Consider the following 57,671-nt stretch of genomic DNA (forward strand, 5'->3'; position numbering starts at 1 on the left):
ATTAAATAAAACTTCAGCACCTAGTTTTTCGTAAATGTCAGGCATTAAATCATAATCACCGACTGACACCCCACCTGTTGTAATTAGGATATCGACATCTGATAAAGACTGTTTAACGGCCTGATAGCATGTATCAAAATCATCCGCAAGCTTCCCAAAATAAACTGGGGCTCCTCCGCTTCTCTCAATTTGAGCCAGTACCATATAAGCATTTGAGTTTCTGATTTTCCCCGGTTCGAGCGGCTGATCTACATCAAGCAATTCTGTTCCTGTTGCATACACACCTACACGCGGCTTTCTATATACACGAACGTTTGCATAGCCAAAGGTGGCAAGCAGTGCTTGGATTCCAGGATTAATCCTTTCACCAGAACGAACAAGAACCTCTCCTTCTTCTGTTTCAGAGCCTCTGGCTATGATATTTTGACCATCCTCCATCTTCCGCTTAATGGTCATATAAGTTTTACCAGCTCTCTCATCTGTTTGACAGATTTCGAACATAGCAACACATGTCGCACCTTCAGGAATTTCTGCCCCTGTCATAATTCGGACAGCTTCCCCGCTTCTTAACGGCCGGCACGCTCGCTGCCCCGCCCCCACTTTTTCTGTAACAAGAAAACTGACAGGCGCTTCTCTGCTGGCCCTCACCGTATCTGCAGCTAGGATAGCAAACCCATCATAAGGAGATTTAGGAAAAGGTGGAATCGCATGTGTTGCCTGAATATCATCAGCAAGAATTCGGCCATGGCTCTGATTCAAGCCAATTTCTTCGACTCTTGCGGCGGGCTTATGCTGCATGACATGCTGTATCGCTTTTTCAACTGGAATTGGAGTTCTATGTAAGTTCATTTTATTCATCCTCTATAAAAAGTAGTGTTTTAATGAACATAACGAAATTAAGCTGCAATTTCAAAATTTATGTCTTGGTTAAAATCTTGTTTCTTATTATAGTAAGAGGGGTATAAATCTATAGGATGAAAAAAGGAGGAAATCAGTTTATGAGTACATATGATGTAATCGTGATCGGAACAGGAGTTGCAGGAGGCACGGTTGCTTCCATAGCTAAGAGAAGAGGACTTTCAACAGCCATTGTCGATTCAAGGCCATACGGAGGTACCTGTCCCCAGAGAGGCTGTGACCCAAAAAGAGTGCTGACTGGTGTGACCGAAGCTTTTGAAGATGCTAAACGTTTAAAAGGAAAAGGGATAACAGGTGATTTCCAGCTAAACTGGGAAGACTTAAAGTCATTTAAAGATTCATTTACAGAACCTGTAGCTAAATCTGTAGAAGATTCGTTCAAAGAAAAAGGGATCCAAACCTACCACGGTACAGCTTCCTTTTTAGATCCTCATACCATCGAAATTGGCGGAGAAAAGATAACTGCCGATAAGTTTGTGATTGCAACAGGTGCGCGTCCAACCCCTTTACCAATCCAAGGGTTTAACCATATGATAACGAGTGATGACTTCTTTGAATTAGAGGACATTCCTGATCGAGTGATATTCGTTGGGGGCGGCTATATTTCCTTCGAATTTGCCCATCTATGTGCCCGTTTAGGAAAAGAAGTCGTCATTCTTCATCGAGGAAAACACGTACTTGAATCCTTTGACAATGAAATAACGAATAAACTCATCGAACACACAAAGGATCTTGGTGTCGATATTCATACAAGTACAGAAGTGAAAGAAATAGAGATGCTCAACAGCGGTGGCTACAGCTTACGTGTGAAAAAGTTTGACCATGAGCATGAAATAAAAGGTGACCTTATTATCCACGGCGCCGGCCGTAGTGCAAATGTAGAAAAGTTAAATCTTGAGACTGCAGGGATTGAAGCAACAAAGCATGGAGTAAAAGTTAACCACAACTTCCAATCCGTCTCCCTGCCCCACATTTATGCTGCAGGTGATGCAGCCGATTCAGGATTAAAACCGCTAACCCCAGTGGCTGGCGAAGAGGCAGAACGGTTGATGCAGCATTTAGTAGATAAAAAGGAGCAACCACTTATCACTTCAGCTATTCCATCTCTTGTATTCACTTACCCTATCTTAGGATCTGTAGGAATTACGCAACAGGAAGCTAAGGCGAAGCGAATCCCTTATGAAGTGCAGTCTAGAACGGTCCATTCCTTTTTCACATATAAACGAATGAATGATGAAGGCGCCTATGTCAAACTACTAATGAACCCGTTTACAGATGAGCTCATAGGTGCACATGTCCTCTCTAGTCATGCTGATCATCTTGTAAATCTATTTACTGCTGCGATTGAAAAAAAGATGACTAAATCGGATTTAAGGAATATGCTCTGGGGTTACCCTACCACAGAAAGTGATATCCCTAGCTTCTTTTAACAAGAGACATTTGATAGATAAAGCTAAAATCTAGTCATGAGCGCGTCTACTCATCGTCAGTGACATGAGCTCCTAATAGACATAAAGCAGAAATCCCCGCTTTCCTATCAGCGGGGATTTTTATTACATATACATATGTTTATTTTTGTTTTCTTCAATTTTCTTATGAATGTGCAAATACTTCTTACGTGTCGCATCACGCCATTCATTAGACAGCTTTTCGATGCTGATTGTGAAAATAATCATATTAATTCTCATCGGAATCCTCCTCTTTCTCACTAATCGTCTATGCGGTATCCTTCTCTACATTCAACCAAGCCATAAATACAATTCTTCTCATAATTGCCATTTTATACACCCCATTTTTTAGAAATGATTAATCATGCGTGCCTTGCGATCAAGAAACTCTTCTTTGGCCGATGGTTTATAGATCGGATAATTTGGGCAGTTCCGCTTCTTTTGCCTCTTTGTAATACTAATCCTAAATATTAAAAAGTGTATGCTCATTTCATCACCTCCTTAAAGAATTGTGCAGTTTTTTTACATAAAAAATAGCCACAGGGGTCCTGTGGCTTTAAACAAAGCTATTAGAAAACCATTCCATAAAAAAGAATGATCCCCACAAAAAAAGCCACAGGGTTACCATATGCGCAACCTGTAGCATGTATGAACACATTTTTACATAAAAAGACTACAATAGTTTGTTAGCGCAGGTCGACCGTATACAATTGAATTGAAGTTGTACTAGAATCATGGTTTTCATTGGAATCGACCTCGCTTTCTGAGAATTTTTTCTTACACTGGAAATTATATAGAAAGTTCTACCAAAAGTAAAGCACTTTTCTGAAAAATGTTACATTAATTATCTTGTTTTGATTTAATGATCCGCTTTATAGCTTATTCGCCCTATTTCCGCGTCTAGTACGTGAAGACGTCTAACCGCTTCACTAGGATCCATTTCCTTATAATGATGCTTTCCTCCAGGCTGTTCGTCTAATGCATCCGCCTCGGCAACGACATCCTGCAAATCCGTTCTCTTGTCATTTAATTCGAAAGGTAAATAGCTATCTGTATGAAGCAAAACAGCCAGGGAAACTTTCTTAGCCACCAAACGATCTTCCCCTAGCCTAATTAATAATTTATGAGCTCTTTCTGCCCCTTTAATCGCGTGTATGTCGTGCTTTCTATATTCTTCATAATCCCACTTCCCATCCCGATACCATTCATAATGACCCATATCGTGAAGGAGAGCCGATTTCGTTGCAAGATCTTGCGATACATCTGCTTTCACAGCCAGTTGCAGAGCGTTTTCGGCTACCGTAACAGCATGGTGGATGCCGGATCGCTGCAAATATTTTTGAGTAATTCGATGATTAAACACTTCTACTAGAGTAACTCTTGCCATGATATCCGCCTCCAATATTAAAAATTAATATAGCATGACTTACCCTGCATCTCAAGTACGGATCCATAGGAAACATATGAAACAGGGGTTTAGGCAAACAATAAAAGAGGAAATTACTACACAGAGGAGGCAAAGCGATGAATTTTAATAAAGAAACAATTCTTATAACGGGAGCAAGCAATGGGATAGGAAGAGGCTTAGCATTATCCTATGCAGACGAAGGTGCAACGGTAGTCATGTGTGATATCGATGAAGAACATGGCAGACAATTGCTCGGAGAAATACGTGAAAAAGGACAACAGGGCTACTTTTTTAAATGTGATGTGTCTCAAGTCACTGATATTGAACATTTGTTCCAACAACTTGATGAGAAATCTTTAGAAATTACTATACTTATAAATAATGCAGGGGCCAGCGAGTTTAAGTCATTGTTCGACTTGGAAGTAAAAGAATGGGATCAGCTTATCAACACAAATTTACGCAGTGTGTTCCTTTTCTCTAAATATACTGCCGAAAGATGGAAAGCAAACCAGATCCCCGGTCGAATTGTTAATATGGCTTCTACGAGAGCCTTCATGTCTGAACCGAATTCTGAAGGCTATGCGGCTAGTAAAGGCGGCATTACAGCTATTACACACGCACTAGCTGCCTCACTTGCGGAAACAAGTATACGTGTAAACTCAATTAGCCCCGGCTGGATCCAGACAGACCATTACGATCAGCTTAGACCAGTCGATCATAATCAACACTTAGCAGGACGTGTCGGCACACCAGATGATATAGCTAAAGCCTGCTTCTATTTAACAGATGAAGCCAACGATTTTGTTACGGGAGAAAATATTATAGTTGATGGTGGAATGACTCGTAAAATGATTTATGAACACTAGAAACTAACAGTTCCTCCCACTAAATGTTTATAACTACTCAGCGAGGGTAATGTTATAACACCACAGAATACCTGGAGGTGAATAGTATGAACCATTTATCCTCATACGATATTCATTTTAATCGTTCACTGAATACTAGCCAGATTATGAATCTATACAAACAAGCTACGAAACATGATTATACTGTTTATTTACGCCAAAACAACTACATCGCAGACGCAGGACATTTGCCGAAGTTATTGTCCTTTTTCCTATTGTTTGATATCGATAAACCCGCATTGTTGATTATAGATGGCGAAGATGTGAACAAGGCATTTGAAGCTATTCAAAAAGAATGTCAGGAGTCTGTTAATGAGATTAGCTGTCGGACAAACTATACATCTTCTCAAATTAATCATTGTGCATCGATAACCGTTTAAGAGGTTTGATACAGGAATTTCTGGCACATAATCATCGTATATTTCTATAAGATATTCGTGAAAAGAACTTTTGGTTATACTTAAAGTGTGTGTTCAAAAAGTTGACGAATGAGAACGTCAACAAAGATTGTCACCTCCTGTGACAAAGTCGCCTCTAGCACGCCCTGTGCGTCGCTAGAAGTTCGAGGTGCGAAAGTTTTGAGGACCGCAAGCCGTATGTCTTTCATACGTGAGGACCGGAAAAACCTAGCAACGAAGAAATTCGCCGTTTTACCCTCATTAACGGTCAGTTAAACCCCAAAGATATCATCGTGAAAATAAAAAGCTAATCGAGGGGTTAACTGTCCGTAAATGTCCGATTATTAAGGAACACAGACTAAGCGCCACGTCCTGCGGCAACGTCTGTGTGACCCACGTCGTGTAGGCCTCAACGAACCTCAGGGAAAACCCCACTGATGGAAGTTTCACTTTATCATTTTTGAACTTCCTCTTAAAACACTTAAACAAAAGGAGAGTAGATTGCATGTATGATATCGCTATAATTGGTGCAGGTCCAGCGGGTGCAAGTGCAGCATTATTTGCCGCTAAAGCCGGCAAGAAAGTAATTATGTTCGATAGTGGAAAAAGCATTACGGCCAAAGCCTGGGTCGAAAACCATTATGGAGTCAATGAAGTAGAAGGACCTCAGCTACTTAAGACTGGTCAAGATCAGGCAGCTAAATTTGGAGCAGAGATTGTGACCGCAGAGGTTGAGTCCATTAAACAGGAAGCCGAACTTTACACTCTGAACACAGATCAAAATGCTTATAATGCCGACCATATCATTTTTGCAACAGGCATGTCTGCTAAAGCTGCCGAACAATTCGGTTTAACGATTAACGACGGCAAAGAGCCTAGAGTAGCGAAAGTTATTAAAGTTGACGAGCGTGGTCATACAGGAAAACCTAAGGTATGGGCAGCAGGAACGGTTGCTGGTGTCAGTGTACATACAATCGTTACTGCAGGTGACGGCGCAAGAGTCGCCATAAATGTAATCAGTGAATTAAACGGTGAACGTTACGTTGACCACGATATACTCAAATAATTCTATCAGAAAAGGTGCCGATTATCGGCACCTTTTTCCCTTCACCTGTGTGTATTTAACAGTCTTCTGTCTAGCCTTAAGCTTCTAGAACAACAATAACCACAGTTATTTAAAAATTGAGCTATGCCAAAGAATACACACCCTAAAATACGTAGGTGATTTCAAAAGCTCCCCCGTACTAAGTTCACGAGAGGAGTAATCATTACCGACTATCTTGGACGGCGTTCGTCTATCAGGATAGAAATCTCGAATTCATTCAACATCGATATCCACTCCTTTATTATTGATACCTCAATTATAAAAAGAGTTATACCTTTCCATAACGGCCATCAGAGTGAATATTTCTACGTCTTTAGACTGAAAAAAGTCCGAGACTCTAAAAAGAACCCGGATTAAAAAATACTACTGATCACCTCCGTTGTCACCGCTTCCCCCATTAACCTGATTTCTAGTTACCTCAGCACGAAGGGAACTTTTTTCGTAAGTCTCACCTCTTGAGCCCACCTTATTCTTATTCGCTTCATCACCATAGAATTTATTGCTATTGAAACCAAGATAATCACGTACCATCCCGAACAAAATTGGTAATGCAAAAAGTGCTACGATGCCTAATAGTATCCAAACACTTGTTGACATACTCCAACCTCCAATCTCTCTTTGAGGTACTTTTGTTTTAAAACATTCTTTTGAGGAAAGAAACGATTAATCAAGGAAAATCGCCGCAAAAACAGCAATGATCATCATGAGGAAGATACCTCCAAATATGAGATAACCTATTAACCTTATCAGTAGCGGCATTCGTCCACCTGTTCCATTTGGATAACCTTCCACCCTTTGCTTGTGTTCCATTACATCATTATACGGCTGGGTTCGAGCCTCGTTATGCTTAGACATAAAATCCACCCCATTTCCAATTTAAACAAACACAACGAAAGCAAACGACTTATTATTGCTACAGAATGTCTTAAAAGAAAGATAATTTGTAATTGAATGAATCAATAACTAATTTTTTTGACATGATAATAGTTCAAAACATGGTACACAATCCAAAACATAATAATTACGAAGAACGAATAATACCTGTAATCATCTGGGAGATAGGTGAATAATGCCAGAGCAACAATTAAAAAAGGTGGCATAAGAATCCAATATGTTTGTCTCAAACAGAGTCATTACCTCCTTCTCTCAATTTCCCTCCAATTAATGTTCGACATCCATTTATAGAAAAAACGCTAGGAGACACATTTTTATAGAACACTTTTATCTCCTTGGAGAGGTTTGATCTTTTTTATTTAAATAGTTATAAGTTTTAGTTAGTAGTATAACCACAGGAACACTTATACAAATGCTGAAAAGCCAATGATATTCAAACAACATTGAAACTTGGCTTTCGATTAACAAAGCCATTCCAACCATTAAAAATAACAGAAATTCTCCTGAGCGAGTTTTAATATCCATTGGGTTACTCTCCTCTAGTCCCTTGTTAAAATCTCGTCCCCTTCATACGAAATATAACCCGTGAAAGTTTCAGCTGTAGCGAAAATAAGCAAAAAAGCGCCAAAACAGGCTGCCTTTTTGCTCACTTTCCTTACGTTATCTGAGATTCCTCAAATAGGACATTATCTTCCTTCACCATAGTGACTAAACTCGTGTTTTTGTCTCTCACGTGAGTTCTTTATCCCTTGAATTAGTCAAACCAGCCCTTTTTCTTGAACCAAATAAACATTCCGACTGCCATGGTAATCATTACCGCCCAGACAACAAAGTAGCCATATTTGGCATTGAGCTCAGGCATGTAAACAAAATTCATTCCGTAAACGCCGACGATAAAGGTCAGGGGCATAAATATAACTGAGATAACGGTTAAAATCTGCATAGTACGGTTGGTTTGATGTGAATTTAATGATAAGTAGCTGTCCCTAATATCCTGCGTCATTTCCCGATTAGATGCCACCATTTCTGCGACTTTTAGCAGATGGTCATAAATATCAGTAAAGTATTCTTTTCTTTCATGAACTCCGTCTAAATGATGAGTATTTAACATCCGATAGAGCAAATCCCTCATTGGGTGAACCGTTTGTCTTAGTTGCATTAGTTCGCCCCGACGATCAAATAACTCTTCTAACAATTGTTCCATTGATAGGCTTTTCGTATTATCTTCTATCTCATTAATATGATCTTCTATCTCATAAACAATTGGAAAATAATTGTCTACCGCTTTATCCAGTAACTGATAAAGCACATAGTATTCATCCAGTGACTGCTGTTGGTTTTTATTCTGCTGTATCATACCCTCTACTGTCTGAACAACTTTAGATGGTTGCTTATGGTAGGTAACAATAAACTCACCGCCAAGAAATACATCGATTTCATGCTTGTCTAGATCGTTGCTCTCCACTGAATGAATAACAAAAAAGGTATGATCCTCATAGTAATCCAATTTCGGTCGTTGCAAATCATGCATACAATCTTCAATCGCCAAGGGGTGAAAATGAAAGAATGTATGCAGAAGTTTTATTTCCTCCTCTGATGGAGATGCAAAATCCACCCAATACCAGTCCAATTCATCTTGCATGATTGTATCAAGTGAGCTCCCAATCTGCCACCCATTTTTATTTGAATAACCATAAACCTTTAACATAAAATCATCCTCTATTATGTAGATCAGCTATTAGTAAGCCTTCCCCTTCCATTTAATCCTAAAACCTTCGTTCCCCTAACTAGCTGTGATAGGATAGAAGAAGCTATGTAAGAAAGGTGGCTTGCAAAATGACTGTTACAAATGTACATATAGAAGGTAAACTTGTCACACTAAGAAGTATCACTGATGCAGATATCCCTATTCTTTGGGAGTTGATCTATGGTGAAGAAGAGCCTGAATGGAAAAAATGGGATGCTCCTTACTATCCTTTAGAACCACATACATTAGAAAGCTACCGAAGTCATGAAAATGCCAGGAAAGAAAGACTAAAACAAAATGAGCCTGATTCACGACTAATCATTGAAGTAAAAGGAACCATTATTGGTACGGTCACCTATTATTGGGAACATAAACCATCCCTTTGGCTTGAAGTTGGAATCGGGATCTATTCGTCTGCGTATTGGAGTGGCGGTTATGGAACGGAATCCCTTACCCTATGGATTGATCATTTATTCAACAACCTTCCATTAGCCCGTATCGGGTTAACGACATGGTCGAAAAATCAAAGAATGATGCGTGTTGGGGAAAAGTTAGGAATGAAGCTCGAAGGCCGCATGAGAAAGTGCCGTATTTATGAAGGTAATTATTATGACTCCATTCGAATGGGGGTTCTTCGGGAAGAATGGCAATTATTAAACTAAAAAAATGTCACAGTTTTTGCATTGAATGACTCAGGTGAGCTATATGTTAACAAAAAAGATCCACATTAAATGAAATGCGGATCTTTTTTTGTTTTATAGAAATTTTTGATTAAGCGGTGGTACGATTTGTTTTTTGCGTGAAACAACGCCTTCAAGAACAGCCTGGTTTCCTTCCAAGGGAACTTCAAATGCTTCGGCAACAACACCCATTTTTTCTCCGATAGCCATAACGGTTGAATTATTTGTGAGGATATCAGTAATCACAAATAAGAATAGGTCAAGTTCTTTTTCAGAAACAACAGCTTCAATTGCTTGTTCAATGTCAGCTTTACGCGCGAGAACTTCATCCGTATCAACTGTATTTACTTGCGCGATCTCTACTTTAGCCTCACCCATCGCAAACTCTTTCGCATCAAGTGAAATCAACTGATCGGCAGATTTATCACTAATATCCGCTCCGGCTTTAAGCATTTCAAGGCCATACTCTTCTGCATCCACATGAGCGATTTCCGCCAATTCCCTCGCTGCTTGTACATCTTGCTCTGTACACGTAGGCGATTTAAAAAGCAAGGAGTCAGAAATGATGGCGGATAGCATTAACCCAGCCATCTGCTGGCTGACTTCTTGATTGTTTTCTTTATACAATTTATTAAGAATTGTTGCCGTACACCCGACAGGCTCTGCACGGTAATAAAGAGGTCCTTTTGTTTCGAAGTTAGCAATTCGATGATGGTCAATGACTTCAAGAACCTGTACCTCATCAATGTCCGCAACACTTTGTTGGCGCTCGTTATGGTCCACCAGGATAACATGCTCCACTTCATCTGAAACGGTTTCTACTAAGCGGGGGGCATCCACATTGAACTTATCTAGTGCAAATTGGGTTTCACCGCCCACTTCCCCTAAACGGACTGCTTCAACTTCTAAACCAAGCTTATTTTTCAAGTCAGCATATACGATCGCTGAACTAATCGTATCTGTATCTGGATTCTTGTGGCCAAATATTAATGTTTTACTCACGTGACTTCTCTCCTTTTATATTTTAATATGTATAAAAGCTTCCGTACCGATTATAAGACATATCACTGTATTCGTCTATGCATACGTAACCGAACGTAAACAGGAAAATTCATCAAGTGACTAGAGGACGGTATCAGTATAGAGTTTTGGTAAGTAAACATAGAAGGAGACACTTTTACGATGCCATCCTCTCTGTTTATCTGTTGCTTATTTTTTTGAAGTACCAATATACGGTCGTCGCCACTGCGACTGCTAAAATGATATAAACAACGGATGAGTATATATCCATGTATGTAAGAATGCTATGCCAAGAATCTCCAACAGAGGCTCCGATCCAAATAAGGACAGTATTCCAAATTAATGTACCTAATGTCGTAAGAACAAAGAAAGCAGTAAAATTCATATTCGACATCCCTGCAGGAATTGAAATGAGACTTCTAATTAATGGAACAAATCTACATAAAAACACTGTCCAAGGACCATATTTATCAAACCAGGCATCCGCTTTATGAATATCTCTACGGGTCAGACGAAGAACTTTGCCCCATTTATCAACTATCTTTTCCATCCGTTCCACATCAAGCAACAATCCAACCCTGTATAATGCAACAGCACCTGTAATCGAACCTAAAGTTGAGCAGATCACCACACCAAAGATCGATAAATGTGTGGAGGTCGTCACAAAACCACTGAACGTTAAAATGACTTCAGAGGGAATCGGCGGGAAAATATTTTCTAATGCTATTAATACAAAGATGCCTATGTAACCATACTCATTAATAATGGAGAGCAGCCAATTTTCCATTGCTTCTTGCACCTCGATTTCTATCATGATTAAAATCCCTTGCTTGTTCATTATAGTGAGTGTTCAAAAAGTTGCCAAATTAGAACAAAGAAGGTGGAGGCGGCGTAGCTTTGAGCACGAAGGGAATTTTCCATTAATTCGAATATCACAAAGGAATTTACTTCTTTGAATAGGCTCGTAGACGCAGGGGCACACGCTCTTCAAAAGCAAGCTAACGAAGAGATTCGCCTCTTATCATTTGGTCATTTTTTGAATAACCTCTTATACAGACATATGCCTCCATAAAACCACGTAATATGGGAAAAGGAGGAAGTTATATGAACAGTAGAAGCGAGGAACAACTTACATATCCTGAAGGAATGGTAAACATTATTAGAGATGGATTACAGTTGGCTAAAACACCTAAAAAGGTAATAATAGCCGGAGCAGGAATGTCTGGGCTAGTCTCTGCTTCCTTACTCAAGAGGGCCGGTCATCATGTAACTGTGCTTGAGGGGAATGACCGGATAGGCGGTAGAGTATTTACCTTAAGACAGCCATTCACCCAAGGGAATTACATTGAGCTTGGCGCTATGCGCATTCCTGGCACACATGCTCTTGTATGTGAATATATCAAACGTTTTAGGCTTCCAATTAATCCTTTTATAAATAGCTCTCCACTTGATTTGATTTTTGTAAACAACATACTTACTACACGTAAACACTATGAACAATATCCTGAGGTCTTACAATTTCCTTTAGAAGAATGGGAAAAGGGCAAAACCGCATCGGAGTTATTTTTATCTGCCGTCAATCCTTTTATTGAAAGGTATCAAAGCAGTTCCCCTGAAGAGCAGGGACGGTTAAAAAAACAGTATGCCTCTTACTCTATGAGGGACTATCTAGAAAATAATCCATTAGGCCCTTCCCTTTCATCTAATGCTATTCGAATGATTATGGTTCTTCTCGGGATTGAAGGGTTCCCCGAGTTCTCCTTTGTTGATATTTTAACGGATATCATTTATCCAATCTTTAATAAGGACACGAACTTCTATGAAATCACAGGCGGGAATGATCAGCTTCCCTTATCTTTCCTTTCTGAACTTCACTCTGACATTCTTTACAACCACAAAGTGAGAAAGATTAAGCAAACGACGTCCGGTGTTACACTAAGTACAGTGAACCCTTTGACACAGGAGCCAAAGTTTTTTTCGGGTGATTACAGTATTATTACTATGCCTTTTTCAGTCTTCCAATTTGTTGATGTAGAACCCTATGATTCTATCTCCTTTAAGAAGTGGCAAGCGATTAGAACCCTGCCCAATATTCCCGCAGTGAAAATCGCCATTGAATTTAAACATCGCTTTTGGGAGCGGATGAAAGTAGGCAACATCATAACGGACCTTCCCACAATGTTCACCTACATCCCAAGCCACAATAAGGGGCGCTTCGGTCCTGCAGTATTGCTTGGCAGTTACAGTTGGGGTAACAACGCTTCATTGTGGACCAGTTTAACAGAATCAAGTTTGATTTCCTATGTTCTTAAAGACTTAGCTAAAATTTATGGCAACATCGTTTATCAAGAATATTATCAAGCGTTTGCTTTTGATTGGGCTCAAAATCCTTTTTCAGCAGGATGCTTTACCTTGTTCTCCCCACATCAGGTCGTAAATTTTGGTGATTACATAAGCACACCTGAAGGGCGGCTTCATTTTGCCGGAGAACATACCTCTTCCTTTCATGGCTGGGTGGAAGGTGCAATAGAATCAGGGATAAGGGCAGCCTATGAAATAAATGAAAGATCCCGGAAAGAAGGTGGATAAACGAACCATATGAAATAGCCTCTTATTCAGAATGTTAAAAGACGCCAATTCCATTAGAGGAGGGCGTCTTTCTTTCATTATCCTAATATATTGTACCCTGAATCGACATAGACGATTTCACCTGTTACACCTCTTGACAAGGCACTGAGCATGGCCACACTCATATCACCAATATCTTCTTGAGTGACGTTTCTTTTTAACGGAGAGGTTTCCTCAATTTGATGAAGAATTTGATTGAAAGAGGGAACACCTTTTGCAGAAATGGTTCGAATCGCACCTGCAGAAATGGCATTCACTCGAATTTGGTCTGCTCCCACTTCTGAAGCTAGATACTTCACAGATGCCTCGAGAGAAGCTTTCGCTACACCCATTACATTGTAACCACCAACGACTCGCTCCGCACCTAAGTAGCTCATCGCAATAATCGCGCCCCCTTCTCTCATTAACGGGCGAGCAGCCTTTGTAACAGCAACTAAAGAATAGGAGCTTGAGTCTTGCGCAGCAGCAAATCCACTTCTCGATGTATCAATAAAGGCCCCCTTTAAATCCTCTGTAGGTGCAGAAGCGACAGAATGTACAAGACCATGAATCACCCCTGCTTTCTCACCGATTTGCGCAAAAGCCTGCTGAATACTCTCATCCTCATTTACATCACATTGCAGGACAAACTCTGCTTCTAAGTTATTGTCTTCTAACAGCTTCACTAACTTCTTATAAGACCGTTCCTTCCTATATGTAAAAATTAATTTTGCCCCTGCTTTATCTAATGATTTAGCCACACCCCACGCAATACTTCTTTGATTGGCTACTCCCATTATGACAATGTATTTACCTCTTAATTGTAATAAATCTTCCATAATATCCTCCTTCGTCAATGTTTCCCCCTCATTATAACAGGTATCCTACCCCTCCCCTGAACTTTCTCCCTTAGATCTCAACTTTATACAAATAAATCTTCCAAGGAGAGGATGCATTTTGGAATGCTTTTTCAAATTCGAGACCTATATTTTCATGATTCTCAATGGGGAGGGCTGATAATACATAATCTCCACCCATTTGTTGCAATTGTGCAGTATTGATGTCAAGCTGCTCAATTACCTCATCACTATTCTTGCTGAATAAATAATCCTTCCCTAACTCGGAAACATACATATAAAGCCTACCGCCCCACGTATCAAAGTAGGATTCAAGGGTTTGATTTTTTTCTAGTTCTGGTGCGATGATCTTGCGGAATTTATGCTTATAGGATAATGGATAGGTAGTATTATAGGTATCTAATGTATGCATGCCATTATATTGGGCGATGGTCGGATGCATAGCCACACTTACCACTTGATATTCAGAAGTGTCTAAACCGATGTATTCCTTTATATTATTGAAAAGATCTTGCGAATAAAATTCTTCGAACGTCGGTGTGCCGATTTCACTGTATTTTTCCTCTTCATTCAAATCAAATACGATTGCGATTTGAATGACCATAAGTACGATGGCAAGCGGTTTACCAAGTTTTAAGTGTTTCCAAATAATCGCCAATGCAAAACCAAACGCCATGTACCAGAACAAAGGATGTAGAAAATGGATACGGCTGAAATTAAATGTATTGAGAAGCATTGACTCATCTTTTAGTACTCTAAATCCTTCCCAGTACCAAAAAGCATACCAGAGCGACAAAAGGAAATTCATCGTCATAGCAAAAGCAAGCTGGTTAGGTTTAATTTTTTTATAAATAGCAATAAACACTGCCAGGATTACTGCTGGAAGGATCACTTGCTGATGCAAACTCATGTCATGGGTATGAGCAAAAATGAAATTTTCATTAAACAGACGAATTGTACCAGCTAGGCTGTTATGTCCTAAGTCAAATTCTTCACGGTGAGAGGTAAATCCTTCACTGAAGAACATGGATACAATGATGAGGTAGTTCTTAATTAGGTAAATCGATCCCATCAGGACGAGCGCCACTAAAAAAGCAATGTTGATACGTTTTGTTCTGAACCAGTCGACCATCCACAATAAACCCATCAATGCTAGAAAGAATACAAAGCTTAATATTAAACTTGAGTGAAACGGAAGTAATACGATAATAATCCAGTATAACTTGGGTGTATTTCTCCCGAACTTGCGGATGTTCAGAAACGCTAATAAGGCTAAAGGCAACCCTGCTATTGATAGTGCTCCAGAAGGCCAAAAAGGCAAAAGTGCAAAGCCGACTGATACACCTATAGCTATGAACTGAAGTTTTTCTACCCCCTCTCTTGCTTGGAAAAAGAAACGGAGTAACCCATACATACCAAAAAAGCCTACAAACCGCATAATGGTTTGATTTATTGTGTAGGCCGTGAATGGTTCAAACCATACGTAAAGCCATACCATTACATCCAAACTTGACGATAGAGCACTGCGAGGCAGGCCATTGATGGCATAGGGCAATGTCGTTCCCGGGGGGGCAAAGATCTGTCCGCTTTCTGCTAATATCTTGTACCAGACAATGTTTGAGTCCAAATTGTCGTGAACCCGAATGTGAGTGTCTTTACCAAGAATGTAATAAGGCATGAGGTACGCTACGATGATTAAGCAGCCAAGGACAATCCATTTATTTTTTGAAAAAGTTCTCAATATGGTGGACCACATGATTGACGACCTCTTTCTCCATCCCAAAGTATAAAGGTAACCGTAATAACCGCTCCGCTTCTGATGTCGTAAAATGATCGATTCCCGATAAGCCGCCATAGACTCTCCCAGCTTGAGAAGAGTGTAATGGTTCATAATGAGGCACCGCCATAATGTCCTGTTCCTTTAAGTAAGAAATTATATCAGAACGCACAGACTCTGTTCTCAACTTTATATAAAACATGTGGGCATTATGCTGACAACCCTCTGGTATGTGTTGTGTACTAACCAAGTCTTCTTCCACAAGAGAGGAAAGTTTTTCACTATACCGATTCCATGTCTCGATGCGATCTTCAAAAATAGTCCAAGCTTCCTCAAGCTGGGCATATAAATAAGCAGCATTCAATTCACTTAACAGAAAGGAGGAGCCGACATCATGCCACGTATACTTATCAACCTGCCCCCTTTTAAATTGTGACCGATTCGTTCCTTTTTCTTGAAGGATTTCAGCACGCTCAACATATTTTGGATCATTGATCAGCAAGGCGCCGCCTTCCCCACAAGTATAATTCTTCGTTTCATGAAAACTTAACGTACCGAAGTGCCCAAAGGTTCCAAGCGGTTTTCCTTTATATGTGCTCAATAGGGCCTGAGCAGCATCTTCTATGACAAATAATTGATGACGTTCTGCCATCTCCATAATCTGTTCCATGTCACAGGCAACACCAGCATAATGTACGACTACAATAGCCTTTGTCCTAGGAGTAATCGCATCTTCGATCAATTCAGGGTCTATATTCATCACAGTCGGATCGACATCTACAAATGTGATGTGCGCCCCTCGTAACACAAAGGCATTCGCTGTTGAAACGAATGTGTACGAGGGCATGATGATTTCATCCCCCTCTTTTATGTTAAGTAATAAGGCAGCCATCTCAAGAGCATGTGTACATGATGGGGTTAGTAAGGCTTTCTGGCATAATAAATGCTCTTCAAGCCAGGCTTTACACTTTTCCCCAAACGGTCCATTCCCCGAAAGCTTTCGATTGTGATGAATCGCTTCTTGAATATAGTCTATTTCCTTACCAATGACACACGGTTTATTAAATGGAATCACAGGAAATCACCTCACACTGATTGGCTTGTTATCATAATTCCTACTACGATGAACGATAGTCCGATCACTTTATATAATGTAACAGGCTCTTGAAAAAGAAACACAGAAAGTATAAATACAAGAACAAATGAGAGACTCATGAACGGATAAGCATAACTAATATCAAATTTTGTCATAGCCCCCATCCAAAATATTGAGGCTACAAAAGCAGAAAGAAACCCTGATAAGATCAAAGGGTCTACTAACAACTGCAGTAAGAATAGTATTTTATCCTTTACTAATGGTGGAAGGCTACCGTACTTCTCAATCCGCCATTTCAGGATAAGTTGTCCGTAAACAGTAAATAATATCGTGCCGAAAATATATAAATAGCCCATTATGTCACTCCGTCAATGCTTTCCCATTCAATTTGTGATAGACATCCACTGAACGTTTCAACTTAAAGCCGAGAGACTGGAAAAGATTCAGTGAAGACAAGTTAATTGCCGAAATAGAAGTAGTTAGCTCTTCATATCCTAATGACAACATCTTTAGACAACCACTGCTCAGAAACGGTTTAGCTAGTCCCAAACCTGTAAACTCCTTGCCTATCCCTAACAACAAGACCTTATTGCTGTCAAAACCGAAGAAGCCAGTCAGATCGCCTTGATAATACAGGAAATAAACCTGGTTTTGATCATATAAGTCCTCAAGCCATCGTACATACCTTAAATCAGCCAGCTCGTTCGGGATATGAAAATCTCTATGGAAGCGGCCATGAACAAAAGCATGTTCAGCAATATCTAGAATCACTTGCTTATCTCCATTCGAATCAAGTGTGACTCCTTCCTTTTCAAACACCTTCAGCTCACCCGATCTGCATCTCGGCTCAAGCAAAGTGTCAGCGTAATAAAATCCGTACTCTCTTAACACTTTTTTATCGAAAAAAGGATCCACTTTCACTGTAAAATGACCGTCTCTATCCATCGTCTCCTGGAATGCTTCCACATCTAAGGAAGTTAGCTCATAAGTATCTATGTTAAGTGTACGTTTATCCCAGGGTGTCTCTTTCAAGTAATATGTCATCCTATCACCTCATCTCGTTTCTTATCAGTTACGTCCCTAATGATGTATAACGGACGTCCTTTCGTTTCATTAAATACCTTTCCGAGATATAATCCCAACACTCCAAAATTAAAAAAAATCAACCCTGCTATAAAATAGAGAGAAACCATCACACTTGTCCATCCAGGGACAGGCTGGGATAAGAAAAAGTATCTGAGTATCAAATAGATTCCATAAATGAATGAAACAAAAGAGACTAAAAAGCCAAATTGAATCGACAATCTTAACGGTTTGTTAGACTGAGAGATAATCACATCTGTTGCTAACCTGACCATCTTCTTTAGATTGTATGATGATTTGCCTTCAACCCTTTTTCCATGATCTACAGGGATACTGGTCGTTTTAAACCCCATCCATTTGATGAATAACGGAAAGAAACGGGTCTGTTCTCTCATCTTTCTATAACTGTCAATGACATTCCTTGAACAAATACTAAAATTAGCAATCGTATAATCGGAGGAACGATCAGTAAGATAATCATAGACTTTATAAAATAATTTAGAAGACAGACGTTTAAAGAAACCATCCTGTCGAACTACGCGTGTGCCGAAAACAACCTCATAACCCTCTAAAGCTTTCTCATACAATTTCTCGATTTCCTCGGGCTGATCCTGCAAGTCGCAATCCATCACAACGATGAAATCACCCTGCGTGTGGTCAAGCCCAGCTGTAATAGCCCGGTGTTGACCAAAATTCCTGGCCATATCAAAGCCTCTGATATGGTTGTCCTCTTCACTTAATTTTTGAATCGTCTCCCACGATTGGTCTGGACTGCAATCATTAATAAGTAGGATTTCATAATCTGAAGATATACTTTCCATTGTTTGATTGATACGCCTGCACAGTTCGTACAGGCACGTTTGACACCCATAGACAGGGACAACGACAGAAATCATTGCACGACTTCCTCCCATTTATGCACATACCAATCTAGTGTTTTCTTCAGGCCTTCACCAAAGGAGATCCTAGACATCCAGCCGATTTGGTTCCGGATCTTCGAATCATCCACTGCATACCTCTTATCGTGTCCCAGTCGGTCATCCACAAAAGTTATTAATTCCTCGTAGCTCTGTATGTCTGTTCCACTTAAAAGTTGCGGTTTCATTTGATTAAGTTGTTCACAAATAAATTTGGTGAGTTCAATGTTCGTTTTTTCATTCCCACCCCGACATTATAACTCTCACCAGCTTTTCCTTTATGAAAGACCATGTCAATCGCTTCACAATGATCCCCCACATACAACCAATCCCTAACATTCATTCCGTCACCATAAATGGGAATAGGTTCAAGTGACAGAGCTTTTCGGATGATTGTGGGAAGCAGTTTTTCATCATGCTGCCTTGGCCCATAGTTATTCGAACTGCTCGATAGGACCACATTCATCCCATATGTGGTGTAATAACTCTTAACGAGCATATTTGCTCCTGCCTTAGAAGCACTATACGGGTTACTAGGATTGTAAGGAGTATGTTCGGTGAACTTCCCCTTACCTCCTAATGAGCCATAGACTTCATCAGTCGAAATGTGATGAAACCGGCGCTTAGACAGAAGCCCTTTTTTCTCCCAATCCTTCCTAGCAGCTTCCAGTAACACACCCGTTCCTAGTACATTTGTTAAGATAAAGGGTTTGGAATCAGCAATGGATTTGTCTACATGTGATTCAGCGGCGAAATGGACAACACCTTCAATATCGAATTCATTAAAAACATTCCTTACTAAAGCTTCGTCTGAGACATCTCCATGGACGAAGTGGTATGTGTCCATATTTTCAACTTCCATCAGGTTTTCTCGGCTTCCCGCATATGTCAGCTTATCTATATTGACAAGCTGACGACCTGGATATTTTTTCAAATAATAAGTGATAAAGTTGGAGCCGATGAATCCGGCCCCTCCAGTTATTAAGAGTGCTGGATTCTTACTCATTTTCTATCAATCCTAACCCTGGGTTCTGGTCGATTTTGTCCCAGTACTGCTGAACATGCTTCCGATTGGCTATTTCCATCAAATATTGACCATAATCATTCTTTTTCATCGATTCACCCGCTTCATACAATTGATGCTTCGAAATATAGCCCATGTAAAAAGCTATTTCCTCAATACAGGCAATTTTAAAGCCTTGACGCTGTTCAATATTCTTGATGAACTCTGAGGACTCGAACAACGATTCATGTGTACCTGCATCAAGCCATGCAAACCCTCTTCCCAGCAGCTCGACACCCAGCTGACCGTCTTCTAGATATTTTTTGTTCACATCAGTAATTTCAAGTTCCCCCCGGGCAGAGAAATTGAGTTTCTTTGCGATTTTGACTACACGATTGTCATAGACATATAAACCAGTTACCGCAAAATCAGACTTCGGATCTTCTGGCTTCTCCTCGATCGAAACTACCTTTCGTTCTTCATCGAATTCCACGACACCGAACCTGCTTGGATCCTTTACCCTGTACCCAAAAATAGTGGCGCCCTTATGATTCCGGACAGCTTTTCTTAGGATATTTGTTAATCCTTGCCCGTAAAAAATGTTGTCGCCAAGTATTAACGTGACATTATCCTTCCCAATAAACTCTTCCCCGACGATGAACGCCTCTGGAATACCATTTGGCTCCTCTTGCGATTTGTAATGAAGCGAGATCCCGAGTGAAGACCCGTCACCTAGTAATTTTTCAAACCTCGAAATATCTTCTGGCGTGCTTATAATCATGATCTCTTTAATCCCCGAAAGCATTAAAATTGATAAAGGGTAATAAATCATAGGCTTGTCATAAACAGCTAACAAATGTTTATTTATGCAATTCGTACTTGGAGACAGCCTTGTTCCACTTCCCCCTGCCAGTATGATTCCTTTCATCAAACCACCATCCTTCAAGGTATTTAGGAACAACATGGAAATATTTTGCTACTACTATAATTACCTTGTGTGAACTTGTTAAACTTAAGTTTTCATTACGAAATAGTTACTGAATGTTTCAACAGTATCATCATTACTTCCACGAAGTGATTCTATTCAAGATCAAACCAAACAAGGATAAAAACTTTTTCATTTATTTAAAAATAAAAAGTATACATCGAACACATAAGAAATAACCTAAAGATATGTGTCTAAATCAACAGTCTTAGCATTAAAAAAATCATTATCTTGCTCTCGAGAGAATTTAACGATATAATCGTAAATGGAAATAAAAAAATCCAAGGTGTTGGGGCACCTTGGATGAGTGCAGAATGAGTTCGTTACAAATATTACTGCTTTTTGTGTACCACTACCGCTATCAGCATTCCAAAGCTCAACATGAGGCTTATCGCTTCAAACGGACTCACAGTTACCACCTCCCTATAAGAGGATGAACTCATTCTGAGATAGGACTTGCGATTTGAGTATATCACAAGAATGAAAAGAGATGCGATATTTTTCCAATTTTTCGAAAATTGATAAATTTGTATTGGTGAAAAATAACTATTCCTTTATTTTCCACTTAGAAATCGACAGTTTTTTTCTAGTTGAAAATACTTAGTCTAAATTTAATACTATCCTCCAGGTTAGGCAACCACTTAATAAATTAAACATTCAACAATGATACACCACAAAGGGTGTGTTATTTTTTTTGCATTATTTCCGATCTATCTTTTCTTAGCTAGAACTTTCATTACTTGTTTCACAAACTCGGTCCGATCAAGTTCCATAGCTATTCGGGAACAGCCTTCTCCGGAACAATTCGTTGTCCCTGGACGGAAGTCGGCGATACTTAAACCATTTGCATAGCTTTCTTCATGCTGGACACGAACCTTTCTTTTTTTATACGTAAACAACCCAGGGAGATCTAAAGCGGCCATCAAAGCAGCCAAATCATGCTGAGGAGTCCCCTCGATACCTGGCTCTTGTTCTTGATACACTTCATAGTAAAAGTCAAGGATAGGGTCGATTATTTTTTCTAAACGGGTATTGGCACGGGCCGCAATGAAATCAACTTCATTTGGGGTTAATAAGGCTTCTCTTGTCACGTTTAACGGAATAATCGTTAAACTAGCGACATTTTGACAAATGAAATTTGCCGCAGTGGCATCACCGAAAAAGTTCGCCTCAGCGACCTCCGTAGCATTTCCGGGAACGAGAAAAGCACCACCCATCACGAAAGTTTCCTTCACATCCCCCATTACTTCAGGGCTCAAATACCAGGCCATAGCCAGGGATGTACAACGGCCAACGTTCACGATTGTTATTTCTCCTGGATTCTTTTTTATTAAACGGAACAGCTTTCTGAAATTTGTGCGGTTGGCATATCGTTCTTCAGGGATAGGTGGCTGAATTGGACCTAATCCTTCAACACCATGAATATTAGGGAAAAAAACTGGATCCTCCCCATTAAGAGGCCTTGTAGCACCTGAGATGACTGGAATATCTGTCCAACCGGCTAGTTCTAATAAATATTCTACATTTCGGTACGCCTTTTCCCTTTCTATATTTCCATATCCGCTAACCACTCCCAGAAGATCTATTTGGGGATTATTCAGCGCGTAAATTAAAGCAATAGCGTCATCGATACCTGTATCAGCAAATAAAATTACTTTTTTCATATTTCTCACCTCATCGTACATTATGAAAAAAGTGTCTTTGAGGTTTATACGTTTATTAGCTAAACCTGAAAAAAGCAACCTCCTTATTACGGAAGTTGCTTTTTATAGTTATTCTGTTATTCCCACTTGATTTAGTCCACTTTCTGTTGCTTCTGCTTCGGCACTGCCTTCACCATAGATGTCGACAGCCGATTGAATCAGGGCTTTTCTTGCATGACTGAAATCAGAAGTCGGTGTCAAGTACACCGTAAGTGCACGGTAATAAATTTGCCCAAGCTTGTCCTTACCAATCTGCTCACCTGTAAGGTAAGCAGCGTGGTTGATAATGGAGGAGTTGATATGAACACCACCATTATCCAAGCTAAGTGGAAGGTCATAATATTCATCCATATGTGTTGGATACATGCCACTGCCATCTCCATATGGCACATATTCTGCTCCTACAGCGTACTTGTCGGGATTACTTAAACTACGGAGGGAAGTTCTGCCCGATTGCCTTGCTTCTTCACCCATAATGTCTTCCCCAATTTCCCAATCCTCTTCATCGACTAGGGCACCAAATATGTCTGAGAAGGCTTCATTAAGTGCACCTGATTGGAAGCGATATCTTAAATTCGCAGTGTGAGTTGTCACTCCATGGGTCATTTCATGGGCAGCCACGTCAAGACCGGCTGAAAGCGAGATGAAAAAGTCACCGTCTCCATCCCCATATGTCATTTGCTCACCATTCCAAAAGGCATTATTGTAATCTTGTCCGTAGTGGACAGATGATTTAATCGCCATTCCTTTATCATCTAACGAGTTTCTATCATGCTCCTCGAGAAAATACTCATATACTTGCTCTGAATTATAATGAGCATCTACAGCGGCTCGATCATAATCATCTTTGAAAGAAGCGCTTTTATTAGAGTAGAGCACTCCAGGAAGCTGTAAATCTCCTCCCCATTGGTTTTTCATATCATACGTATAGATTCCGTCTAGATCCTCATGGGAATTGTCATATAAATAAAATTGTGTCCCTTTAAGGTTATCTGTCTTATCATTCTTATGGGTGATATGTAGTTTTCTATGGTCACCCAATACACCTATGCCAGAAGCGGTTGCAGACCTAAATCCATTCGCATGCATCAAAGCATTATATTTATCAATCACTTGTCCACTTTTAGCATCTACAAAGACAAACCAGTTACCAGGATTCTTGCCAAGGAAATTAACATTCACCTTATAAGCGAGCTGGTTGGTATCATTATATGGATAAATAACAAGCTCACTTGAAGGAGTGTAACTCAAGTTCTCCGGAGCATCCACCACATTCTTCGCTTTATTAAGGGCTTCTGTTTTAGAAAGGGTTGGTTCAGTAGAGATGCTTGCTTCCTCAACGGAGTGGTTGAAATGACCACTCACCGATTGAACAGTATTTTCCTCGTCATAATGAACGATAACTTCACTACCTTCGACAGGAACACCATTTTTTGTCTGCTGAAGGTTCACATGCGTCATACCTAGATCATCTTTCTTGACTTGACCCGGTTTGAAGCTTGACTTTGGATTTTTAATCTTATATTTTTCCTGATTCTTTTTCAGATGACTGACCGCAGCAGCAGCGTTACTAGCGTTTTGCTTTTCAGCTTGTTTTTCTACGACAAATATCGGTTTGTTTCCCTTAGACTTCTGAAACTTTTCTGCCATCGATTGAGTTGAAACTTGAGGGGTGCCCTCAGGTTGTACAGCATGAGCCTGCATTGGGGCAAAAGCGCCTACGAACAGAGCAGATGATAGAACAGCCACTGGTAATACATTCTTTTTCTTCAAATAAACTCCTCCTTAATATAGTCTGTTTCTATTTTAGAGGATTCTAGTAATAAATAAAAGAATAGTATGAACCATTTTAATAGTCAGAAATTTGTGATTGTAGTCGACATTGTGCGACTAAACTACCATTTATTATCCAATAAAAAGACACCGTCTATGGGGACGATGTCCTTTCCTAATCGTTCTTTACTAGCTAAACTGAGTGCATGTCGTTTAATATCAATATCGCTATGATCTTCCTAATATACATAAAATGATCGGTTCCACTTTCCTTAAACGTAAGCTTTTTTAATGTTCAACTGACACTTGAGATTTTTTTTCAGAAGAAGGTCGTACCGCAAATAGTGTTACTAACACAGCTAGAATACTTAAACAAGCTAAACTTATATATAACACGTCGGGATACCTTTCCATTAAAATGGCAATCACCGGAGGACCAGTCGCAACTCCTAGAAACCTCATACTGCTATAGAGTGAAGTGACTGTTCCTCTAACCTCTTTTTCTACACCCTCGGTAATTAACGCATCTAGTCCAGGCAAGGATAAGCCAATCCCAATTCCAGCAACTGATAATAACACAATCAGCATGACCAAATTCGCGTCATGTTTTATGAAAAATAGCGAGGCGGCAGCGGCCGCATTCCCGATGACGATGGCCCATTTCATGACAACTTTATTTTCACCAATTTTCTTACCGCTAATATAAGAAGCAATGCAAAGGAACAATAATGGAATCCCTAACAGCAATCCCTTGTAAACACCTGTCACATTATATTCATCCTCTAGTAAGGAAGATAGGTGAAATAAAAATCCAAATAACACAAACATATTTATGCATCCAATAACAAAGATCGATATCACCCATCGACCGTTATCATGGAATACTTTTTTTATTGATTTCTTAAAATCTGAAAAACGAGTTTTCTTCTGTTCGTCTTCGTTCTTTGGCACCTTCACAAACTTCCATACTAATAAGATTGACAGTAAGGATAACACAGGAATGGAGGCGAACGGAATAAACCAAATGATAACAGCTAATAACGCCCCAAATACTGGGCTTAGAACCTTACCAAAAGTATTTGAAGTTTCAATCAGCCCTAATCCTTCACTGACTTGTTTTTCATCGTCGAACATATCACCTACAGTAGGGATAACTACAGGAAAAGCTCCAGATGCTCCAATCCCCTGTAAAAACCTGCCCACTAAAATCATAATATAGGGATTTTCCATCTTCCATGCAGCATAAGCTGAAACGATTCCACCAGCCCCTGTGATAATTAAACTAGGTATGATTACTTTCTTTCTGCCGATTTTATCTGACAAATAACCAGCTATAGGGATCAGTAATATAGCAACAACTGAGTACACTGTAATGATTAAACTGGACTGGAAAGCTGAAATTCCTATTTCCTTTTCGATCATAGGCAGTACGGGAAGCAACATGGAATTACCCAATGTCATAACTAATGGTATAGACGCTAAAGCAATAAGATCCCATTTTTTTTCATTCATATAAGTTCCTCCGCTTACATTCATCTTTGTCTGTCTAACTTTTAAGCATTGTAACGTTTATTATGACCTAGGCGATGGGCATCTATTCTTACAAAAATTTCAAGTTATTAAAAAAACAAAAGGAACCGAAGTCCTCCTCATATTTTGAATGAAATTCTTTATAATAATTCCTACAATCATAAATACTCCCTTCTTTTGCTTTAGAAAAATACTCAAGATAATAAATGTCTGAGTATTATATATACTGGCTGTCTAAATCTTTAACATGTATAAAAAAAAATATCAGCATTAAGCGCTGATATCTTTTGGCATTCATATCTTTTTAGCATTGGGGCCGTGAAGAATTCGATTGGTTCGATGTGTTCCATACTTATCCTTTAAGTTTAATCGTTCAACTTCACGGATCATTTTATTGTAGTTTTTTAAGCGATCGGGTGTTAGTTCATCTGCTTCTATCGCTTTCATTACAGCGCAGCCCGGCTCCTTGTCATGGGAACAATCACGAAACTTGCATTGCAAACTTAACTGTTCAATATCCGAAAAGGCTGCATCGACATTCGTACTTTCTCCCCAAAGCTGCAACTCTCTCATGCCTGGGGTATCGATAATGACTGTACCATTGGGAAGCGAAAATAGTTCTCGATGTGTTGTCGTGTGACGCCCGCGTCCATCCTCTTCCCTTATTTGTTCTGTTTGCTGAACTGTCTCACCTAACAGTCGATTGATAAGTGTTGATTTACCTACTCCTGAAGACCCAATCAAGGAAATCGTTTCCCCGGCAATCAGTTCCTGTTCCAACTTATCTATTCCGCTTCCATCAAGACTGTTAACAGTGTAAACCGGTATACCTGGAGCATGACGTTCGATTTGGGCGAGCTTAGATACGACATCGTCACATAAATCCTGTTTCGTACAGACAATTGCTGGCCTCGCACCACTTTCATACACTTGCATCACATAACGTTCAATTCGTTGCACATTAAATTCCTTAACAAGGGAAGTAACAATGAATACTGCATCAACGTTGGCAGCAATAATTTGTTCATCATTTCCCGTACCAGCCGCTTTGCGGGATAAGACCGTACGTCTATTTAACACTTTGTGGATTCTTGCTTTGTCTTGATCATACGGCTCATACACAACCCAATCGCCAATAGCCGGCCATATATGGGAAACCTCTGCATCATGACGGAATTTACCTGAAACAGTTGAAGTATATGAGTCCGTTTCTGTACGAACCGTGTAAATATCTTGAGCCGCACGAGTAATTCTCCCGATCAGAGCTGTTTCCCCTACTTGATTCTTAAAGTAATCATGAATAAAAAATTGATTCACCGAATTCCTCCTAGTAGATGGGAGGACATTACGAGTTGCTGTGTCCTCCATTTGATGATTGGACTAAATTATGAATACCTGCAAATAGATTTGCCATAACACATCAACTCCTTACGTTTAGTACTTTTATTATAGCAGATTTTTCCTCAAGAAAAACACCTAGTTTTATTTCCTTAATAAAAGTGTAAAACCAGGTGTTTTATCAATTACTGAAGCTGTTCTTTAAATACATTTTTCACTTTTGGAACAACATAAGAACTCCCGCCCTCTACGTCTTCAATCATCATCGAAACGAGTAGACGTGGATCATTAGTGTTCCATGCGATAAACCAGCCATTCTCCTGCCCCTCAACATCTTGTGATTTCTTCAACTCAGCTGTCCCAGTTTTACCCGCAAGGCTTAACCCTTCAATTTGTGGCTCATACCCTGAACCTTCAGGGTTATTCACGACTTCCGTTAGATTCTCACGAAGAATGGTAGCTGTGTCTTCACTCACCACATTTTCTTGCCAAGCAACACTTGCTTCTTCTCCCTTAATCATAACCGGGTCAAGAAGCTTTCCATTTGTAATAAACGGAGTATAGGTAAGAGCTAAATGCAATGTACTCATCTCAACCTCGCCCTGACCATATCCGGTATCAGCCAATGCGATCTCTTTCCCAAATCCATCTTCACCTGTTATTTGGGAGGCAGTGATTGGATACGTAAATGGAATGTCTTCGGAAAATCCAAAATCACTTGCTTCTTCCAAAAAGGCTTCCCCGCCAATTTCGAGAATGGTACGAGCAAAGTAAATATTGTCTGAACGAACCAGTGCATCACGAAGAGTCACTTTCTTATCGATATTGGCACTTTCTACTCGCGTTACAGAATAATCGCCCCAGCCTTCTTTACTGAATGAGCGCTCAGGGATAGACATTTCCTCCGATGGGTCGATGGTGCCTGTTTCTAAACCAATTGCTGCTGTAATCGGCTTAAACGTTGATCCGGGAGCATAAGTACTATTAAATCGATTTGTTAATGGTTTTTGTGGATTATTCTTAAGCTCAGAATAGCGTTCCGATGTCATCCCTAAAATAAATTCATTCGGGTCATAGGCAGGTGTACTAACCAATGCTTTTACCTGGCCTGTTTGCGGGTGAATGGCGGCTGATGAACCAGCATCCCCCTTTAATTGATTATAAATGGACTGTTGCACGTCCGCATTGATCGTAAGGTTCACATCTTCTCCGTCTACGGCTCCCTGTTCAGCTAGTACTTCGCGCTGATTTCCTTCTGCGTCAACGATGGAAACTTTCCCGCCAGCTGTGCCTCTTAATTTTTCCTCAAGAACACTTTCAAGGCCAGTATGACCAATTTTACTTGTAGAAATATATCCTTTATCCTTTAGCTTTTTTAGTTGATCAGCTTGAATGGATCCTACATAGCCAGTTAAGTGGGCGGCTGCCTTTCCTAAAGGATATACTCTGGCACTTTTCTCCTGAAATTTCGTACCTTTCAACGGACGAATTTTTTCGATTAACTCCTGGTTATCTCTCGGAATAGAGACGAGTGGGACGAAGGAAGTTGCTTGCACCCATGACTGATTAAGCTTCTCGTCGATAAGTTCAACAGATAGGTTAAGCAGCTCGGCCAGTTTCTCTTTTACTTGTTCACGATCATCTTCCATCCAATCAGGAACGAGTCCAACACTTATTACTGTGCCGTTAACCGCAAGTCCTTGACCATTGACATCAAATATTTCCCCTCGTTCGGGTTTGATGACTTGAGCTGAAATGATATCCCCTTGTTCCATTCCTGCGAAAATCATCGAAGGGTCCCAGTACATCACCCACGCTTTCGACTCATCATTTTCTTCAAACGTAAGATTGGCTTGATGCGAAAACTCGATCGGCCCTGCCAGCGTTTCCATACTCACATCAAAGTCAAAGCTTGGTGTATCCCCCTTTTCATATTCGGTCTCTTCATCAGGTAAATTATATGTAATGGACAGTTTATCCATCTGAATACCTTGATAAATGGACTGGTATCGCTCGACAAATTTATCTTTTGTAATCTGTTTCTGAGATGACTCCCCAAGCAGTTGATACATCTTTTCATATTCCTGGTTTTCCCATGCTTTCATGTAATTCTTGAAGGTCGTTTCAGGATTTGGTTGGTCGGAACAACCTGCCAGTAAAGTGAATACAATAGAAAATAATAATAATAATGCTTTTTTCATGTTCTCCCCCTATAAATTCCGTCTTATTTAGCTAGTTATTATATGACGAATGACACAGATAGCCAGCACCATTCTACAATATTTTACAGGATCATTATATCAAAATTCTTCTAAATAAAAAGAATGGAGGCTTGGGTTATTGAACGAACTTCGGTCCTCTTTCCATAGCGGCAAAACTAGACGTTTTTCGCTGTTGAATGTTCCTTCTACAGAGTGATACCATTATGAAACTATCCTATTTTATTACAGTATTGGAGGTGCTCTAAATGGCATGGATTCAACAATTCGCATGGATTTCCCCACTTCTATTGATTATCTTTGCACTAAGCTTGCTCTGGTCCTTTCGTGCATTTAAACAGAAAGCATACCCAATGATCATCATCGCGGGCATGCTCCATCTCGTAATCAGTCCGTTCTTTGCTTATAGTCTTGGACCATTTATGTTTGCAATTGGGATCATTGAGCTTTATATGGGAGCAATTAATAAAAAGAAAGCAAAAGCTGTAAGACTATAATTGTATAGTCTTACGAATCTTTTATTTTTTCATCAATAAAACTGCATAAGTGCCCAATAGTGGGAAATTTATTAAATGCCTCATTCACGAGTGTTTCCTCTTTCCACCCCATGTTTATCTCCCAGTAATTCATTAAATCATCAAATGCCTTCGAAAACTGTACTTCATCCCCATTAAATAATTTCTTTAATTCCACATTTGTCGTTAAGTATTCTACAGGGTTATCGTATGTCATCTGGCTATGTTTATGAACATATTTCACCGTAGTTAAATAAACCTCGTAAATATGATTTCTTTTATTGGTCGTTTCTTTCACTTCTTTTCTAGTCTTAAAATAATTAAAATCATAAACATTTACCAAAAGAACTCACCCACCCAACTGTGTATAAATAATAATTCTACATGAGTAGGAGAGATTCCTTTATCCCCTTCGTAACCTTCTTCCTTATTTACTCTCCTAGTGCATATGAAAAGATTTTCAAAGATCTCTATGTTATTCTTTTGATGGATTATGTTATGTGGAGGGAACGTAATGAATTCAACAATTGAAACCATTTTAAATCACCGCAGTATTCGTAAATTCAAAGATACTAAGTTGACAGATGACCAAATTCACACCATCATAAGTGCTGCCCAGCAAGCTTCAACATCCAGCTACATGATGGCCTATACGATTATCGGCATAACGGACCCAGAGAAAAAAGCAGCTCTTGCTGAAGTCAGCGGGCACCCGCACGTCACACAAAATGGGCATTTACTTATTTTCTGTGCTGATCTAAAAAGACCGATCCAGCAAGCGACAAATGAGCAATATCAACAAATGCTGCCGAATCTAGAGAATAGCGAACATTTCCTTGTTTCAGCGATAGATGCTGCATTAGCTGCCCAAAATGCCGCGATTGCTGCCGAATCAATGGGGCTTGGTATGTGCTACCTTGGCAGCATTCGTAACAACTTGGACCGAACTGACGAAATACTTGGATTGCCTCAGCATGTAATCCCGTTATTCGGTATGGCCCTTGGTGTTCCTGATCACAAGCCCGAGACAAAACCTCGCTTACCACAATCAGCCATTTATTATGAAAATGAATATCCTTGTTATGAAAACGATGTGAAGCAGTTTGATGAGGAAATCGCAGCCTATTACCAATCTCGTTCCTCAAACAATCGCAAGGATACTTGGTCAGAGCAGATGATTCGTCGCTTTTCTGAGCCGATGCGCATGGATGTAACACAGTTAGTTCAGAAGAAAGGCTTTAATAAAAGGTAATCCTTAAAGAGAAGAGGGTGTCTCCAAGATGGGAGTACCCTCTATTTTCGTCTAAACTAAGGAGTTAAACGTAAATCTTCTCCAGTAAAATCGTTCATATCTGTTGTATGGTAGCCACCTTCTACCCAATCATCGAATTGGTCATGATACCATTCGCTACGAAAGTGCCCTGATTGCCCGGGTCCTACAACGTGATCTGCCTGGCTAGACTCAGCTAAGTCAATAACATATCGCCACGAGGCCCCATGATTCACCAATCCATTGTCATTGTAACCAGCAGCTCTGACTGTTACCCTGCTGCCGCTAACAGCAACAGGATCACCTGGGTTAAAAAAACGTTCTAGAATACTAATACTTGAAAGGGGATGAGTGAACTCGACAGCATGACCATCACCCCACCTCCAATTATTAGGAGCATCCCCATATTGTTCCGATAGATCGTCAACTGTTTTAGAAAAAGACTCCCTCAAGACATGGTCAATGCCTCCCGCCTCTTCCATCCAGATCGACTTTTCTCCATTCATAACAGCTCTAAGTATTTCATCTGTTGTCTGCCCAGCTCCGTGAAAAAGATCACGCACCTCCTTAGGAATCGAGTCATTGTATAACATTTCTTGGAGTTTAGCATTCCATGTATGATAAATAAGAGGCTGCGGCAGTTGACGGTCATCTTCGTATGTCCATTCTTCCATTAAGTTCATCGCCGCCTTTTCCACCTTATCAGACCCTTCGTCAAGCTTAGTAACCATGAATGGCAAAAACTCTTCAGCTTGCAAATTCTTCACATCCAACTGCATTTCCTTCATACTTTCAATTGTATGTGTCTCCTTTTCCTCTATCATTTCAGCAATGCGTTGATAACGATAGGGCTGTGCCCAGTTGTGACTAATATGATAGGGATAAGAGTCACTAACAACCTTATTATTTGCAGTCGCAATATACCCCTTCTCAGGATTAATCGAAGTGGGAAGCTCATCAAATGGGATGTACCCATTCCACTCGTCCTCTTCCTCCCAGCCTCTTAAAGGAAGCAATGCATTGTCTCCATTTTCATAGATAGGTATACGCCCATTGGCCTTATAAGCAATGGTTCCGTCCTTTGAAGCAAACACAAAATTTTGAGCAGGGGCTAAAAACTTTTCTAATCCTTCTTCAAACTCCTGCCAATTGCTGGCCCGGTTGATTTCTAACACAGCTTCAAGCTCGGTTGTTGGATCAAGTGCAGTCCAGCGTAATGAAAGTACAGTATCTTTACCACTATCCCCAGCGAACTCACTAATGACCGGACCATGACGGGTCTCGACAACCTTGTAATCAATAGTTTCCCCCCTTTTACCTGAATAGGTTCTGAAATGACCTCTGCCTGCTCCCATTTCCCTTCAAACATAAATTGGTCGGATTGATCTGGGTTTCTTTTTTCAATATAAAGCTGTTGTACATCCGGCCCGACATTGGTTACTCCCCAGGCTATGTCCTCGTTATGACCAAGGATGATCCCGGGAATTCCAGCAAAAATTACACCAGACACCTGGTATTCAGGTGAATCCAAGTGCATTTGATACCAAATGGATGGTGTGGCTAAACCTAAGTGTGGGTCATCAGCCAGTAAAGGAAAGCCCGATGCAGTACGCTCCCCACTTAATACCCAGTTGTTACTTCCATTGAATTCAGGTGGGATCACTGCATCTTGAAAACTCGTTGCAACATCAACCACTTCAGTTTCATTGATAATAGTAGGGGCATCTTTCGGATAGACTGGAAATAATTCGAGTGCTTTAGCTTTAGGAAATTTGTTCAAAGCATAATAATTAAACGCTTGCCGCTCCCAGTGCCCTCCTAAATCGAATGCCATGTACTTCCCAATCGTTAACGAATCAACAGGTTGCCAGGTACCTGGTTCAATGCCCATTAACTTAAACCCGGGCGGGAGACGATTTTCTTCAATCACTTTATCAATATACATATTAACCCCTTGAGAAAAAGCCTCTAGGCTCTGAATCGCCTCATCTGAATACAAAGACAGTGACGCTTCTGCCGCCCTTCTAAGCCCAAGGGTTCGAAAGTATTTATCTTGTTCAATAGCTGCTTCACCAACGACTTCACTTAAAGTTCCTGACGCTTGCCTTCTCGCAAGCTCCATTTGAAGTAAGCGATCTTGCGCCTGCACATACCCTTGCGCCATAAACAGATCGTGGGCATTATTTGCAGATATGTGTGGGATACCATGCTCATCCCTTGTAATTGTTACAGGATCTTTTAAGCCTTCAAGCTTGATCTCGCCTGAAACCTGTGGAAGACTGCGGTTAATGTAAACGTTTACAAAAACAGTCAAACCAATTCCTAGTACTAGCACAATAATCGTAGAAATCAGGCTGATCTTTTTCCATCGCTTCATTTTTTTATTCTCTTCATTCGTCGTTTGAACAGCTTCCACTAAGACATCCCCTTTACTGAATTCTCATTCATTATACCTGAATTTTATCATTTATAATATCGCTATGTTTGTAAAATTTTGAAGATTATCACCTACAAATTTCCCACAACCAGAGCCAGGTAGTCCAATAATGGAGCAATTCATGATATCAAATCTTGCACCTATTTAAGAAGGTGCTTATCAGTAAGATCATTATCTAGATACTTCTAAGTAATCTTCTATAACCTTAGTTACATCAAATGGACCAGAATTCTTATTTGAAGGGACAACTATTTTGATATCATGACTAGGATAAACAGATGAATGAAAGCTCACACCTGGATCATATCCCATTACATGATACTTGATGATGTTATCATTCCTTTTGTTAATCCATAAACCATAGCCGTAGTTTATATCTCCTTTTACATTTACGTAAGGCTGAAGTAGCGAGTTTGTAAATTCTTCACTTAACAGCTTATGATCGAATAAGGACTCCCACAATTTTGCCATATCAGGTGCGGTAATGAATGCCCGCCGTCAGCTCCCCCTTAACAGGTATAGAGTATATATTTGTTTTCCAGGTTCCATCTTCTTGATTATCAATACACCCCAATGCTGTGTTTTTAGGGAGATGATCTAATGAAAAATACCCTGAATCGTTCATGCCACATCTATGAAACACTTCTGATTCGATATAATCAGTAAATCGGATACCTGTTTGTTGTTCAATTATTAAACCTAAAATGATATAGCCGGCATTATTATAATGAAACCTATCTCCTGGTTGGAACATCATGTGGTTTGTTTGAAACAACGGTAAAAAATCATGTAAAGACGTCATTTGATACACTGGTCGGTCCTTCCAAAGATCTTCAAAGTCATCCATAACTTCTTCATCAAAGTAATCTGCTACTCCGGATGTATGGGTCAAAAGGTGATGGATGGATATGTTCTCATCAAAGTTGGGGAATTCAGTATCCAAACAATCCCTTAGCTTAGTTTCAAAAGAGATTACTCCTTTTTCAACTAGTTGGGAAATACCGATGGCTGTAAATAACTTGCAGCCAGATGCAATGCCAAATCGGGTATTTACTGTATTTGATAGCTCCTCAGTTCTATTAGCATAACCATAAGCTTCTTCAGAGACGACATCATTTCCACGTTTTATGTACACCACTCCTGATAGCCTACACGCTTCCTAATTTCTTCTACAATATTATTTAACCCAGCATTTTCTTTCAGCATAACAATCCCCCACTTTTATATATGCTTTTATTAACTTCCCCTCACTTTTCCTTAACTCATTATAATGCTTTAAAATAGATCGCCAACTCTAAGGATTTCCTTATGTGATATCAAATGAACGTGGCGCCTCCTTAGAATCACACACAAAATTAGGCTGTCAGACTCTCAACAGCCTATAAAGATAAATTAACATCTCTGTTTTACCGTTCAATTGTAAATATTTAACTTACGATTTTCGCCGATTCAAATCAGCCAAGATTTGTGGATATTGCTTATCAAGTTTGTACATCCACATGAGAACAGTCTGCAAAACAGCTAAAAAGAAAGGAATATAAATATTAAGTGCTAAGATCATTGTTACAGCCAGTGACGTTTGTTCCTCTATACCTCCTACATAACCTCCAAATGCTAATAACCACCCTATTAAGGCGCCTCCTAGACCTGCCCCTACTTTCATACCAAAACTTGCAGCGCTATTGACCAAGCCTTCCGTTCTAATCCCAAATTTCCACTCCCCATATTCAGCAGTATCATTAATCATTGCATATAAAAACATAATGATAGGCACCAAACCAAATCCTTGAATGACCGTCCCAACTAAAAATACAGAAAGACTAGAGGGGTCAATCAACTTAACAATCGGGCCGAAAATACCTAGTATTGAGACGAATAAGGCTATATTGCGTTTGCCGAATTTCCTCACTAATTTTGCAACAAAGAAGAAACCGATCATGGTTGGCAAAAATAATAGTAAGCCAACGAGTGAAAAGTAGGCAGCGTTACCAAGTATATAAGTTGTATAGTACAGCCCCGCTCCCGCTAAAAGGGCATTAAGGGTATAGGCGATCACACAATAAAGGGTAATGATTAACCAATACTTGTTAGTAAATAACGCTTTTACACCCGTTCTAAGAGGAACATTTTCTTTAGTTTTATTGACGGTTCCACCAACTCTTTCTTTAGTTGAGTGAAAAGCTAGAAAACTTGTCACAATGATGATAAATCCACTAAAAGCTGCCACACTTGTCCACCCTAACCTTCCACCAATTGCACTTGCTACTGGTTGGGCCAATATCGTAATCACCAGGGTACTTAACATCGTGAAAACACCAGTGTAAATATTAAGTACAGATCGTCCATATGGCTCTTGAGTCATCAATCCTAGTAGAGTCTTATAAGGAATGGATACTCCTGTATAGACCAAAATTAACATAATATACGTAACATAGACATATATGATCTTCCCCGTATTCCCGATATCAGGAACAGAAAAAAGTAGAATTGTCATAACACCAAGTGGGATTCCCATCCAAAGGATCCATGGACGAGCTTTACCATGTTTCGATTTCGTGCGATCAACTAACGTTCCCATCCCGATATCTGTCACTCCATCAAAAAGACGAGCCACAAGCATAAGTGTACCTACAACACCTGCAGATATACCAGCGACGTCGGTGTAATAGAATGTTAGAAATGTACCTACTAATGTCCAAACTAAGATAACACCAAAGAACCCCGTTCCATAATTCAACATTTCTTTGTGACCAGGAGTTTCAGCCTGCATAGAGTTGGTGTGAACATTTTGCCGCTTCTCAGTTAACATTTGTTATTCCCCCTTAAATGTTTGTTCCAGACGAAAACGTTGTCATATTTGCGTGCATCCTCCCTGATCGGTTAACATACCAACCAGTCAGTATTACAAACATTATACACATCATCCTTGAGTAATTAAATATATTCTAAAAATTCTATCATTTATTTCGCCAGTGTCTAGACTTTCCGCTGTTCACATAAACACACTTGTGATTAGACACAGATAAATCCGGGTACACTCACTCAGAGAGTTTTTACAAGCCTTTGGAGGTGTAATGATGGAAACCATAAAAATAAGTAATACAAATTTAGAGGCGAGCCGAATTGGCTTAGGTACATGGGCGATTGGCGGTTTGATGTGGGGCGGAACGGATGAGAAGCAATCGATCCAAACCATTCATGCTGCACTAGATAAAGGAATTAGTTTGATTGATACCGCACCTGCTTATGGGTTCGGACGTTCTGAGGAGATTATTGGGAAAGCGGTGAAGGAATATGGAAACCGTGACAACATACTCCTAGCAACAAAAGCGGGATTAGAGTGGCAAAACAACGAGCTATTTCGTAACGGCAGCAAGGAACGTATTCATAAAGAAGTGGAGGATTCGCTAGACCGACTGCAAACCGATTATATCGATCTTTATCAATTGCATTGGCCTGACCCGATGACTCCTTTACACGAAACGGCAGAGGCCTTGCACTATTTGTATAAACAAGGGAAAATTCGTGCCATCGGTGTCAGTAACTTCTCACCAGAGCAAATGGATATTTTCAGAGAAGCAGCCCCTATTCACACCTTACAACCGCCGTATAACCTATTTGAGCGGGATATTGAAAAAAATACTCTGCCTTACACAATGGAACATAACATAACGACAGTCTCCTATGGCTCTTTATGCAGAGGATTGTTGTCAGGCAAAATGTCAGCAGATCGGGAATTTAAGGGAGACGATTTAAGAAATAATGACCCCAAATTCCAACAACCCCGCTTCAACCAATATCTAAAAGCTGTTGAGGAGTTAGATAAGCTCGCCCAAGAGAGATTCGGAAAACGTGTGCTTCACTTGGCTCTAAAATGGGTACTGCAGCAACCAGGTTCGGGGATCGCTCTTATGGGTGGGCGGCGCCCGGACCAGTTCGATTCAATTGATGAAGTAAGCAACTTTACCATCGATGACGAGAGCATGCATGATATTGACGAAATTCTGTTAAAACATGTTAAGGATCCGGTGGGGCCTGAATTCATGGCACCTCCTGATCGTCAAGATTTAGGAATGAAATAAGACGAAGAAACCGGGCTCACTTATATTGAGTCCGGTTTTCCTTATGTTTATTCTAGAAAAGTTACTGCGACTATAATATAATTAATAATTCGAAACCTAATAGAAGATGCAACGTATAAAAAGGGTGGCACATGTTGAATCGTAGTTAAGTTTTTTATTGAAATAATAGGAGGACGTCTTTTAAATGGATATACTTATTTGGATTATCATTATTGCGTGTTTTATAGCCAGCTTTGCTAGTATCATATTCCCTATTATCCCCGGTCCGCTCGTTCTTTGGATTGGCTTCCTGGCTTACTTTTTCTTTATCAGTGGGAATGAGTTCTCCATTTTGTTTTGGATTGGAATGATCGTTTTAACAATTGTCCTGATCGTCTCTGATATTATTGCTAACAGTTATTTTGTCAAAAGGTATGGAGGCAGTAAGTGGGGGGAGCGTTCTGCAGCCATTGGCGTAATTATTGGATCATTTATTGTACCGCCTTTTGGTATCATCCTTCTCCCTTTCATACTTGTTCTCATTGTAGAACTTGTCCAGAAACGGACAGCAAACGAAGCTTTTAAAGCGTCACTAGGCTCTTTATTTGGCTTTCTAAGTGGTTCACTAGCCAAAGTGGTTATCCAACTTGTTATGATCATTTGGTTCTTCGTTGAAATCTGGCTCTAATAATATATACGATTTACAACCACATTAGACTATTGAACAATTAATTTGAAGATTTCCCACCCGAAAAGAAGGGGTTGCTCGATATAAACTCGAGCAACCCCTTTTTATTATTTACGTCCCATTCCTTTAAGAAACTGCATCATCATCGTGATACTTCTGTTGATTTCCGGATCCTTTAAGGCCTTGGCTAACTCAAATACAGATGTTTTTTTAGCGTGATCATCTGAATTCATTTGTCCAATGCCTTGGTTTACACGACCTGTAACCTCCCGGAGAGATTTCATATCTAATTCTCCGAGAAGGAAAATCATTTCAGGAAGATTTTCAATCAATGATGTATATTGGTCCTTATTTAACTCATTCGCCACATAACCCAGGGCCTGCTTCTTCGACCTTGTAAAAGCATAAGCAGAATCGAGTGTCCCACCTTCGTCTAGTGCTTGCAGCAGTTTAATACCTTTTAATATGGCATCCTTATTATCTGCTACCGCCTCTTTCACCTCTGACACATCTTTTTCTATTTGTTCCTCGCGAGAAACCTCCAGGCGTTTAATATTTCTAATCGCTTTAGCCATTTTTATTCACCTGATTTCCTGGGAATACATAATCGTCCCGCTCCCATTTTTTCTCCACTTGCACACTGATTTGAGGGACAGGATTTCCTCTGCGGTGATTATTTGAGCGAATAGGTGATTTTCCTTCTTTTTTCACTACTTCCATTCTTACGGCAATCTCTTTGTAAGCCGGTGTGTTACTGTCTTTGTCAACACGATTATCTGTCAAGAAGTTAACCGCGGATTTCCCGTTATCATTCAATGGAAGGAAAAGTTCTTTTCCTTTGACACGATCAGTTATCGTCACTACACCTGTAGCTTCACCTGCTTCTGAAATTAGCTTCACAGTACCACCTTCGTTAAGTCCGCGTTCTTCCGCTAATTCTTCTGAAACTTCTATCCACGCAGTAGGTGTTTTTCTTGTAATTCCTTTTGATTTATACGTCATATTCCCTTCATGGAAATGCTCTAAAAGACGCCCATTATTTACATGAAGATCATATTCTTCTGTTGTGTCGTACTCTAGTTCAAATTGTAGTGGATAAAGTTGAGCTTTTTTATCTTCAAAAGGAAAGCCATCGAGAAATAGAAGCGGCTGATCTGTCCCATCCTCTGCTACAGGCCACTGCAAGGAATTGTACCCTTCCAGACGATCATATGACACACCTGCGAAAAGAGGAGCTAAACTGGCTGCCTCTTCCATAATTTCTGCGGGATGTTCATAACCCCAATCGTATCCCATCTCTTTAGCGATTAGTGAAAGAATCTCCCAGTCTGGCTTAGAACCTGGCAGGGGATCAAGTGATTTATACAAGCGCTGAATACGACGCTCCGTATTTGTGAACGTTCCATCCTTCTCAAGGCTTGGTGCAGCCGGAAGAACCACATCTGCATACTCTGCCGTCTTTGTTAAAAAGAGATCTTGAACAACAAAGAAATCAAGCTTCTCAAAAGCGGCTGTCACATAATTAATGTTCGCATCTACAATACCTGTATCTTCACCAATAACATACATGGCGCTAAGGTTACCAGCGTGGATGGCTTCAATCATTTGGTGATTATCTTTACCAAATTCTGCTGGAAGCTCTACTCCCCATTTGTCTTCATAACGATTACGAACTTCGTCATCTGTTGTTGCTTCATAACCAGGGAAGAAATTCGGCATACTGCCAAAGTCACTGCAGCCTTGCACATTATTGTGACCACGAAGAGGATACGCTCCTGCACCAGGTTTTCGATAGTTACCTGTGATCAACAGTAAATTAGAGATCGCTGTACTTGTATCACTTCCACGCATATGCTGTGTGACACCCATAGCCCAGCAAATCGCTACACTATTAGAGTGTGCAATTTCTTCAGCTACTTCAATAAGTTCACTCTTAGGAATGCCTGTCAGTTCTGAAGCATACTCCATTGTAAAGGGCTCAAGACTTTCTCGGTATTCGTCAAAACCATTAACCCACTCTTCTAGGAATTGTTTATCTTCTAGTCCTTCATCTAAAATATATTTTGTTACAGCCGAAAGCCAGGCTAAATCCGATCCGGACTTCGGTGAATAAAAGCGGTCGGCCCGTTTCCCCATTTCATGTTTTCGTAAATCAAAAACGAAAAGCTTCTGATCGAACAGCTTATGAGACCGTTTGATTCTTGATGCCAGCACGGGATGAGATTCAGCAGTATTTGAGCCAATCGTTATAACCAAATTAGAATTAGCAATATCATCAATTGATCCAGAATCCCCGCCGTAACCTACTGTTCTGAACAAGCCCATTGTTGCCGGTGTCTGGCAATAACGTGAGCAGTTATCAATGTTATTTGTTCCAATGATTTGACGGGCTAACTTCTGCATAAGGAAAGACTCTTCATTTGTTGCCTTAGAAGAAGAAATAAAGCCTAAATCGTCTGCGCCCTTCTCAGCTTTGATCTCATTAAATCGTTTAGCTACGTAGGAAATCGCTTCATCCCATTCTACCTCTTCAAACAGATCACCCTTACGTATAAGTGGTTTGGTTAGACGTTCATCACTATTCACGTAGTCCCATCCAAACTTCCCTTTCACACACGTTGAGATTCCATTTGCGGGTGACTGTGCACTCGGTTCTACTTTAAGTACTTTACGGTCCTTTGTCCAAACATCGAACGAACAGCCAACTCCACAGTATGTGCAAACTGTTTTCGTTTTCTTAATGCGGTCTTCTCGCATTGCCGCTTCTGTGTCAGATACAGTAAAAAGAGGACCATAGCCTGTTTCCGCTTTTTTCGTCAACTCAATCATTGATTTTAGGATACCTGGTTGTTGGTCAGTAAGAAATCCTGCCTCACCTTCCATGCCAGTCTCCATCATTGCATTACAAGGACAAACGGTTGAGCACTGTCCACAGTTAACACAGGAGGACTGATCGATAGGAACATCATTATCCCAAATCACTCGGGGTTTTTGACGCTCCCAGTCAATTGTTAACGTCTCATTTACTTGGATATCCTGACATACTTCAACACATCTGCCACAAAGAATACACTGATCCGGATCATAACGATAAAAAGATCCTGAATCATCACGGTTGTATGGCTTAGGTTCAAATGGTCTTGATTGATGTTCCAAACCAAACTCAGCCATTGTGTTATGAATCTCACAAGCTCCATTATTGTAATCACAAACAGTGCAGTAGAGTTCATGATTCTCTAAAATGCGGTCTAGTGATTCTTTTTGTGCTTTATGGACATGCGGCAATTGTGTTTGCACACTCATTCCTGCTTCAACTTTCATACCACAAGCACGAGTAAGCTCACCATTCACTTGAACGATACAAGTATCACATGTCTCAATGGGTCCGAGTGACTCGTTGTAGCAAATCTGGGGGACATTTTCATCCGTCGTATTTAATAGATCCAGGAGATTTTGTCCAGGGTCTGCTAAGTATTCATTACCATTAATCGTCACAACTGTATGTTCGCGTTCTAACAATTGAAGTTCCTCCTTAGTTAAGATCTACTATTCCTTTGGTTGAATAGCTAACCTTTTAGCATGCGTGTAAATATTCATTCTCTTCCCTCTTACAAAACCAACCGCAGTGATATTTAAATCTTCCGCAAGCTTCAGAGCAAGATCTGTCGGGGCCGATTTTGATAAAAGAAAACCAATCCCCATTTTAGATACCTTCAATAATACTTCTGAAGAAATACGTCCACTAAAAATAATAATTTTATTTTTTCTTGAGAGACGCTGCTTTAATAGATGACCATTTAATTTGTCTAAGGCATTGTGTCTTCCTATATCATTGAAGACAATCTCCACACCCTGTTCAGATGCAATGGCTGCCTGATGGACACCACCTGTTTTTTTGAACATATCTGCTTCTTTTTGAAACGCTTCCATCAATGTTAAACAAAGCTCCGGCTCAATTTTCATTTCATTCATAACCGTCTTAGCAATCTTCGCATCATTTTGAAAATAGAATGCCCGGCTTTTACCACAGCAGGAACCAATCCACCGCTTCGTCGTATCTACTTTTTCAAATGTGACATTTGTCTTTATGTAAGCAAATCCTCGTTCTTCATCAATTGAAATGGAATCAACATCTGCTATTGTTCTGATTGCTCCTTCTGATGCTAAAAACCCTATAACCAGTTCTTCTAAATGCATTGGCGTGCACACCATTGTAGCAAATTCTTCATCATTTAAAACAATTGTCAGCGGATATTCTTCAGCAACTTCATCGGACTCTTCTATAATTAGCCCATGATCATATTTAATCATGTCCTTCTCTGTTGTACCTTTCCTCATATGACCCCTTCTTTTCAATATATTGATTTATACCCTACTTATTAAATAATCAAACATCCTCTCAAAAATCAATGAAAAAGACCTGTGACTCATTGTAGAATCACAAGCCTACAGGGTCAATGGATAAGGAGACATCTTCTTCTATTTTTCTGTTAAATTTTTGGATGAAAATGAAAAAGTAAAAACTAGTATGAATAGAAACATAACAAAGATAGCTGCAGAACCACCTACAAGGCCTATAATTCTGGGGGAGAACAACTCCAGAAGCCAACCTGCACTAAACATCGCTATACCTATCACTACGTTCGATATTGATTCAATCACCCCAAACACTTCACCTTGCTGAGATTTAGGTGTCCTTCTCATCACAATACTATCAAAGCAAGCAGCACCAACTCCGCCAATCAAAGAAATTCCTGTAAAGGTTATAGCTATGTACCATAGCGTTGGTGCCTGGCTGGCAATGATTTGCAACACCCCTTCAAGACCAACTGATATGATTCCTATCAAAAGTAAATTTCCGGTAACCTTTTTCGAAACAAAAAAACTGATCACTAGCCCAATTCCTAGAGCACCATACAGGATTCCAACACCTAAATCTGCCATTGAAAATGTCTCCGCCCCATAATAGCTGATTAATACATTAAAGAAGCCATCCAGCATCGCAGACACAGATTGGATGACCACTATAAACATAACAATTGGACCAAACGTTCTGTTAAGGTGCGGCCTTTTAATCATTATAGGTTGGTCCTGATTCACTTCTTTTTTTATCACGAGATGTTTTATAATAAGCGCAGCAGCAATGAATGTACACGCATTAAGAGCAAAAGCCACATCCTTCCCTACAAAAAATGCTACGACACCGCCTGTTACGGAACCGGCCACTAGCACAATCCCTATCACAACCTGCTCTAATCCATTTACTTTAGTGTAGTGTTGCTGGTCAACGATCACTCCGATGCTACTTTTTCTAACAGGTTGATAGATGGCTTCTCCACAAGCAAGTACAAACATGCTAACGTAGATAATCCACAGATCTTCAACTGATTGCACGAATAAAAAGGATAGGGCAAATGGAACTCTTACCACATCTGTTACGATCATAATCTTCCGCCGATCCCAGACATCTGCAAGCTTTCCGGCAATCGGGGATAATACTAAATAAGGAAGAACGCGCATCCCCATCACAATCCCAACTGCTAATCCTGAATCTGTTAGCTCCAATAACAGTGCCAGCACAGCAACTTGACTAAATCGGTCTCCTATCCCGTTAACAATCCCTGAACAGAATAAATAGCTGTAAGGATGCTTATGGAAACAATCTGACATATTCTACCCCCCTTTAATTAGATATATATCTAATTAGAGTTCAAAAAAAAGGTGATAGACCATTCACCTTTTCACAACAACTGGCCACATCTCCATAGGATTTAACTCGTATCTATTATTTTCCCGATACATAAATTGCTGCATAATCCATTCTCGTCTCATCGTTGCATAATCCTCATAGAACCGTTGAATATATTCATTTACCTCGGATTCCTCATACACTTTACCAGGCTGAAATTCCTGTACATAATAAGATAAAATTACAAGCTTCTTCTTCAGTTGACTCGGCATCTGCTTCAACCTGCCATCCCCCGTGATAAAACTGTTGATAATCTTACGTTGTTCCGCTTCATTTACATGCAGTTCTTCTTTCTTCACTTCCTCATCTCCTATCCTCAAGATCGCCGTAGCCATGAATTCTAGTTTCTTTTTATCCAAGTAAAAGTAAATTGTATTTTTATCTCTTCTCGAATAAACCATCCCTGTGTCTCTTAACTTTTTTAAGTGGTGGGTAATGGTTGGCGGCCTCAGACCAAGTTTCTCAGCGATCAACTGACCATGCATTGGGCCTGTAAGTAAAAGCGATACAATTCTTAATCTCGTTGGATCTCCTACAGCCTTGTGAAAGGCAATCATTTTATTTAATTGCATAATCAGCCTCCATTATTCGTGATTCATCTAATTAGATGTTAATCTAATTGTGGGGAAAAGTCAAAAAAAGCTGCCAGAGTTAAAAACTCTAGCAGCTTTTTGATTATTTTGCATGTTCTCGTATAGTTCTCCCAAGCTCTCTCGCAACCGTTGCCGACCCCGACTGTAAATCTTCTTTTGAAAAATACAGCTGAATATTCGTTTCATCCATTTCGAGGGCTTCTGCAAACAAACCGCCCAATCCTCTTGCTTTTCGGTCGACTTGTAACAATACACGTAAACCTTGATGATCTAAAAAGAAAATCAGTTCCAACTCATCTAAGTATCCTCTGAATTCACCACCAGGGAGAAATTCAAATTCCTGGACATAGCCGTGCCTTCTTGAATGCTCCATTTCCACCTTTTTCAAACGAAAGCCAAGCTCTCTTTCCACCGCTTGAAGTACAGTATCAATATGTGGATGGACAGATACTTTAATATAATCTCGATCCTCAGCATCAAGGGCCATTGGAATGTCAAGTCCTGTTTCAAACCATAAAGGAAGCCTGTTTAGTGTAGCTGGTGTGTGGGTGGGGATATCGATGGAAAAAGGAATTTCCTTCGTCTCCTTCGCAGCAATGACAAATTCACCTGACACACGATATTGTTCCAGCTTTACCGTTTCTTTCACTTTCTTATCATCGACTTCTCTTAATGCTTCAGTCATTAAGAAAATAGTGATCTGCTCAATCTCCTGTTCTACTTCACCACCTTGAACAACTACCTTGCCTGCTACAGTTTCGCCAGGTTGGAACTCTAGCTTCTCAAGCTGCGTATCAACTTTGGCTGCGCCAATGCCTGCACGCGCCATTAGTTTTTTAAACATGACTATTCCCCCTCTTTTTTACCTTTCTGAATCCATTCGCTCAAGAAAATGATACACTTCTAAATCCAACCAGCCCTTGTCCTGTTCACGCCCTTCGAAATTTTCTCTGTGTAGAAATGTCGTGAGGGCTTCGTAGAAATCGTCAGAATCCGGTTGCTCGCTTGCCAAAAACCCTGTTCTGTACAAATGATGAACAACGCTCTCCTCAAGCTCACCTTCTAAACGTTTAATATTTCCCTGCTTGGATTCCCCGAAATATAGCTGTTGAAGCTTGTAAATTCGTGATAATTCTTGAATGGGTTCAGGATGATCATCCACCCGCAAATCGACAAAGACATCACTAAGCCCGCCATAGCCTCCTTTTTCCTTTACAACGTAAATCGCTGCAGATTGTCTCCCCCTGCTGTCTCCGCCCGCTTTTTCAGCAGCTTCAAGTCCTGCTAACAAGCGGTCCGCTAACGTCCCTTCACTTGACTCAAAAGCACGCCCCATTTCTGTCACCGTTTCTTTATTTACTAAAATATTTCCTTGTGCTGTGTAGTGTTTTCCTGTTACGCCTCCAGCCCAGTCATAGCAGCGTTCACCAGTGAATGTAGCTGCTCTTCCCTCGGCATCAATAATTCCCACTTGGCGATCTGCAGCCTCAGGATCATTCTCTATCAGTCTATCCACGGTTTCCTGGGCACTTAATCCTTCACTTAACAATTGCAGGCCATCAGGACCGTAAGCAGGATTAGCAAATGCTTGTGTGGCAATTGCTCCGACACCCGCTTTCGCCCAAGGCACTACTGCGCCTACACCGAGGAATTTTGATTGGACAGCAACCCCGAGCTCTCCTGTTTGTGGATCAAATCCGACAATTGAATAGGTTGCAATTACTTTAGAATGTTTCATTGTTTTTCTACCCCTTTCCTATATACATGATTCGACTCTTTCATATTATTCACCTTTCTATTTTACAAAAAAGAACCTATTTTCGCAGCATTAAAAACTTTTAGAAAATAGGTTTTTCTTGCTATGAATGATTTATCAATAAAGCTGGACGCTGTGAAAACAACAAGCATAATATGATCGCACTTAAAATAAATGTTGGCAGCATATAACCACCATTGTAAAGCAATGAATATAACCAAACTGGCTGGCCTGGTGGGGCAGCGGCGCCATAGAAGGCAATTCCAGCAAAGAAGTGGGCTACAAATCGAAAGAGACTGCCTACAAACGCCCCTGCAATTATCCATACAACTAAGCGCTTCATATGCCTTGCTTGGGCAGCTTCCCAAACCGGCTTGGCGAAAATCCCCGCAAGTCCAATGACGGTGAACGCGACAATATAGTCAAGGAATGTTTGCAATGGTGTTATCATATAAGCACCCATTAATATTTGATAGAATCCTAGCAGAAGCCCTGTCAATAAACCACCACGAAGCCCCCATCTAAATGCCATAATAAACACGGGAACCATTGCAAAGGAAACCGATCCCCCTTGAGCCCAGAGCTTAAATGATAGAAATGGAATAATATCAAGCAAGATCGCTAATGCCGAGAAAATAGCCACTTCTACCATGAACAATACACGTTTACTTTGCATAACCAACAACCTCCTTTTTTCACACACAAAAAAAGCGATGCCAAAGGGAAGCTTCCTGATGGAGGAATCCCTTACATCGCCATCAAAAAAGCCACCATCCCTACGCCAGTACTAACTGACAGGTTCGAAGGGTCTGAACAAAAATTGTTCACTCTCAGCTATAAAAGCTCCCCTTGAAGGCTATATACGTTTGCTCTTTTTGCTATGAATCTATTATAAATCAATCATCCTCTGCATTCAATGCAAAGCCGGTACGGAAACGACTAACCTGCCACCTGGTTTGACAAAGGTGCCTTGAGTTAATATAATATAATTCGTAACAATTACTATTTATGAAAAGGAGAACTGCAATGGCTAAACAAGCAATGATAGAAAAAGAACGCAAACGTCAAGCGACGTATGAAAAATATAAAGATTTGCGAAAGCAATTAAAGGCGGAAGGCAATTATGAAGCACTTAGAAAGTTGCCAAGAGATGCCTCACCTACACGGCTTCATAATCGCTGTGAGTCAACTGGAAGACCTCACGGCTATATGAGAAAGTTTGGGCTTTCAAGAATTAAATTTCGCGAACTCGCTCACAAAGGACAGCTTCCCGGAGTCAGGAAAGCCAGCTGGTAAGAACAAAAGCGCAAGCGCCCGTTAGAAAAAAGACACACAGAAAAACCTTAGGAGCTCATAGGAGTTCTAAGGTTTATTTACATACCATCAATGCTTTTTGTAAGGCTCTTTTCGTAAATTTTGTTGCTCTTTATCCCCCGCAGATATAAACCTTCGTCACGACAGCAAGATTGATTTCCACTTCGGGCCGTCGCTTTCCGCGGGCAACGCTTCAGCTTCCTCAGAAGCAAAAATCGCTTCCTGCGGGATCTTCAGCTGTTGCTTTTCCCGCAGGAGTCGACGGCCCTACGCTCCAATCAACCGCCATATCAGCGAAGGAAATACGAAGACTCCTGCGCGAAAGCGAAGACGATGAGACCCCACAGTGAGCGGCCTTTGCGAGCGAGGAGGCTCAGCGCGCCCCCGCGGAAAGAGTAGTGTATTTCCAAAGCCGTATGTTATGACGCAGTTTATAGTTTTTGTGTCAAAAACAACAATCTTTTAGAAAACAGCCTTTTGTAAAGAGCTTATAAGGTTTTAGCATACATTTGAAAAAATTCAAGACTTCGCTCGATAATCAAATCTTGATCGTTGTCTAATGTAGCAACATGGTAACTGTTTTCCAAGCGGACAAGCTCTTTATGCTCGGAGAAGACTGAGTCAAAGATCGTTTCAGAGTTATCCGGGGGAACAACATGGTCTTCCTCAGAGACAAAGATTAGTGCCGGGCAGTGGATATCCGCGAGTCCTTCATGAACCTCTTTCATCAATGCCATTAAAGAGCGAATCGCATTGATAGGTGTTTTATCATAAGCCAGCTCCTCCACATCTTCTTTTTTGATGTCAGAACCAATCGCTGCAACAAAACGATCTTTCGTTGATTCCATCACATTTTCCATATCAGGAATATCAACCGCTCCATTTATGGAAATAACCCCATTGATCTTCTTATATTTTTCAGCAAGGTATAACGCCAGTGTCCCTCCCATCGATAATCCTACAACGAAAATGATGGAACACCGTTCATTCAGCCATTGATAGGCAGTTTCGACCGATTGAATCCAATCATCCTTGTTCGAAACCTCCATATCCTCAGGAGTCGTTCCATGTCCCTCAAGTCTCGGACAAGCGACTGTATAGCCTGTTTTTAAGTAAGCGTCAGCGAGAGGTTTCATACTTTGCGGTGTTCCAGTAAATCCATGACTTACAAGAATGCCTACTTCGTTTCCTTCAACAAAAATTGGTTCAGCCCCATTCATCATTACACATCTCTCCCCATTTCTTTTCTACACATTACCCTATCTAAGGCTGTAAGAAAACCCTTACCCAAGCAGTTTCTTCAACACCGTCTTTTCAAGAAAAGACCATGGCACTACTTTTTTCAAAAATAAATTCAGCCTAACACCAGCGCCAATGGGATAACGGAGTTTTCTAATTTGAGATTTGCCGGCCATCCTCGTCATTAGATCAGCAACCTTTGCTGGAGCTCCGTGAGATTCACTGTTTAATGCTTTCCATAATCCCCTTACATAGTGAGCATAAGGTGAATCAGGATCATGCACAGCCTTTGGAAGTTCCATTCCGCTTGTCCAGATGTTGGTTTGATAAGAACCTGGTTCAATTAAAGCCACATCAATCCCAAACGGCTTCACTTCAAAACGTAAGCTTTCCGTCAACCCTTCTAGGGCATGTTTTGAAGATACATAAGCCGACAAACCAGGAAAGCCAATCCGTCCGCTAATACTGCTGACATTTATAATCTTGCCTTGTCCTTGTTTACGCATGATCGGAAGTACGGCTTGAGTCGTTCTAATTACTCCGAATACATTCGTTTCAAATTGTCGTCTGTAAGCTTCGATCGGCACCTGTTCCAAAAATCCTCCTATAGCAAAGCCCGCATTGTTCACTAAAACATCCACGCGATTCAATTGCTTCAGCTTTTGCTTAAAATCTTCTATAGAATTGTCATCAGTGACGTCAAGCGGCCAAATTTCAATACGTTCTCGGATAACAGAAGAGATCCGGTCTGTCTTAAACACTTCGGCTTTACTCATATTTCTCATTGTTGCAATGACGTGGAAGCCTTTCTCTGCACATTTTAAAGCCGTATGAAAACCAAATCCACTCGAAGCCCCCGTAATAATAATTGTTCGTTGCATCGCTTTTTATCCCCCTCCACTATAAGTTCCATGAAAGCTGCCTATTCCCTGCTTTTTTAACAACTTTCAAGGTCAACTTTCTAACATACAGAATGACAGTCACCTTTTCCGACATAGCCCTCGACTGGAATTTCCATAGTTACAAACTTCACACCACCACATAGACATTCGACTTTACTAAGAATTAGCATCTTCATATATTATAATATGAACATAAAATGAGTGACTATGGTGGATGCGGTTGTGGAAGACGTTGCGGCGGCGATGGATTCGCCCTCATTGTCGTGCTATTCATTTTACTAATTATTATCGGTGCAGCAGTTGGCAAATAATTTTCAAGCAGGGAAATCTTCTAACCGGAAGCTCTCCCTATAATATAGGTTGCCTTTTTGACGGTACTTGCTCTCTCCATTAAAATAAGTAAAAGAATACATTGAAAGGGGATCATTATGCCCACCATCAAAGACGAGCACCATACGATTACGTACAAGCTGACAACGTTGTCCGATATCCACTTTATTAAAATTTATCTAGACGATTTAAATGGCGTTCATGTGACAGCTTCAACGTCTAAATCACAAAGCAAGGTAGAGGATTTTTTACATAAGAAGATTCAATGGATGAATCAAAAGTGGCAGAAAATCCATGAAGACTTATATCAGGAAGTGTCACTAAACACTCAGGAAACCCCACGGATTACATATTTAGGCAAGGCATATAAGACAATCATGTCCGAAGCAAACGAATCAAGCTTCTCTTTTAACAAAGGTAAATTTCATTTCACCTCCCTTAAAGGATCATCTGAGGAGGAGAAACAAGAGGAGTTTGAACGACTTCGTGATCAGTGGTTTAGGGAGAAAGCTGAAGAGAAGTTTAAAAGCATTCATAAGTGGACCGTATTACCTGAGCAGGACTCTCTGCGTTTAGGTTACAAAAAGAATCAAACCATTTATTTAAATTGGCGTTTAATTAAACGTTCAAAGCAAAAAATTACAACTGTCATTGATGATTTAATTGATGAAAGAGAATTTTAGTGGCTGTGCGGAATGTAAAACTCCGCACAGCTTTTTTCTTATTACTTGGTTTATTGGTTTAGAAAAGTTATTGAAACCTAATTGGCTTGCATACGTAGAAAGGATAACGAGGATTTAAATTATAAGTGGGGGTATGATCCAATGAGAAATCACGTACTTAATTGTATCATCCTGTTCGGAATTTTGTTTTTAATTGCTGGCTGTTCTTCTTCTGCGTCACCCATTAAAGATGAGAACATCGTTCATATAGAAGCCGTTTTAGAAGAAACATTTACGGGTCCTCATGGAGAATTAACTACAATTTACGCGGAACTTGAAAATGACAGTATGGAAATAATAAAAGCTGCCTCAAAAGACTTAAGGATATATTATGAAGAAAACCTCAAATCCTACTTTACAGGACAGTATTACACCAAATTCGTTAATACGAATAAAGCATCAACGTTTCACCGAACGGCGTACAGAAACGGCTATCAAATGGAAATTAAAGACATTAATATTGAGCAAGGTGAGAGCACCGAGACTGCTTACGATTTCACAGTTAATGTAGGATACAAAAAAGAAGGGGAAGCTATTGTAGTAACCGGGAGAGTCAATGTGAATGATGATGGGAAAGTTACAAGGGTCATCTATCACAATGGTGGTGCGTTATTTGAAGCAATGGGAAAAGGCCGTTAAGTTTTAGAGCTATTTTAGGTGAATTCTTTAACAATGGAACAAGGGTTTTAATGGAATGAGAGAAGGAACTTCCTTAATGAGGAAGTTCCTATTTTTATATCTCAAATAAATAATAATAAACTTACCGCCATAACAGCCATTCCTGCTACTACACCATAGATGGATAAATGGGATTCCCCATATTGCCTGGAAGCCGGCAGTAATTCGTCTAATGAAATAAAGACCATAATGCCCGCGACCCCGGCAAATAAAATTCCGAACAATGCGTCGCTCAAGAATGGCATGAGTACTAAGTATGCAGCTAAGGCCCCTACTGGCTCTGACAAGCCGGACAGAAACGATAGTTTAAAAGCTTTCTTCCGATCACCTGTTGCGAAATAGATTGGTACAGACACAGCAATCCCTTCTGGAATGTTATGAATAGCAATAGCAATGGCAATAGCAATCCCCAGGGAAGGATCTTGCAAAGCCGATGTAAATGTTGCAATTCCTTCAGGAAAATTGTGAATAGCGATAGCCAGTGCTGTGAAGGTTCCCATTTTTAACAATTGGGTATTTTTAACCTCTGTACGAGGCTTAGACATGTCTTCTACACTTTTTGGTTCATGGGGGTTCCCCTGTTTCGGAATGGCTTTGTCAATAATTGCAATAACAAGCATCCCCCCGAAAAAACTAGCTACTGTTATCCAACTTCCCAGTTGCACACCCATAGCACTAACAAGTGATTCTTTTGCTTTAAAGAAAATTTCAACCATCGACACATAGATCATGACCCCTGCAGAGAAACCTAAGATAAACGACAGGAATCTTGTGTTCGTTGTTGATGTAAAAAAGGCCAGCACACTGCCGATTCCTGTAGCTAATCCTGCCATTAATGTCAATCCAAAAGCAAGTAACAGATTTTCCATACAGCTTTTCTCCCCTTTAGCTTACTTAGTCATAGTGTAGTTCATTTCTTTCCTCAATGCAACTTTTTTAGTTGTAGTTACATTTTATGTATCAGTTAAAGTTTCGCTACAGAATTTTTTAATTTTTCCCTCAAGTGAATGACGGTTATTTTCCCAAAAAAAATGAGGCTGGGACATAAGTAAAGCAATGATGTCAAAGAACGAACGGTAAAAAATGAATAGTATAAACGCAGATCATTAGCATAGTCAAAATACGTAGACTCCTGCGGGAACAGCGCGAGCCAAAGACCCTGCAGGAAAGCGTCCTTTGCTTTCCGAGGAAGCTGAGGCCGTGCCCGCGGAAAGCGAACTGTTTTGACGAAGCGATGGCAGAAATCCTTCCTTGGCACACAAATAATCCGAACAGATTTCACTAGAAATCGTTCGGATTATTTCATGCCTTATTCAGTTTTGTCTCAGCCTCATTCCTAGTTATATATTATAATTGTTCTCCAGTCTCGGAGATCAGCTTCATTTGATCGTTCTCATAACTAACCAAAAAATGACATTTATATTTTTTCATTACAACTTCACCATTTTTCGTCTCTTCCGTTGTGAGAAAAGCAGTCACCTGTACTTCATTGTCCTCGACTGGATCAGCTACAATATTATCAATTGATACAGATAGTTTGTGGTTATAGCCTTTACGAAATTCTTCATAAGAAGTGCTGCCTTGCCAATCACTTCCTAACAAGGAGTACGCCGTTACGAAGTCACCTTGATTGATACTATCGTAAAAGTATTGAACAATATAAGTCGCTTGATCGGCATCAGTTGTGTGAACAGGTGGTTCCTCTCCTGAGTTTGCCTTTAATTCCTGAAATTCAGGAATTTCCTTCATCGGGGATTTTGACCATTGCTTGACCATTGGAAGAATATCCAAAATAGGAATACTAAAGCCGATGGTTTCTTGGCCCAGTTTAGCCGAATTTATCCCAATTACCTCTCCCGTTTTTCCATTCAATAACGGCCCACCACTATTCCCTGGTGAAATCGGTGCAGATATTTGATAGACATTTTCATAAGTGAACGGAGGTAGTTCGAAGTTGCGATCCAATCCGCTAATTTCGCCGGTAGTTACTGTATTCTGAAGACCAAGCGGACTCCCTAACGCAAGTACTTCTGTTAAAAGCTCGACATCATCCTTCTCGTGGATTGGGAGAGGGTCCATTCCTTTAAGTCCGGGAACTCGTACAACGGCCACATCTGTACTTCTGCTAATCCCGATCACTTCTCCTGACATTTCCTTGGAATCCGCTGTTACAATGGTCACATCTTTTGTATTCGCAACCACATGGGCATTAGTAATGACATCACCCTTCTTATTATAAAGAAACCCAGAACCTAATGAACCATTTTGCAGTTCAATCTGAACAACTAGTTTTTGTGATTGATAGATAATATCCTGTGTACTCTTAGCTACCGTTTGGCTTTCTTCTTCTGAAACAGGCTGATCTAATAGCGAACTTGCTTCAAGCTGTTTTGGAACATGATTTATTACGTATAAGGTTCCTGTAACCCCAATACAAATAAATGCGAATGTCAAAATCAGGCTTATGATCCATGTTCGGTTCACCGCCATCCTCCTATTCTACATACCACTCGATATTGGTCACTTTGACTGTGACGTCACCTTCAAGATCGTAATAGTTTTTTTCAAACTTCCCTTTATCCCCCGGGCTTAAATACATGGGATATATTTGCGCCGTGTCTTTCTTCAATACTTCATTTTCTTTATCTTTTAATTCAAACGTCACTTCAATTGAACTTACGATTTTTGTAGCTTCACTACCCACTTCCCCGGTTATTTTCACATCATCATACTCATCTTTAGTTGCCTTAATCTCAAGTACTTTTACCGCGTTTTTTTGATTCTTAAGATCTTCTTCCGCAGCTTTCTCCATAGCATGTTTTATACGTTCTTGTTGTCGCTGCTCAAAAGCCTGCTGCTCTTGTTCAACTCGATTCTTTAATTTGATGAGTTTTTCATTGTTTACTACATACTGCAGGCCCTCATCTACTGTTGCTATGGCTTCATTAAATTGTTTTTCTTTCATTGCCGCTTCTGCTTTTTTAGTAGAAATGGCTACAATTTTTTCGTTAATTTTATTACGTGCTTTAGCCGCCTCTTTTAAGTCTAACCTAGATAATGTACTCAACTTGTCCGCTAACTCATCTATATTGGTCAGCTGTGTAATTTGATTATTAATCTCACCTATTGTGATCTTAGTGGCTAAGTTTTCAGCTTTTGGAATGAGTGTGGCTGAAAGACGGTTTTGATCATTAGAAATTTGCTTTTGTATCGTCGATAAACTTGTTTGTGCTTCTTCGAGGCGATTGTCTTTAACGTATTCCACAACTTTATTGAGGTCATTATTCATCACTAATACAGAACGAACACTCGTCAAATCACGTTGAAGGGCTTCAAACCCAGGACGCTTTTTCGCAGCCTCAGATAACATCGATTCAGCTTTTTCGTATTCACCTTCTAAAGCGGCTTGTTCAGCTTCTTTTTTTATTGATGCTATTTCCTCATTTATGTTCTCCTCGTACATATATGTAAAACCTATAATGCCTAAAGCAAGAATCAATGTAAAGACAGGCAAAAAGATTGCCCACCCTCTTTTGGTGTCGGAAGGTTGTTCGAATGAATCCATAGAGCTTACCTGCTCTTCCTGGACATATGGCTCTTTATCTATCTTTTCACCACATTGGGAACAAAAACGCGAGCCCGGACTATTTTCACTTCCACATTCTTCACAATATTTGATGGGCCCGTCCTCCTTTATCTTCAAATCATTTAATCTACATTATATCATGATTTTTCAAAAACCGACCTTGAAATTGAGCTTTTCCAGCATATATTTGATGCGGTTTATCAACAAATTAGATAAACACACTGCCACGTTCCAGTAGGTTGCATAGAATATGATATTCCCTTCTACCAGTAACAGTTTATCAATAAGAACACCTTCTTTGAAAGGAGTGTTATGATGAGAGAACGTCCTAATCAAACTCGTCCAACAAAAAAGACACCAAAGAAACGTACTTCTTGTTGCGGCAAAAAGCGCCTAAAGAACAAATAAACAGGCCCCAATACAAATAGACCGTTGCATATAGATGCGCGGTCTTTTTGAGTTTTTAAAGAAATATTTTTCTCTACTATTCATATAGTTATTACTAGGTCAAGTTAATCCATGATAAGGGGGAAAATTATAATGAACGAAGACTCACTTACAAATAAAATTAACAGTCGTATTCAACACCTAGATAAAACATTAAACCGCCCTAGTCTCGTGTTCGGATACTTCACTCATAACCTGCTAACCGACCACAAACTAGAAAAGCTAAAAATAAGCGGCAGGTTTATTTTAGATAACTTCACACAGAAAGACTTAGAAACTCCAGTGATAAAGCTTCATGTCCATACATCAACCAATGCCATTTTTAAAGGCTGCTTATTAGAAGAAGATCCCAAGACCACCATTCAATCCGGTCGACATTCATGGATAAGCGACAAGGGGCAAGAAAATCAAATCATCATAAAATCTTTCGAGGAAAACACATTTTTAAAAAGAAATCGAAGGCTGATCATCGACCATATACTCATTGAATTACCTGTAAACACTCCCCATCATTTATCCCTGTCTGCCTACATAGATTTTGGGAAAAATAGCCGATATAGCAAACATTCACTGAACTCAATTGAGGTTAACAGTATGGAGATTACATGAAGAGAACTCGGATTGTCCAAGCCCTTGTGTATAGTCTCTGATCAATGAGTCGGTTCTCAGTTGCCTCTGCCCCTTCATCGTCTGTGTAAACCTGTTTATCCAGTAAAAGGATAAGTTGGCATAGCATTTATAGGGTAGAAATCCATGGTAACTTTGTAACAGAAACGTTATAGAATTGTAGGACTTTTTTATTTGTGATGCTCTAACCAAGTTGTTATAATGCTCAAGTGATTGTAAGAGAAAGGAGTAAAAAGTCATGAGAACATTGATTGTATCGTTATCATTTCTATTTATTTATATAGTAGGTTTACCTGATATTGGAGCAGCTCATATCTATGCAGATGAAGTTGCTAGTGAACAACAAGCCCCGGAAAAAGCCCAAACAAAATCGCTTAATCTGGATAAAAAGCCGCTTGGTCACGAACGTTTTAACAAAACGGATGAGAATAAAGAAGTTAAACGTGTGGTAAGTGTTGAGGCAACAGCCTACACTGCTAACTGTGAAGGCTGCAGTGGGACAACCTATACCGGAATTGATCTTCATGCAAACCCAAATAAAAAGGTTATCGCTGTCGATCCAAATGTTATTCCATTAGGTTCGAAAGTCTGGGTTCCCGGTTACGGGGTGGCTATCGCGGGTGATATTGGTGGAGCGATTGAAGGCAATCGTATCGATATCTTTATGGATCAGTATAGTCAAGCCATAGAGTTTGGACGCCAAGATATCAAAGTAGAAATATTGGAATCTTAACAAATAAAGAGGGTCAGCTCATTAATTAAGAGCTGACCCTTTTCCATTAACTCTGTCGCCTGCCAAATCATAAAACGACTAATTAAGCCCCGTTATTCACGGGAGAAGCGAGTTTTTCTGGCAGCTTTATCTAAATAGAAGCTTTGCACACTATTCGTGTGAATCGCCACACCATCTTCTAAGAACCACCAATCACCCTTATCCAGCTGTTTGACAATAAATTCTGAAGCTTCTCTCTCTGTCATTTCTTCACTTAAATCAAGATCATGTGCAACTATTCTTTCACTGTTTAATAAGAAGATAACGTGCCATGATTTTTTACCTGTTGCCAATTATCTCACCATCCTTTATGTATCTTACCTATTCGGTTCCCGCTCTTTAGTTAATTTAACCTTAAAATTAAAAAATATTCTTCATTTTTACTCGTCAGATAGCGGGTGTCAGTGATTCAATCATTTTACATACTAAATAAATTATCTTATGATAAGTTACGTTCTAAACACAAAGTAAACAAGTAGGAATAAGGAGGTTAAGAATGGCTACCCAACTAGATCAATGGGATAAACGGGCAACAACTATGATTGCTCCATTGAATCCTGTTCAAAAACCATTA

Annotated in this window: 56 protein-coding genes, 4 pseudogenes and 1 riboswitch (2 of these 61 cut by a window edge); of the genes and pseudogenes, 17 read left to right on the forward strand and 43 right to left on the reverse strand. The window is 40.0% G+C overall.

Annotated elements, in window-relative coordinates; genetic code table 11:
- Window positions 1-849, reverse strand: partial view of a molybdopterin molybdotransferase MoeA gene (locus tag MUO15_RS05820; RefSeq protein WP_245034279.1) — the 5' portion only. 420 nt of this gene lie to the left of the window's left edge; only the first 849 of its 1,269 coding nucleotides appear in the window; its start codon is at window positions 847-849; its stop codon lies off the left edge, out of view.
- Window positions 850-998: 149 nt separating this feature from the next.
- Between MUO15_RS05820 and MUO15_RS05825 the strand changes: the two genes are divergently transcribed.
- A complete protein-coding gene (locus MUO15_RS05825) occupies window positions 999-2,348 on the forward strand; it encodes a dihydrolipoyl dehydrogenase family protein (RefSeq protein ID WP_245034281.1) in 1,350 nt (449 codons plus the stop codon).
- Between the two features lie 123 nt (window positions 2,349-2,471).
- On the opposite strand, the gene MUO15_RS21605 is transcribed toward MUO15_RS05825, so the two are convergent.
- The 3 genes from MUO15_RS21605 to MUO15_RS05835 all read right to left on the reverse strand — a co-directional run bounded on the left by MUO15_RS21605 (window position 2,472) and on the right by MUO15_RS05835 (window position 3,753).
- Entirely contained in the window at window positions 2,472-2,606 is a 135-nt protein-coding gene (locus MUO15_RS21605; RefSeq protein WP_256464167.1) for a hypothetical protein, read from the reverse strand.
- 108 nt (window positions 2,607-2,714) lie between these two features.
- Window positions 2,715-2,855 carry a YrzI family small protein gene (locus MUO15_RS05830; protein ID WP_245034283.1) on the reverse strand — a complete coding sequence of 47 codons (141 nt, stop codon included), beginning with the start codon at window positions 2,853-2,855 and terminating at the stop codon, window positions 2,715-2,717.
- Between the two features lie 370 nt (window positions 2,856-3,225).
- The gene (locus MUO15_RS05835) at window positions 3,226-3,753 is read right to left on the reverse strand and encodes an HD domain-containing protein (RefSeq protein WP_245034285.1); all 528 of its coding nucleotides are present in this window, start codon (window positions 3,751-3,753) and stop codon (window positions 3,226-3,228) included.
- 137 nt (window positions 3,754-3,890) lie between these two features.
- On the opposite strand from MUO15_RS05835, the gene MUO15_RS05840 reads away from it, so the two are divergent.
- The 3 genes from MUO15_RS05840 to MUO15_RS05850 all read left to right on the forward strand — a co-directional run bounded on the left by MUO15_RS05840 (window position 3,891) and on the right by MUO15_RS05850 (window position 6,143).
- Entirely contained in the window at window positions 3,891-4,640 is a 750-nt protein-coding gene (locus tag MUO15_RS05840; protein ID WP_245034287.1) for an SDR family NAD(P)-dependent oxidoreductase, read from the forward strand.
- A gap of 86 nt (window positions 4,641-4,726) precedes the next feature.
- Complete coding sequence (locus MUO15_RS05845) at window positions 4,727-5,059, forward strand: hypothetical protein (RefSeq protein ID WP_245034289.1); 333 nt, start codon at window positions 4,727-4,729, stop codon at window positions 5,057-5,059.
- A gap of 523 nt (window positions 5,060-5,582) precedes the next feature.
- Window positions 5,583-6,143, forward strand: a complete 561-nt coding sequence (locus tag MUO15_RS05850; RefSeq protein WP_245034291.1) for an FAD-dependent oxidoreductase — start codon at window positions 5,583-5,585, stop codon at window positions 6,141-6,143.
- Window positions 6,144-6,545: 402 nt separating this feature from the next.
- On the opposite strand, the gene MUO15_RS05855 is transcribed toward MUO15_RS05850, so the two are convergent.
- The 4 genes from MUO15_RS05855 to corA all read right to left on the reverse strand — a co-directional run bounded on the left by MUO15_RS05855 (window position 6,546) and on the right by corA (window position 8,784).
- The gene (locus MUO15_RS05855; RefSeq protein ID WP_245034293.1) at window positions 6,546-6,779 is read right to left on the reverse strand and encodes a hypothetical protein; all 234 of its coding nucleotides are present in this window, start codon (window positions 6,777-6,779) and stop codon (window positions 6,546-6,548) included.
- Between the two features lie 66 nt (window positions 6,780-6,845).
- Window positions 6,846-7,037 carry a hypothetical protein gene (locus MUO15_RS05860; RefSeq protein ID WP_245034295.1) on the reverse strand — a complete coding sequence of 64 codons (192 nt, stop codon included), beginning with the start codon at window positions 7,035-7,037 and terminating at the stop codon, window positions 6,846-6,848.
- 366 nt (window positions 7,038-7,403) lie between these two features.
- Window positions 7,404-7,601 (reverse strand): hypothetical protein, encoded by a 198-nt coding sequence (locus MUO15_RS05865; RefSeq protein WP_245034297.1) that lies wholly within the window; start codon window positions 7,599-7,601, stop codon window positions 7,404-7,406.
- 229 nt (window positions 7,602-7,830) lie between these two features.
- A complete protein-coding gene (gene corA / locus MUO15_RS05870; protein WP_245034299.1) occupies window positions 7,831-8,784 on the reverse strand; it encodes a magnesium/cobalt transporter CorA in 954 nt (317 codons plus the stop codon).
- A gap of 128 nt (window positions 8,785-8,912) precedes the next feature.
- Here corA and MUO15_RS05875 point away from each other — a divergent pair, with 128 nt between their 5' ends.
- Window positions 8,913-9,485 carry a GNAT family N-acetyltransferase gene (locus MUO15_RS05875; RefSeq protein WP_245034301.1) on the forward strand — a complete coding sequence of 191 codons (573 nt, stop codon included), beginning with the start codon at window positions 8,913-8,915 and terminating at the stop codon, window positions 9,483-9,485.
- Between the two features lie 93 nt (window positions 9,486-9,578).
- On the opposite strand, the gene MUO15_RS05880 is transcribed toward MUO15_RS05875, so the two are convergent.
- Both MUO15_RS05880 and MUO15_RS05885 read right to left on the reverse strand, forming a co-directional pair.
- Window positions 9,579-10,505, reverse strand: a complete 927-nt coding sequence (locus tag MUO15_RS05880; protein WP_245034303.1) for a manganese-dependent inorganic pyrophosphatase — start codon at window positions 10,503-10,505, stop codon at window positions 9,579-9,581.
- Window positions 10,506-10,701: 196 nt separating this feature from the next.
- A complete protein-coding gene (locus MUO15_RS05885) occupies window positions 10,702-11,310 on the reverse strand; it encodes a DedA family protein (RefSeq protein ID WP_245035872.1) in 609 nt (202 codons plus the stop codon).
- 317 nt (window positions 11,311-11,627) lie between these two features.
- On the opposite strand from MUO15_RS05885, the gene MUO15_RS05890 reads away from it, so the two are divergent.
- Window positions 11,628-13,112: a flavin monoamine oxidase family protein gene (locus MUO15_RS05890; protein WP_245034305.1), complete on the forward strand. Its 1,485-nt coding sequence runs from the start codon at window positions 11,628-11,630 to the stop codon at window positions 13,110-13,112.
- Between the two features lie 77 nt (window positions 13,113-13,189).
- Here the strand turns inward: MUO15_RS05890 and fabI are convergent, their stop codons facing one another.
- The 14 genes from fabI to MUO15_RS05955 all read right to left on the reverse strand — a co-directional run bounded on the left by fabI (window position 13,190) and on the right by MUO15_RS05955 (window position 29,393).
- Entirely contained in the window at window positions 13,190-13,969 is a 780-nt protein-coding gene (fabI, locus tag MUO15_RS05895) for an enoyl-ACP reductase FabI (RefSeq protein WP_245034307.1), read from the reverse strand.
- Window positions 13,970-14,039: 70 nt separating this feature from the next.
- Window positions 14,040-15,743, reverse strand: coding sequence for a DUF6044 family protein (locus MUO15_RS05900; RefSeq protein ID WP_245034309.1), 1,704 nt, complete (start codon window positions 15,741-15,743; stop codon window positions 14,040-14,042).
- The gene (gene rffA, locus MUO15_RS05905) at window positions 15,706-16,839 is read right to left on the reverse strand and encodes a dTDP-4-amino-4,6-dideoxygalactose transaminase (protein WP_245034311.1); all 1,134 of its coding nucleotides are present in this window, start codon (window positions 16,837-16,839) and stop codon (window positions 15,706-15,708) included. Before rffA ends, MUO15_RS05900 begins: the two co-directional genes overlap by 38 nt.
- An 11-nt stretch (window positions 16,840-16,850) precedes the next feature.
- Window positions 16,851-17,216, reverse strand: a complete 366-nt coding sequence (locus MUO15_RS05910) for an EamA family transporter (RefSeq protein WP_245034313.1) — start codon at window positions 17,214-17,216, stop codon at window positions 16,851-16,853.
- Window positions 17,217-17,220: 4 nt separating this feature from the next.
- Window positions 17,221-17,904, reverse strand: a complete 684-nt coding sequence (locus MUO15_RS05915; RefSeq protein WP_245034315.1) for a GNAT family N-acetyltransferase — start codon at window positions 17,902-17,904, stop codon at window positions 17,221-17,223.
- Window positions 17,901-18,839: a glycosyltransferase family 2 protein gene (locus MUO15_RS05920; protein WP_245034317.1), complete on the reverse strand. Its 939-nt coding sequence runs from the start codon at window positions 18,837-18,839 to the stop codon at window positions 17,901-17,903. Before MUO15_RS05920 ends, MUO15_RS05915 begins: the two co-directional genes overlap by 4 nt.
- A 205-nt stretch (window positions 18,840-19,044) precedes the next feature.
- Complete coding sequence (locus MUO15_RS05925; protein WP_318036197.1) at window positions 19,045-19,866, reverse strand: dTDP-glucose 4,6-dehydratase; 822 nt, start codon at window positions 19,864-19,866, stop codon at window positions 19,045-19,047.
- Entirely contained in the window at window positions 19,859-20,791 is a 933-nt protein-coding gene (gene rfbA / locus MUO15_RS05930; protein ID WP_245034319.1) for a glucose-1-phosphate thymidylyltransferase RfbA, read from the reverse strand. Before rfbA ends, MUO15_RS05925 begins: the two co-directional genes overlap by 8 nt.
- A gap of 389 nt (window positions 20,792-21,180) precedes the next feature.
- A complete protein-coding gene (locus MUO15_RS22105; protein WP_396266322.1) occupies window positions 21,181-21,291 on the reverse strand; it encodes a putative holin-like toxin in 111 nt (36 codons plus the stop codon).
- A 267-nt stretch (window positions 21,292-21,558) separates the two neighbouring features.
- A complete protein-coding gene (locus tag MUO15_RS05935; protein WP_245034321.1) occupies window positions 21,559-22,512 on the reverse strand; it encodes a nucleoside hydrolase in 954 nt (317 codons plus the stop codon).
- A gap of 108 nt (window positions 22,513-22,620) precedes the next feature.
- Entirely contained in the window at window positions 22,621-24,324 is a 1,704-nt protein-coding gene (locus tag MUO15_RS05940) for a M4 family metallopeptidase (protein WP_245034323.1), read from the reverse strand.
- A 288-nt stretch (window positions 24,325-24,612) separates the two neighbouring features.
- On the reverse strand, window positions 24,613-25,836 hold the full coding sequence (locus MUO15_RS05945) for a bacillibactin exporter BcbE (protein ID WP_245034325.1): 1,224 nt from the start codon (window positions 25,834-25,836) through the stop codon (window positions 24,613-24,615).
- Window positions 25,837-26,148: 312 nt separating this feature from the next.
- Entirely contained in the window at window positions 26,149-27,171 is a 1,023-nt protein-coding gene (rsgA, locus tag MUO15_RS05950) for a ribosome small subunit-dependent GTPase A (RefSeq protein ID WP_245034327.1), read from the reverse strand.
- Between the two features lie 206 nt (window positions 27,172-27,377).
- A complete protein-coding gene (locus tag MUO15_RS05955; RefSeq protein ID WP_245034329.1) occupies window positions 27,378-29,393 on the reverse strand; it encodes a penicillin-binding transpeptidase domain-containing protein in 2,016 nt (671 codons plus the stop codon).
- Window positions 29,394-29,659: 266 nt separating this feature from the next.
- Here MUO15_RS05955 and MUO15_RS05960 point away from each other — a divergent pair, with 266 nt between their 5' ends.
- Window positions 29,660-29,908, forward strand: a complete 249-nt coding sequence (locus MUO15_RS05960) for a hypothetical protein (RefSeq protein ID WP_245034332.1) — start codon at window positions 29,660-29,662, stop codon at window positions 29,906-29,908.
- A 10-nt stretch (window positions 29,909-29,918) separates the two neighbouring features.
- On the opposite strand, the gene MUO15_RS05965 is transcribed toward MUO15_RS05960, so the two are convergent.
- Window positions 29,919-30,269, reverse strand: coding sequence for a hypothetical protein (locus MUO15_RS05965; protein ID WP_245034335.1), 351 nt, complete (start codon window positions 30,267-30,269; stop codon window positions 29,919-29,921).
- Window positions 30,270-30,440: 171 nt separating this feature from the next.
- Between MUO15_RS05965 and nfsA the strand changes: the two genes are divergently transcribed.
- Window positions 30,441-31,178 (forward strand): oxygen-insensitive NADPH nitroreductase, encoded by a 738-nt coding sequence (nfsA, locus tag MUO15_RS05970; protein WP_245034337.1) that lies wholly within the window; start codon window positions 30,441-30,443, stop codon window positions 31,176-31,178.
- A 56-nt stretch (window positions 31,179-31,234) separates the two neighbouring features.
- Here nfsA and MUO15_RS22275 read toward each other — a convergent pair.
- The 3 genes and pseudogenes from MUO15_RS22275 to MUO15_RS05990 form a co-directional block, all read right to left on the reverse strand.
- Window positions 31,235-33,486 (reverse strand): annotated as a pseudogene (locus MUO15_RS22275) (penicillin acylase family protein).
- 318 nt (window positions 33,487-33,804) lie between these two features.
- Window positions 33,805-34,839: pseudogene (locus MUO15_RS05985) on the reverse strand (serine hydrolase domain-containing protein).
- A 226-nt stretch (window positions 34,840-35,065) separates the two neighbouring features.
- A complete protein-coding gene (locus MUO15_RS05990; RefSeq protein ID WP_245034341.1) occupies window positions 35,066-36,442 on the reverse strand; it encodes an MFS transporter in 1,377 nt (458 codons plus the stop codon).
- 268 nt (window positions 36,443-36,710) lie between these two features.
- Here MUO15_RS05990 and MUO15_RS05995 point away from each other — a divergent pair, with 268 nt between their 5' ends.
- Together MUO15_RS05995 and MUO15_RS06000 are read left to right on the forward strand one after the other, a co-directional pair.
- On the forward strand, window positions 36,711-37,715 hold the full coding sequence (locus MUO15_RS05995) for an aldo/keto reductase (protein WP_245034343.1): 1,005 nt from the start codon (window positions 36,711-36,713) through the stop codon (window positions 37,713-37,715).
- A 184-nt stretch (window positions 37,716-37,899) separates the two neighbouring features.
- Window positions 37,900-38,382, forward strand: coding sequence for a DUF456 domain-containing protein (locus MUO15_RS06000; protein WP_245034345.1), 483 nt, complete (start codon window positions 37,900-37,902; stop codon window positions 38,380-38,382).
- 107 nt (window positions 38,383-38,489) lie between these two features.
- Here MUO15_RS06000 and MUO15_RS06005 read toward each other — a convergent pair whose 3' ends face one another.
- From MUO15_RS06005 to thiT, 8 genes are all read right to left on the reverse strand, one after another.
- Complete coding sequence (locus tag MUO15_RS06005; protein WP_245034347.1) at window positions 38,490-38,957, reverse strand: helical membrane plugin domain-containing protein; 468 nt, start codon at window positions 38,955-38,957, stop codon at window positions 38,490-38,492.
- On the reverse strand, window positions 38,950-41,901 hold the full coding sequence (fdhF, locus tag MUO15_RS06010; protein WP_245034349.1) for a formate dehydrogenase subunit alpha: 2,952 nt from the start codon (window positions 41,899-41,901) through the stop codon (window positions 38,950-38,952). Before fdhF ends, MUO15_RS06005 begins: the two co-directional genes overlap by 8 nt.
- A 27-nt stretch (window positions 41,902-41,928) precedes the next feature.
- A complete protein-coding gene (gene fdhD, locus MUO15_RS06015; protein WP_245034351.1) occupies window positions 41,929-42,720 on the reverse strand; it encodes a formate dehydrogenase accessory sulfurtransferase FdhD in 792 nt (263 codons plus the stop codon).
- A 141-nt stretch (window positions 42,721-42,861) separates the two neighbouring features.
- Window positions 42,862-44,052, reverse strand: a complete 1,191-nt coding sequence (locus MUO15_RS06020; RefSeq protein WP_245034353.1) for an MFS transporter — start codon at window positions 44,050-44,052, stop codon at window positions 42,862-42,864.
- A 63-nt stretch (window positions 44,053-44,115) separates the two neighbouring features.
- Complete coding sequence (locus MUO15_RS06025; protein ID WP_245034355.1) at window positions 44,116-44,703, reverse strand: DUF2087 domain-containing protein; 588 nt, start codon at window positions 44,701-44,703, stop codon at window positions 44,116-44,118.
- 103 nt (window positions 44,704-44,806) lie between these two features.
- The gene (locus MUO15_RS06030) at window positions 44,807-45,568 is read right to left on the reverse strand and encodes a sporulation protein (protein WP_245034357.1); all 762 of its coding nucleotides are present in this window, start codon (window positions 45,566-45,568) and stop codon (window positions 44,807-44,809) included.
- 18 nt (window positions 45,569-45,586) lie between these two features.
- Window positions 45,587-46,462 (reverse strand): DUF1028 domain-containing protein, encoded by an 876-nt coding sequence (locus MUO15_RS06035; RefSeq protein ID WP_245034359.1) that lies wholly within the window; start codon window positions 46,460-46,462, stop codon window positions 45,587-45,589.
- 121 nt (window positions 46,463-46,583) lie between these two features.
- Window positions 46,584-47,156 (reverse strand): energy-coupled thiamine transporter ThiT, encoded by a 573-nt coding sequence (thiT, locus tag MUO15_RS06040; protein ID WP_245034361.1) that lies wholly within the window; start codon window positions 47,154-47,156, stop codon window positions 46,584-46,586.
- 80 nt (window positions 47,157-47,236) lie between these two features.
- Window positions 47,237-47,340, reverse strand: a riboswitch (TPP riboswitch).
- 166 nt (window positions 47,341-47,506) lie between these two features.
- Between thiT and rpsN the strand changes: the two genes are divergently transcribed.
- Window positions 47,507-47,776: a 30S ribosomal protein S14 gene (gene rpsN, locus MUO15_RS06045; RefSeq protein WP_245034363.1), complete on the forward strand. Its 270-nt coding sequence runs from the start codon at window positions 47,507-47,509 to the stop codon at window positions 47,774-47,776.
- A 506-nt stretch (window positions 47,777-48,282) separates the two neighbouring features.
- Here the strand turns inward: rpsN and MUO15_RS06050 are convergent.
- Together MUO15_RS06050 and MUO15_RS06055 are read right to left on the reverse strand one after the other, a co-directional pair.
- Window positions 48,283-49,017, reverse strand: a complete 735-nt coding sequence (locus tag MUO15_RS06050; RefSeq protein ID WP_245034365.1) for an alpha/beta hydrolase — start codon at window positions 49,015-49,017, stop codon at window positions 48,283-48,285.
- 60 nt (window positions 49,018-49,077) lie between these two features.
- Window positions 49,078-49,914: an SDR family oxidoreductase gene (locus MUO15_RS06055; protein ID WP_245034367.1), complete on the reverse strand. Its 837-nt coding sequence runs from the start codon at window positions 49,912-49,914 to the stop codon at window positions 49,078-49,080.
- 218 nt (window positions 49,915-50,132) lie between these two features.
- On the opposite strand from MUO15_RS06055, the gene MUO15_RS06060 reads away from it, so the two are divergent.
- The 3 genes from MUO15_RS06060 to MUO15_RS06070 all read left to right on the forward strand — a co-directional run bounded on the left by MUO15_RS06060 (window position 50,133) and on the right by MUO15_RS06070 (window position 51,626).
- A complete protein-coding gene (locus tag MUO15_RS06060; RefSeq protein WP_245034371.1) occupies window positions 50,133-50,246 on the forward strand; it encodes a YjcZ family sporulation protein in 114 nt (37 codons plus the stop codon).
- Between the two features lie 117 nt (window positions 50,247-50,363).
- Window positions 50,364-50,948, forward strand: coding sequence for a YgjP-like metallopeptidase domain-containing protein (locus MUO15_RS06065; RefSeq protein WP_245034373.1), 585 nt, complete (start codon window positions 50,364-50,366; stop codon window positions 50,946-50,948).
- A 141-nt stretch (window positions 50,949-51,089) separates the two neighbouring features.
- Window positions 51,090-51,626, forward strand: coding sequence for a hypothetical protein (locus tag MUO15_RS06070; protein ID WP_245034375.1), 537 nt, complete (start codon window positions 51,090-51,092; stop codon window positions 51,624-51,626).
- A gap of 101 nt (window positions 51,627-51,727) precedes the next feature.
- Here the strand turns inward: MUO15_RS06070 and zupT are convergent, their stop codons facing one another.
- The 4 genes and pseudogenes from zupT to MUO15_RS22115 form a co-directional block, all read right to left on the reverse strand.
- On the reverse strand, window positions 51,728-52,534 hold the full coding sequence (gene zupT / locus MUO15_RS06075; protein WP_245034377.1) for a zinc transporter ZupT: 807 nt from the start codon (window positions 52,532-52,534) through the stop codon (window positions 51,728-51,730).
- Between the two features lie 478 nt (window positions 52,535-53,012).
- Window positions 53,013-54,155 (reverse strand): S1C family serine protease, encoded by a 1,143-nt coding sequence (locus MUO15_RS06080; RefSeq protein WP_245034379.1) that lies wholly within the window; start codon window positions 54,153-54,155, stop codon window positions 53,013-53,015.
- A 4-nt stretch (window positions 54,156-54,159) separates the two neighbouring features.
- Window positions 54,160-55,230 (reverse strand): FxLYD domain-containing protein, encoded by a 1,071-nt coding sequence (locus MUO15_RS06085; RefSeq protein ID WP_245034381.1) that lies wholly within the window; start codon window positions 55,228-55,230, stop codon window positions 54,160-54,162.
- A gap of 48 nt (window positions 55,231-55,278) precedes the next feature.
- Window positions 55,279-55,368 (reverse strand): annotated as a pseudogene (locus MUO15_RS22115) (zinc-ribbon domain-containing protein); the annotation flags it as partial.
- A gap of 423 nt (window positions 55,369-55,791) precedes the next feature.
- On the opposite strand from MUO15_RS22115, the gene MUO15_RS06090 reads away from it, so the two are divergent.
- Both MUO15_RS06090 and MUO15_RS06095 read left to right on the forward strand, forming a co-directional pair.
- Window positions 55,792-56,307: a hypothetical protein gene (locus MUO15_RS06090; protein ID WP_245034383.1), complete on the forward strand. Its 516-nt coding sequence runs from the start codon at window positions 55,792-55,794 to the stop codon at window positions 56,305-56,307.
- A 469-nt stretch (window positions 56,308-56,776) separates the two neighbouring features.
- Window positions 56,777-57,058: pseudogene (locus MUO15_RS06095) on the forward strand (3D domain-containing protein); the annotation flags it as partial.
- 92 nt (window positions 57,059-57,150) lie between these two features.
- On the opposite strand, the gene MUO15_RS06100 reads toward MUO15_RS06095, so the two are convergent.
- The gene (locus MUO15_RS06100; protein ID WP_245034385.1) at window positions 57,151-57,390 is read right to left on the reverse strand and encodes a hypothetical protein; all 240 of its coding nucleotides are present in this window, start codon (window positions 57,388-57,390) and stop codon (window positions 57,151-57,153) included.
- Window positions 57,391-57,593: 203 nt separating this feature from the next.
- Here MUO15_RS06100 and MUO15_RS06105 point away from each other — a divergent pair, with 203 nt between their 5' ends.
- Window positions 57,594-57,671, forward strand: the start of a protein-coding gene (locus tag MUO15_RS06105; RefSeq protein WP_245034387.1) for a YeeE/YedE family protein. It continues 1,161 nt past the right edge of the window; only the first 78 of its 1,239 coding nucleotides appear in the window; its start codon is at window positions 57,594-57,596; its stop codon lies off the right edge, out of view.

The organism is Halobacillus amylolyticus, from assembly GCF_022921115.1.
Taxonomy (GTDB): domain Bacteria; phylum Bacillota; class Bacilli; order Bacillales; family Halobacillaceae; genus Halobacillus_A; species Halobacillus_A amylolyticus.

Coding starts and splice junctions, on each gene's coding strand:
- MUO15_RS05825 (WP_245034281.1), top strand. CDS start 999: ATGAGTACATATGATGTAATCGTGATCGGAACAGGAGTTGCAGGAGGC.
- MUO15_RS21605 (WP_256464167.1), bottom strand. CDS start 2,606: ATGAGAATTAATATGATTATTTTCACAATCAGCATCGAAAAGCTGTCT.
- MUO15_RS05830 (WP_245034283.1), bottom strand. CDS start 2,855: ATGAGCATACACTTTTTAATATTTAGGATTAGTATTACAAAGAGGCAA.
- MUO15_RS05835 (WP_245034285.1), bottom strand. CDS start 3,753: ATGGCAAGAGTTACTCTAGTAGAAGTGTTTAATCATCGAATTACTCAA.
- MUO15_RS05840 (WP_245034287.1), top strand. CDS start 3,891: ATGAATTTTAATAAAGAAACAATTCTTATAACGGGAGCAAGCAATGGG.
- MUO15_RS05845 (WP_245034289.1), top strand. CDS start 4,727: ATGAACCATTTATCCTCATACGATATTCATTTTAATCGTTCACTGAAT.
- MUO15_RS05850 (WP_245034291.1), top strand. CDS start 5,583: ATGTATGATATCGCTATAATTGGTGCAGGTCCAGCGGGTGCAAGTGCA.
- MUO15_RS05855 (WP_245034293.1), bottom strand. CDS start 6,779: ATGTCAACAAGTGTTTGGATACTATTAGGCATCGTAGCACTTTTTGCA.
- MUO15_RS05860 (WP_245034295.1), bottom strand. CDS start 7,037: ATGTCTAAGCATAACGAGGCTCGAACCCAGCCGTATAATGATGTAATG.
- MUO15_RS05865 (WP_245034297.1), bottom strand. CDS start 7,601: ATGGATATTAAAACTCGCTCAGGAGAATTTCTGTTATTTTTAATGGTT.
- corA (WP_245034299.1), bottom strand. CDS start 8,784: ATGTTAAAGGTTTATGGTTATTCAAATAAAAATGGGTGGCAGATTGGG.
- MUO15_RS05875 (WP_245034301.1), top strand. CDS start 8,913: ATGACTGTTACAAATGTACATATAGAAGGTAAACTTGTCACACTAAGA.
- MUO15_RS05885 (WP_245035872.1), bottom strand. CDS start 11,310: ATGGAAAATTGGCTGCTCTCCATTATTAATGAGTATGGTTACATAGGC.
- MUO15_RS05890 (WP_245034305.1), top strand. CDS start 11,628: ATGAACAGTAGAAGCGAGGAACAACTTACATATCCTGAAGGAATGGTA.
- fabI (WP_245034307.1), bottom strand. CDS start 13,969: ATGGAAGATTTATTACAATTAAGAGGTAAATACATTGTCATAATGGGA.
- MUO15_RS05900 (WP_245034309.1), bottom strand. CDS start 15,743: ATGTGGTCCACCATATTGAGAACTTTTTCAAAAAATAAATGGATTGTC.
- MUO15_RS05910 (WP_245034313.1), bottom strand. CDS start 17,216: ATGGGCTATTTATATATTTTCGGCACGATATTATTTACTGTTTACGGA.
- MUO15_RS05915 (WP_245034315.1), bottom strand. CDS start 17,904: ATGACATATTACTTGAAAGAGACACCCTGGGATAAACGTACACTTAAC.
- MUO15_RS05920 (WP_245034317.1), bottom strand. CDS start 18,839: ATGATTTCTGTCGTTGTCCCTGTCTATGGGTGTCAAACGTGCCTGTAC.
- MUO15_RS05925 (WP_318036197.1), bottom strand. CDS start 19,866: ATGAGTAAGAATCCAGCACTCTTAATAACTGGAGGGGCCGGATTCATC.
- rfbA (WP_245034319.1), bottom strand. CDS start 20,791: ATGAAAGGAATCATACTGGCAGGGGGAAGTGGAACAAGGCTGTCTCCA.
- MUO15_RS22105 (WP_396266322.1), bottom strand. CDS start 21,291: ATGAGTTCATCCTCTTATAGGGAGGTGGTAACTGTGAGTCCGTTTGAA.
- MUO15_RS05935 (WP_245034321.1), bottom strand. CDS start 22,512: ATGAAAAAAGTAATTTTATTTGCTGATACAGGTATCGATGACGCTATT.
- MUO15_RS05945 (WP_245034325.1), bottom strand. CDS start 25,836: ATGAATGAAAAAAAATGGGATCTTATTGCTTTAGCGTCTATACCATTA.
- MUO15_RS05955 (WP_245034329.1), bottom strand. CDS start 29,393: ATGAAAAAAGCATTATTATTATTATTTTCTATTGTATTCACTTTACTG.
- MUO15_RS05960 (WP_245034332.1), top strand. CDS start 29,660: ATGGCATGGATTCAACAATTCGCATGGATTTCCCCACTTCTATTGATT.
- nfsA (WP_245034337.1), top strand. CDS start 30,441: ATGAATTCAACAATTGAAACCATTTTAAATCACCGCAGTATTCGTAAA.
- MUO15_RS05990 (WP_245034341.1), bottom strand. CDS start 36,442: ATGTTAACTGAGAAGCGGCAAAATGTTCACACCAACTCTATGCAGGCT.
- MUO15_RS05995 (WP_245034343.1), top strand. CDS start 36,711: ATGGAAACCATAAAAATAAGTAATACAAATTTAGAGGCGAGCCGAATT.
- MUO15_RS06000 (WP_245034345.1), top strand. CDS start 37,900: ATGGATATACTTATTTGGATTATCATTATTGCGTGTTTTATAGCCAGC.
- MUO15_RS06005 (WP_245034347.1), bottom strand. CDS start 38,957: ATGGCTAAAGCGATTAGAAATATTAAACGCCTGGAGGTTTCTCGCGAG.
- fdhD (WP_245034351.1), bottom strand. CDS start 42,720: ATGAGGAAAGGTACAACAGAGAAGGACATGATTAAATATGATCATGGG.
- MUO15_RS06020 (WP_245034353.1), bottom strand. CDS start 44,052: ATGTCAGATTGTTTCCATAAGCATCCTTACAGCTATTTATTCTGTTCA.
- MUO15_RS06025 (WP_245034355.1), bottom strand. CDS start 44,703: ATGCAATTAAATAAAATGATTGCCTTTCACAAGGCTGTAGGAGATCCA.
- MUO15_RS06030 (WP_245034357.1), bottom strand. CDS start 45,568: ATGTTTAAAAAACTAATGGCGCGTGCAGGCATTGGCGCAGCCAAAGTT.
- MUO15_RS06035 (WP_245034359.1), bottom strand. CDS start 46,462: ATGAAACATTCTAAAGTAATTGCAACCTATTCAATTGTCGGATTTGAT.
- thiT (WP_245034361.1), bottom strand. CDS start 47,156: ATGCAAAGTAAACGTGTATTGTTCATGGTAGAAGTGGCTATTTTCTCG.
- rpsN (WP_245034363.1), top strand. CDS start 47,507: ATGGCTAAACAAGCAATGATAGAAAAAGAACGCAAACGTCAAGCGACG.
- MUO15_RS06050 (WP_245034365.1), bottom strand. CDS start 49,017: ATGATGAATGGGGCTGAACCAATTTTTGTTGAAGGAAACGAAGTAGGC.
- MUO15_RS06055 (WP_245034367.1), bottom strand. CDS start 49,914: ATGCAACGAACAATTATTATTACGGGGGCTTCGAGTGGATTTGGTTTT.
- MUO15_RS06060 (WP_245034371.1), top strand. CDS start 50,133: ATGAGTGACTATGGTGGATGCGGTTGTGGAAGACGTTGCGGCGGCGAT.
- MUO15_RS06065 (WP_245034373.1), top strand. CDS start 50,364: ATGCCCACCATCAAAGACGAGCACCATACGATTACGTACAAGCTGACA.
- MUO15_RS06070 (WP_245034375.1), top strand. CDS start 51,090: ATGAGAAATCACGTACTTAATTGTATCATCCTGTTCGGAATTTTGTTT.
- zupT (WP_245034377.1), bottom strand. CDS start 52,534: ATGGAAAATCTGTTACTTGCTTTTGGATTGACATTAATGGCAGGATTA.
- MUO15_RS06080 (WP_245034379.1), bottom strand. CDS start 54,155: ATGGCGGTGAACCGAACATGGATCATAAGCCTGATTTTGACATTCGCA.
- MUO15_RS06085 (WP_245034381.1), bottom strand. CDS start 55,230: ATGGATTCATTCGAACAACCTTCCGACACCAAAAGAGGGTGGGCAATC.
- MUO15_RS06090 (WP_245034383.1), top strand. CDS start 55,792: ATGAACGAAGACTCACTTACAAATAAAATTAACAGTCGTATTCAACAC.